This window comes from Granulicella aggregans (assembly GCF_014203275.1).
Lineage (GTDB): Bacteria > Acidobacteriota > Terriglobia > Terriglobales > Acidobacteriaceae > Edaphobacter.
In genome coordinates this window covers 457,482-515,152 of the sequence record NZ_JACHIP010000002.1, presented here as the reverse complement: position 1 = coordinate 515,152, position 57,671 = coordinate 457,482, and the positions used below count along the sequence as shown (strand labels likewise).

Genomic DNA, 57,671 nt, shown 5'->3' with positions numbered 1-57,671 from the left:
GTGTCCATTGGACTTTTGGGCAACGCGGCGGAGATGCTGCCGGAGCTTGTTCGCCGCGCACAGGCTGGTGGGCCGCGGCCTGATCTTGTTACCGATCAGACCTCGGCACATGATCTTATCAACGGTTACTTGCCCGTCGGATGGACGGTGGAGCAGTGGAAGAATGCTGCCAAGGATTCTTCGCAACATGCAGCGCTTCGCGATGCAGCGGCAGAGGGCTGCGCCGCGCATGTGAGCGCGATGCTTGCCTTCCATGAGATGGGTGTTCCCACGGTCGATTACGGCAACAACATTCGGCAGGTTGCGCTTGAAGCAGGCGTTAAGAACGCCTTTGATTTTCCGGGCTTCGTGCCTGCGTATATTCGTCCGCTGTTCTGTGAGGGCAAAGGGCCTTTCCGCTGGGTGGCGCTCTCGGGCGATCCGGAAGATATCTATAAGACCGACGCGAAGATCAAGGAGATCTTTCCGGAAGAAGATCACGTTCATCGCTGGCTCGACATGGCGCGCGAACGCATTGCTTTTCAGGGACTTCCTTCGCGAATCTGCTGGCTGGGCCTGGGGCAGCGTCATCTTGCAGGGCTTGCGTTCAATGAGATGGTGCGCAATGGCGAACTGAAGGCTCCGATTGTGATTGGCCGCGATCACCTTGATACGGGGTCGGTGGCAAGCCCCAATCGGGAGACGGAGTCGATGCTCGATGGCTCCGATGCCGTGTCGGATTGGCCGCTGCTCAATGCCATGCTGAACACCGCGGGTGGAGCGACGTGGGTGAGCCTGCATCACGGCGGCGGTGTGGGCATGGGATATTCGCAGCACTCCGGCGTCGTCATCGTTGCCGATGGCACCGCCGATGCCGATGCACGGCTGAAGCGCGTGCTCTTCAACGATCCCGCGACTGGTGTGATGCGGCACGCGGACGCGGGCTATGCGCTGGCGGAAGAGACTGCGCGCAAGGCGCACCTGAAGCTGCCGCTGCTTCCGAACAGGCCCGTCGAATAAGGAACTGATGGAGATTCAAGCGCCCATTGCGATTGATAGCGTGGCCTCCATTCCGTGGAAGAACGGTGGAGGTACCACGCGGCAGCTTGCGATGTCACCCGCAGAGGCCGGGGCCAACGACTTCTTATGGCGCCTCAGTATTGCGCAGATCGATGCGCGGGGAGAGTTCTCTGCGTTTCCGGGGATCGATCGCACGATCCTGCTCTGGCAGGGAGACGGCGTGGTTCTTCGCTCACCGGCGTGGCCCGATCATCGACTCGACGAACCGCGCTCTCCTTTCTTCTTTCGTGGTGAAGAAGAGGTTGTATGCGACCTGCTCGGTGGGGCTACGCAGGACTTGAACCTGATGGTGCGGCGCGGCAAGGTCGATGCGACGTTCGAGATCGTCAATGAAACGCGATACTCCGTGCCCGCCTGTGATGACTTCTTCGTCCTCTGTTCATCGGGAAACGCACAGTTCGAAGAGTCGGGTAACGGGCAGGTTGTCGAGATCGGAGCCGGTCATTTTCTGCGGGCTTCGAAGGTCGGTGAAGATCAGGCGTTGGTCATTGCGAATGGCGATGCCTTGCTGGTGGGGATCACCGTTCGGGTGCTGGAGTAGCCGTTGATGCAACGCAAGCTCGGGCTCCGCTGTGTTATAAGAAAATCACGGCCAGATGGGTTTTAGCCATTGATTCAAGTGCTTATAGCCTGGAATTAGCTTGGATCGACCTTCAGATACAGCTTATGCAGGATGTTTGTACTTTGGCTATTTGCAGTGATCGCATACGGTTAAAGCAGACGAACTCTCCGCAGACTTTGCCGCGTCCCTGTTGCACGCGCGAACGTTTCTGCCGCTCCTGCCTCAAGCCAATCGACTCAATTGAATTGCGCCTTACCCCGTGTCGCTTCGCTGATACCCGCTGCACAGCACTCTTTGCCTGGGAGGACTTCAGATGGACAATGGCTCCGTTCTCGACAACATCGGCCGCAAGATCCTGGTCGAACTGCAGAAAGATCCGCGCGCTACCTATGCCGAACTTGGCCGGCGTGTTGGCCTTTCTCCTTCAGCGACGGCGGAACGCGTTCATCGCCTTGAAGAGGCGAAGATCATTCGTGGATACAGGATCGACATCGACCCGGCGGCGCTGGGCTATGCGGTCAAGGCGCATATCCGCATGGTCTGCGATGGTGAGCGCTATCGCCAGTTCACGCAGTTTGTGAAGACGCTTGAAGCGGTGCGTGAGTGCGACCACGTGACCGGAGGCGACGCCCTGATGATGAAGGTGCTGGTGTCGTCCATAGAAGAACTGGAGCAGCTCATCATGAAGCTGCTGAGCTATGGTGTGCCCACAACCAGCCTTGTGCTCTCGCATACGGTCGTGCGCCACGAGTTCAACCTTGAGTTGGAGAAGCCCACGGCGAAGCGTCGCCGCTGATAATCGCTGCGGTGCTACGCCTTTGAGGAGATTGGGATTTCCTTCCGCAATCTGAGTGACTCGTTTGCCTGGATCACTCCAAGTGCAGAGCCTAAACCGACCTTTGCATCGGCAATCGGAGACGTGCCCGTGCGGACGCAGTAGATGAAGGCCCGCGTCGCTGCCGTTGTCGGATCTTCGGCTGTCGATACGTCAACAGGCTTGCCGGGGCCTCGATAGGGCATCTCGTTCGAAGGATTGTAAGACGCACTGGTGACGACACCTTCATCCTTTCCGTTGGCGGCAACTACAGGCTTGGTGATCTTCTTCGGCTCATAGAAGAAGGTTGCATCCTGAAGAGTCAGGTTCAGTGATCCCTTGGTGCCATAGAGCCAAAGTTGATCGCCCATCTTGGCGTTGTCGGTGATCGATGTGAAGATGAAGCGGCGTCCGCCCGAGTAGCTGAGGATCGCCTGCACGTTGTCGTCGGTCTCTCGGCCATCGTGATAGCGGCAGATCGAACCTGACGCCAGGGCGGCTTCGGGATATTCGCCGAAGACCCAGTTGGCGATGTCCATGTGATGTGAGCCAAGCTCCGCGATGAGTCCGAGCGACCACTGGTGATAGAGTCGCCAGTTGATGAGGTGTTCGAGCGATGGATCAGGCACGGGGCGGCGCCAGTCGTTGTTGCGGTGCCAGTAGCCGATGATGTGGGTGACGTCGCCGATCTCTCCCTGCTGGACGCGTTGTACCGCGGCACGGATCCAGGGCGAGTAGCGATACTGGTGGCCGATCTGATAGATGCGCTTGTTCTCGCTGGCTGCGGCTACGATGGCGTTGGCCTGTTCGACGGTGTAGGCCATGACCTTCTCGCCATAGACGTGATGACCACTGGAAAGAGCTGCGACGACGTGCTCTCCGTGGAGGCCCAACGGCGTGGCAACGATGACAGCGTCGAGGTCCTTGCGGTCGAGAAGAGCGCGGTAGTCCTTATGCGGTGCGACCTCGTGTCCGCAGATGCGATTGAGCTGCGCGAATCGGGGCTCGTAGACATCGGCTGCAGCAGCGACGGAGACGCCAGGGACGCGCAGGAAGCTACGGATGAGCTCCTGTCCGCGGCTGCCTGCGCCGATGATTCCCAGGCGAAACGGGGAGCTATCTTTTGCTGGGGCGATCTGACGGGCCGCATCGGTTTCAGCTGCCTCGATGCTCGAGGCTTCGGTGGCAGCATTCAGCACCCCGGTGGAGGCAGATACGGCAAGAGCAGAGAGACTCTGGGTGAATTGACGGCGGCTGATCAAGGTTCAGTTTCCTTTTTCCTGGGAGGGAGATTTCGAAGAGCTATGGTTGGGTGAACACGGTTGGCCCTGCCAGTTTATGGCAATGCAATCGCTGACCGGGGTGGGGCCACGGAAGAGGAGAGCTTCGGTGTTGGGCATAGACGTCAGCAACTGGCGAGAAGCTTCTGGTGGAAGAACGAAGACTACGGTAGAAAGTGCATCGCTGTCGGTCGCGCTTGGGCTGATGACGGTGCTTTGCAGGACGCCTTCCATGGGCCGCAGGGTCTGCGGGTTAAAGATGTGGCAGTAGCGATGGCCGTCCTTGATGAAGAACTTCTGGGTGCAGGCTCCGGAGGAGAGGGATGTGTCCTTGAGCAAGACGGTCGCCGCAGTGATGCCGGTGGATCGCGGGTCTTCTACCTTCACGATCCAGCCGCTTTCTCCGGGTGGGGCTCCGATTGCATAGAGCGTGCTTCCGCCGGCGGAGATAAGCGCTGACTGCACTCCGGCTTCGCGCAGCAGGCGGACGGCGGCGTCCACAGCAAAACCTTTGCCGATGCTTCCGGGATCGAGGTCCATCGCATGATGATTCTTGAAGGAGACGCTACGGTGCTCTTCATCGAGGGTTATCTTCTCGGAACCGATGGAATCGCGTAGGGACTTCAGTTCGGTGTCTAAAGGTACTCGGCCGCCATGCTGATAGAAACCCCAGACACGCAGCAGCGGGCCGACAGTGATGTCAAAGGCTCCGCTGGAGCGCTGGCTCCAGAAAAGGGAACGCTCGAGAAATTGAAAGGTCTCGGGATCAGTGACGACGGGGCCATTCCCGGCATCGCGACTGATTCGGGATAACTCGCTGGATGGCCGGTAGTTACTGAGCAGGTCTTCGAGGCGATCGATCTCGTCGAAGGCGACGTTTGCCTGCTGCTCGGCGGTCGACTGGTCCTTTGCGTAGAGGTCGATGGTGAACTCGGTGCCCATGGCTGCGTGGGAGAGGTGAAACCGCGTCGCGGCCGGGGGAGTCTGGGCCGCAACGAAAACCTGACCCAGAGTCAGCGCAAAAGCGGCGAAACAGGTCAAGATCTGACCTCCGGGGAGGGTCGCGCGCAGAGTCAATGGCATCGGCCTGGCCATGCTTCAAGGCTACGCGCAAAACCAATTTTTGTGGGATATGGTCAGACCACTTCCTTATGGTTGTTTCGTGGTGCTATGCTTTCCGGCCATGTGCAGAACCTCGAGTCTTGCCGTTTTCATCGCAGCGGCCTTCCTCGCTCTTGCGCCGCCCGGGCAGACTCTTCCGGCGGCTGATCACGCGACCTTGCTGGTGGTGAATCAGGGTGACCATAACCTCAGCTTCATCGATCCAGCATCCGGCAAGCAGACACTCGCAGTCGATGTGGGCGGCATCACTGGCCACGAGGTGGTGGCTACTCCGGATGGACGGATGGCGCTCGTGCCGGTCTATGGTGACTCCGGTGTAGGCAAGCCCGGGACTGACGGCCAGCTCGTTACGGTGGTCAATCTCAATCAGCGCAAGGTCTCAGGCACGATTGATTTTGGCCACGGGGTTCGGCCGCACTGCGCTGTCTTTGATAAGCACCGGAACGTGATCTATATTACGACGGAGCTTGATCAAAGCATCAGTATCGTCAATCCGGAGACGCTGAAGATCGTTGGCTCGATCCCGACCGGGCAGGCGCAATCGCACATGCTGGTGCTGTCGCATGATGGGCGTTTCGGCTATACGGCGAATGTGGGGCCCGGTACTGTCTCCGTGCTTGATCTTGCGGCAAAGAAGACGGTTGCGGTGATTCCGATCTCCGGCGAGACGCAGCGGATCTCGATCTCGAACGACGACAAGAAGGTCTTTACCGCCGACCAGAAGAAGCCGCAGCTTGCGGTGATCGATACGGCGAGCAATAAGGTTGCGGGCTGGATTTCTTTGCCTGCGGTTGGATATGGGACCGCGCCGACGCAGGACGGGCGATGGCTGCTGGTGGCTTTGAGGGCTACGCATCAGGTGGCTGTCGTTGACCTGGAAGCTTCAAAAGTAACCCGCACGATTGACGTGCCGGACACGCCTACCGAGATACTCGTGCGGCCCGACGGTAAGGTCGCGTATGTCTCATGCGGCAGCAAGGTGGCCGCAATCGATCTCGGGAGCTGGGCTGTCACCGGACTTATTCAGGCGGGTAAGAACGCGGACGGTCTGGCGTGGGCGCAATGACATTACTTCGGGAGTCCTTCATCCCATAACGCTCGTCTCTACGAGCAAAGAACTAAGGGCAAGGCTAACGATCAGGAGAGCAAGATGATGACACGGCGTGAGTTTCTGGATAAGGCTGCATTGGGGACGGCAGGGCTGGCAATCGCATCGACCGCGAAGAGCTACGGCCAGATTATGGGATCGAACAACCGGTTGAACTTCGCGGTGATCGGGTTAAATGGTCGAGCTTACGCGCATCTTTCGTCGCTCAAGGCAAATAAAGCGAATGCCCGCATCGCTTACGTCTGCGACGTGGAGAGCAACATTCTGAAGAAGTTTGCCGATAGCACGACACAGGAGATGGGTGAGGCTCCGAAGACGGAGAAAGACTTCCGCAACGTCCTCGCGCTGAAAGAGATAGACGCGATCACGATTGCGACGCCCGACCACTGGCATGCTCCGATGGCGATCGCGGGAGTACAGGCGGGCAAGCATGTTTATGTCGAGAAGCCGTGCAGCCACAATCCTGGCGAAGGCGCGATGTTGATCGAAGCGCAGAAGAAGACAGGGAAGCTGGTGCAGATGGGATCGCAGCAGCGCTCCTCACCGCACAGCATCGAGATCGTCGACAAGATTCACAACGGCGCGATTGGGCGAGCTTACTTCGCGAAGGCCTGGTATAGCAACGTGCGGAAGTCCATTGGGACAGGCAAGGAAGTTCCGGTACCAGCGACGCTCGATTGGGACCTGTTCCAGGGGCCGGCTCCACGTCAGGCTTATCGGGATAATGTACAGCCCTACAACTGGCACTGGTTCAAGGTCTGGGGTACGGGCGAATCCCTGAACAACGGTACGCATGAGGTCGATGTCTGCCGCTGGGCGCTGGGCGTCGACTATCCGAAGAGCGTCACCTCGATTGCTGGTCGCTATCAGTTCAAGGATGACTGGCAGTTCTACGACACGATGAGCACAAGCTTCTCCTATGACGACGCGATGATCGCGTGGGAAGGGAAGTGCTGCAACGGGATGAAGTACTACGGACGCGACCGCGGTTCGGCCATCATGGGCACAACCGGCACCGTCGTGTTGGATCGTGATGGATACGAGATCTACGACCTGAAGGGCAAGATGACGAGCGAGTTCAAGGTCGGCAATAAGACTGAATCGGCGGACCTGGTCGGCCGCGATTCGATGACGGACGCACACTTTGCAAACTTCATCGCGGGCATTCAGAAGGGCGAGAAGCTGAAGCAGCCGGTCGCTCAGGGCAACGTTGCGGTGACGATGTTGCAGCTCTCCAATATCGCGTGGGAGACGAAGCGAGAGCTCCACCTGGATCAGACGGATGGCAAGGTGCTGCACGATGCGGAGGCGATGAAGTACTGGGATCGCGAGTATGAAAAGGGCTGGGCGCCCAAGGTCTAGGACATCAACCATCGTTGGTCAGCATTCTTAGGAGAACCATGAAGCCACAGGTTTCGCGTCGCAACTTTCTTCGTACCGCCGCCCTCTCGGGAGCTGCTCTCTCGAGCCCGGCTATCCTCTCTGCAGCTGCAGCGCCCCGTGAAGAGACTGGTAAGCCTTTGCCGCTAAAACTTGGGGTTGCGAGCTACACCTTTCGCGAGTTCAGTCGGGCGCAGATGATCGGGTATTTGAAGCAGATCAATGTCTCTGACCTGAACACGAAGGATACGAAGGATCATCTGCCCATCGATCCCGCGCAGGAGGCGCAAGCGGTCGCCGATTACACCGCCGCGGGCATCAAGCTTCATGCTGCGGGCGCGATCTACTTTCCGAAGGATGAAGACGACGATATCCGCAGCAAGTTTGAGTACTGCAAGCGGGCGGGTATCAAGGTGATCGTTGCCGGCGATCCAAGTCCGGCGAGTCTTCCTCGCGTCGAGAAGTTCGTGAAGGAGTACGACATCCGTATCGCGATCCATAACCATGGCCCCGAAGACAAGCTGTGGCAATCGCCGCTCGACATCCTGAAGCTGATCAAGAATATGGACCCGCGTATCGGATGTTGCATCGACGTAGGCCACACCGCGCGAGCTGGTACCGATGTTGTGGAGGCCATTCACGAGGTCGGGCCGCGTCTCTTCAACATGCACATGAAAGACCTGTCGGATATGAAGGTGAAGGAGAGCCAGGTCGCAGTGGGCGAGGGAAAGATGCCCGTCCGCGAGATCTTCGAGGCGCTGATCGCCACGAAGTACCAGGGCTTCGTGGACCTTGAGTACGAGATCCATGGCGACGACCCGATGCCGGGTGTAATCGCCAGCTTCGCGTACATGCGCGGTGTGCTGGCAGGGCTCGGATACGCAACGCACAGCTGAGCTGAAATAGAAAAGCCGAGAAAGCGGTTTCTCAATGAAGAAGATGGATCGTCGTGAGTTAGGACTTGCGTTATCCGCGTTCGCTGCCCTTGGCGGTATATCGGCGGAGGGCCAGTCGGGAGAGGGCTCGACTCTTGCTCACTCTGAGATCTTTGCTTTCGACAAACTGCCGGTGAACACCGGGAAGAATGGCATGGCTTCACGGTCGGTGATACGCGGTACGCTGGCCACGGGCGAATACATCGAAGTCCACGAGACGATGCTGCCTCCCGGCGAGATGCCTCATCCTCCGCACCGTCATACGCACTCTGAACTGCTGCTGATTCGCGAGGGCAGGCTGGAGGTGACAAGCGATGGCCAACATGGCTATGTCGAACCCGGCGGCGTGATCTTCACCGCGTCCGGCGTCCTACATGGATTGAAAAACGTGGGAAGTGTTCCGGCCAATTATTTTGTTGTCGCCGTGGGTTTGCAGAAAGTAATCGATTAGGTAGTGTCTCTCGCGGTCAAGTGAGGGTGACGAGCAAGGACCTTCCAGAGACAAACGCTTGACGGACGTTTTATACAGCGAGTAAATTCCTCGTGGTCTGACCAATGACACATAGTTTCATTGCCAAACTTTTGGAGGAAATTGATGCTCGCACGTGCTCGAAGCCTTGCCTTATCTCTCGTAGTCTTGTCGATCCTGTTCTGTGGAGGCGGCTTCCTTCATGGGCAGGCCGTTAGCGGAACCATCGTCGGTACAGTGACCGATCCAACGGGTGCAAGCGTCCCCAACGCCCAGATCACCATTATTCTTACGGGCCAAAGCGTCACCTATACGACTGTCAGCAACGAGAGCGGCAACTTTACCGAACCGAATCTTCCCTCTGGCACTTACACGGTCACGATCGTGTCTCAAGGCTTCAAGAAGGAGACCCGGGAGAACATCGCAGTCCTGACCAATCAGACGACTCGCGTCGACGCCAGCCTGTCGACTGGTAGCTCCTCTGAGACGATTACGGTCACGTCCGCTCCTCCTCTGCTGCAGACGGATCGCGCCGACATCTCAACCTCTCTGGAATCGCACCAGATCGCGAGCCTTCCTCTCAGCAGCGGAAACAGCTTCCAGTCTTTGCTCAACACGGTTCCGGGCATGGCGCCTGTAGTCTTCAATAACTCGCAATTCTTCAACGCGAATAATGACCTGTCGGTGAATGCGAACGGCCAGTCTTCTTATGTGAACCTCTACCAGATCGAAGGCATCGATGATGACCAGCGCACCGGCATCCACATCATCCTGGTTCCTCCAGCCGCCGCCATTCAAAACGTCGACATCACCACCAATAACTTCGAGGCCGAGTTCGGCCGGGCGGTCGGATCGGTAGTCAACGTAACCTTGAAATCCGGAACCAACAACTTCCACGGGTCCGCGTTCCAGAGCATGGAAAATAACGGCGTTAATGCGCGGAACTACTTCGCCACCGGCCCGAACGGACGGCTTGTTTACAACTACACGGGCGGCTCGCTTGGCGGCCCGATCTTGAAGGACAAGCTGTTTGCCTTCGGAGACTTCCTCCGCGTCTCAGACCACGAGGCTTCAACGGTAAACGCGAGCGTCCCTTACTACAACGTCACCAACAACGTTCTTGATCTGAGCGGCTACAGCGGCCAGGTCTATGATCCCAACACCGGCGTCACCGCAACCTGCAATGGCAGCGCGGGCACGGCTTGCGGCACCGGTCGGACGCCCTTCGCCAACAACCAGATTCCGCTGTCCAACCCCGGTGTCAGCACGGTTGGCCTCACCGTCCTGCAGGATCTCGATGCTGTCGCCCGCGACCCGAGGCAGAACCTCGCGGTAGGCAAGTACACTGCCGGTGCCACCACCAACAACTTCAGCCAGAACTCACCTTTCTCCAAGGATTCCATAAGCTACGACATCAAGTCCGACTACGCGATCTCAGAGAGGGACCACCTCAGCGGACGCTTCAGCCACCAGAAGACGACCACCTTCCAGGCTCCGCTCTTCGGCAGCTTCCTGGGCGGCCCTGCCGGCGGCGGCTTCGAAGCTACCGGAACCGCGACCGCCTACAGCACCGGAGCAAACTACGACCACACCTTCTCGCCCAAGTTGCTGACCGAGGTCCGGTTCGGCGTCGCACACCTTCGCAACTCCGCCCAACAGAGCGACTATGGCAAGAACGACGCTCGCACGCTTGGTATTCCGGGTAACGGTCCCAACGGAACGAACAACACTCCTACGACCAGCGGCCAGGTAGCCATTACCGTCAATAACAACAACAATAACTTCTCCTCTCCGCTGGTAGGGTATTCGGCCTCGCTGCCGTGGCTTCGCGCCGAATCGAACATCGATGTCGCCAATAACTGGACCAAGATCCTGGGCAATCACACCATCAAGGGTGGTGCAGACATCCGGCGCGTACGCGACGACCTTCTTCAAGGCAATAACAATGCCGCTGCGGGCCAGTTCAACTTCAGCGAAAACCAGACCTCCGCACCGGGAGCCACCAAGTTCAACGGCTCCGCCACCGGCCAGGCAAACGACATCGCCAGCATCCTCTTCAACGTTCCTTACCAGGTCGGTCAGGACACCAACAGCACCTTCCCTGCGTATCGCCAGACGTGGCTCTTCTTCTTCGCTTCTGACAAATGGCAGGCGACACCCAAGCTCACTGTCGACATCGGCCTTCGTTACGAGCTCTATCCTCCGGCAACTCCACGTAAGGCGGGCGGATTCGTCAACTACAACCCGGCTAACAATCAACTCGTGGTCGCCGGTCTCAACGGAAATCCCTCAAACCTGGGAATGAAGACTGACTACACCAACTTCGCTCCTCGTCTGGGCGCGTCGTATCGCGTCAATGATCAGACGGTTGTTCGCGCCGGCTACGGCGTCAGCTACGTCCCCTTTGTCGACAATACTTACGCATACAACTACCCCATTAAGACCAGTACCTTCTACACCAACACCCCGACCTACGGTTCGGCGCTCAATCCCGTTGGCGGCCTTGTCAACTTCGAGACCGGCGTTCCGGCTACGCCCACTGTTGCCTTCGGCTCGGATGGAACGTTGACCGAGAGCGCTGCAAACGGGACCATCGGCCTCGCTAACCTCTACATCCCGCTGAACTTCAAGAACGCTTACGTCTCAAGCTGGAACGTGGCGCTGCAGCAGGCGCTGCCGAAGGATATGTCTCTACAGATCGCCTATGTAGCGAACCACGGCACTCGCATCGACGTTTCCCAGAACATCAACCAGCCCCGGATCTACGGCCAGAGCGCAGCCTATGATCCGTTCAACGTCGCCTTCAAGAAGACCGCCGCCGTCAACCAGTTTTTCCTCGGCTACTCCACCAACTACCAGTCGCTTCAGATCCAGCTCTCGCGCCGCTTCTCCAATGGTCTTGCATTCAGTTCCGCGTTTACGTGGGGCAAGGCGCAGAACTATCAGACCGGGCCGCAGGATGGCGGACTGCTCTTCTGGGCGGGACCCGTTCAACGAAACTACGCGGTCGCGGACTTCGACCGGACACGCAACTTCGAGCAGACCGTCACCTACGAGTTGCCTGCCGGACACGGCCACCAGTTCCTCAATTCCGGGCCAGCCTCCTACGCACTCGGTGGATGGCGGGTCTCGGCCATTCTCTCTGCCGTCTCCGGTCTGCCCTTCCAGATCACCACCAGCAGCGCGACTCCGGGAACTACCCAAACCGTCAACAAGGTCGGTGCCTACAAGGTCACTCACAACGTGACCCAGGCAGCGAACGTCGCCTGGTTCGATCCGACGGCTTTTGTCGCACCCGCCGCGTGCGTTGCCTACTCATCGACCAACACCAATGCCTGCGCCCTCGGAAACACGGGCCGCAACCAGTTCCGCGGTCCTGGCTACTTTTCTGACAACCTCTCACTCTTCAAGACGTTCCCCATCTTCCGCGAGTCCTCACTGGAGGCGCGTTTTGACGCATTCAATCTAACGAATACGCCCGCTTTTGGACTGCCGAATAGCTCGCTGGGCTCGCACCTCGGACAGATCTCCGGGACGCTCGGAAGCGGCGTTGGCAATGTCAACGGAGTCGGCGGTCCCCGCGTTCTTCAGGCGGGAGTGAAGTTCGCTTTCTAGTCATGGCGCATCATCCTATTCCAACGGGGCTTCAGGGGATGGGATGCTGCGCGCCGCCTCGCTTTCGGCTGCTGGTTGGTTGGTCTTCCGGACCGGTGTCAACGTCTAACGTTTCAACGGGACAAGAAAGGAATTTGCCATAATGAATCTCTCCAGGAGAAAGTTTGTTGGAGGCGCGGCAGGCATCGCCGCTACGTTGGCCTCACCTATGCGTGGCTGGGCCGCCACTTCGAAGCTGAAGATCGGCGTCATCTCCGACGAGATATCACAGGACTTCGATCACGCCTGCTCCGTGATCACGAAGGACTTCGGTCTTCATTATGTTGAACTGCGCGAGGTGTGGGGCAAGAATCTGCAAGTGATCACCGATGCCGAGATTGCAGAGGCGCAGAAGATCCTCGCGAAGTACAGCCTCACGGTGACAGATATCAGCAGTCCGCTTTACAAGGTCAACTGGCCCGGTGCGCCGGTGTCGCAGTCTGGAACCAAAGAGGATATGCACGGAGCGGATGAGGTCAATTTCAAGCACCAGGATGAAGTGCTGGAGCGGTCGATCTCGCTGGCGAAACAGTTCAAGACCAACAAGTTGCGCTGCTTCGACTTCTGGCGTATCGATGACGTGAAGCCTTACCGCGCCGCCATCAACGAGACGCTACAGAAGGCGGCGGAGAAGGCGGCGAGCCAGAAGGTAATGCTCGTGCTCGAGAACGAGTTCGCATGCAACACCGCCACGGGCCGGGAGGCTGCGGCGACGCTTGCCGGCGTTTCTTCGCGCAACTTCTCGCTCAACTGGGATCCCGGTAACGCGGTGATGCGCGGAGAGCTCGATGCGTTCCCCAACGGTTGGGACGCGATACCCAAAGATCGCATCCATCACTGCCATGTGAAGAATGCCATCAAGGACGACTCAGGGAAGATCGTCTGGTCGCCGGTCGATAAGGGATATATCGACTGGGCAGCGCAGTTCCGTGCGCTCGAGAAGATCGGCTATTCGGATGCCGTGAACCTGGAGACGCACTGGAAGGGCGGCGGCACACCCGAAGCTTCGACACGCATCAGTTGGGAAGGAATGAAGAAAGATCTCCAACAGGCGGGAGTACTTTCCTAAGCAGGCAACTTCGTTGTTGGACTTAAATAGTCAGGCTGGCTCGGCGAATTTCTAACTACAGCCCAGACTTTACGGATGCTTCCTGCTTGATTAATCCATTCCACGGAGTACAAGAGCCGCCAAACCTACTCTTGAAATAAAGAGCGGGTTTGGCGGCTTTTCGAGTTCGCGTGATTGCGAGGTTGGTCTTCCTGGCAGGCTGAAGATGTTGATCGCGCATTTCGTCGCGGCTCTAATGTAGGCATCGATCTACATGGGACATTAAAAGTTGACGAGAAGAGTCCGATTCTTTCCAGGTGTCTACATAGTTTGCTAGACTCTCGAAGTCTTCCTAAATCCATGCGCTGCGGCGAACCTGCGTATTCCTTGCAGGTGGTCGAACCGGAGCTTCTGTGCGTCGAGTTATCCTTGCTGTTTTTTTTTCTGCTGCTCTTTTTCTGCAAATTGGTTGCGCTGGCGCCGGCTCGGGATCCGGCGGCGGTGGGCAATCGCAGCCAGACAATCCCGTACCCGCGGTCACCGGCATCACCCCGGCGAGCGTGACCGCAGGTGCAGCCCCGCAGACGATCACCGTCAGCGGTTCCGGCTTTGTTGCTGCCTCCGTTATTAACTTCAATGGCGCAGCGCTATCGACCACCTATACGAGTGCGACCTCGCTCCAGGCCCAGGTTCCGGCGTCGGCACTTACCGCAGGCGGAGATGTCTCCGTGACGGTCAGCAACCCCACGCCGGGCGGCGGATCATCTCCGGCGAGCACCTTTGCTGTGATGAGTCCTACACCGTCGGTGAGTTCCATCTCGCCGGCTTACATTCCGCAGGGGCTCGCAGTAACGCTCACGATTAGTGGCAGCGGATTCGAGTCCAACTCCGTGGTGAAGTGGAACGGATCGGCGCGACCCACGACTTTCTTCAGCACCAACACGCTGACTGTAGCTCTGACGGCCGCCGATGTGCCGAGCGCGGGCAACGGGCAGATTGCGGTGAGCAACCCCGGGCCGGGGGGCTCGGATACCCAGGCTGCGACCGAACCTGTCTATGCGGTTCCGGCGATCGCTTCGCTCTCTCCCTCCTCGGCATCGGCCGGGGCAAGTGGAGCCACCGTGACCGTCACCGGCACAAGCTTCTCCTCCGACTCCGTGGTGAAGTTGGACGGCACCGCCGTGCCGACGGCTTATGGCAGCGCGACCACGCTGACGGCGCAGATCTCCGCTGCAGCACTGGCCAATGCGCGGCCTGCATCGATTACCGTGCAGAATCCCACTCCTGTGCCGGTGCTTTCGCCCAGCGTAGCTTTTCCCGTGAACAGCCCAACACCAGTGCTGACGACCGTTTATCCCACCGGCCTGGTGCAGGGTGCTGCTGCCACGGCGATCACGTTGACCGGAACCGGCTTCATCGCCAACTCCAGCATCTCGTGGAACGGCACGGCGCTTCCTACTGTCTATTTCAGCCCTACCGCGCTTGGGACCACTGTACCCGCCACAGATCTCGCCACTGCGGGCGCGGGTCAGATTGCGGTCAGCAATCCGGCCCCGAACGCCGCGACCAGCTCCACACTTTCGTTGCCTGTACTAGCGCCACCAGCCATTTCCAGCGTCAACCCTGGTTATGTTCAGGTCCCAACTTCGGGAGCCACTACATCAACGAACATCACCATAACCGGCACGAACTTTGCAGCTAACGCAACGGTAGCCTTCAACGGCTATACCCTGCCGGTCGTCTCGCAGACCAGCACGCAGATCGTTGCCACCGTCAGCTCGCAGACTCTCTATCAGACCGGTGCCGTGCAGATCTACGTCACGAACCCGGCACCCTCCGCGGGCGGCATTTCCATTACTTCGCAGCCCGCGTCGATCAATGTAATCAGTCCCTCTGCCTCCTTCAACCTGAACCCGAGCTCCGCAGTGTTGGGCAGCCCGGATCTGAAGATCACCCTCTCGGGTTCCGGATTCTTCGCCGACAGCGTCGTTCAGTGGAACGGTGCTCCCCTGGTGACGACCTACGTGTCGAGCAACACTCTTACCGCCGTCGTACCAGCCGGAGACCTCGCGGTGGCTGGCGATGCCACCCTCAGTGTCGCGACTCCTGAAAACATGGGCATCGCTTCGACAACGGCGGCCTTCAATACTTACATCGCGCTGCCGATCAACGGCCTCGTCTACAACGCTAAGGACAGTCTGCTCTATGCCACCATCGCCGGTTCAGGTGGGCCAGGGCTCGGCAATAGCCTCGTAGGTGTCGACCCCGTCACCGGCGCTATCCAGCGCACGATCTTTGTTGGCAGCGAACCGACTCGTGTGGTCTTGTCGACCGATGGAACCCAGGCCTTCGTCGGCCTCAATGGGGCCGGGGCAGTGCGCCAGGTGGATCTCACCAGCGGAGTCGCCGGTGTCCAGTTCACGCTGGGCGGAAGTCAGGGTGTCTATGATCCGCCGTTCACCGCCGCTGGACTCGCCGCCCTTCCCGGCCAGCCGAACTCGGTCGCGGTGTACGGCAGCAACGGCGTGGTCACCATCTTCGACTCAGGTATTGCTCGGCCAAAGACAAGCAGTGGCCTCTCAACCTATTTCTACTCCAACAGCGGCTCCATGACCTTCGGCGCTTCCGCGTCCACGCTCTATCTTGCGGCCTCTACCGTCTCGAGCTACCTGTATCAGCTGACTATCGACAGCACCGGCGTGACGGGCTTCCAACAGCTCTCCTCCAGCGCCGCCGGAGCGACGATCCAGTACGACAATGGCCGCCTCTACACACCGAATGGCCTGGTTACGGATCCCGCGACCGGCGCCACGCTGGGCCAGTTCTCGACCGCATCCCCATACTCAACGGGTACCGTCGCCGCCTCCGGGCCGATCTACTCCGACTCTTCATTGAACCGCGCATGGATCGTGGTCAACAATTTCGGCAGTGCTTCGACCCAGTTGATCGGTTACGACGAGACCAGCTTCCTGCCCGTCACCTCCATCGGACTCAATGGGATTGGTGCGGTCGCGAACAGCAACTACTCGTCCTCGAATCCGGCGGACCTGGTTCGCTGGGGACAGGATGGCCTCGCATTCCACACCGGAACTCAGCTCTTCCTGCTGCATGGCAGCACGGTCAAGGACACCAGCACCACCCCGGCGGACCTGCAGGTCACCACACAACTTCCGGCGACTGTCACCACCGGAACCGCCTTTACCTACCAGGTTCAGGTGAAGAATCTTGGCAGCAGCGACGCTAGCGGCGTTGTACTTGCGACGAGCATGCCCTCGACTCTGCTCTACGGCTCCGCTTCTGTGACCCAAGGGACTTGCAACGGAGGTGGAGTTCTCTATTGCAACCTCGGCAGCCTCGCAAACGGAGCTACGGCAACCCTTACCGTTACGGCTACGCCATCCACCGCTGGAACCGTTCAGGTCTCCGCCACGGTCGATTCGCAGACTTACGATCCAGTTGCGTCCAATAACATCGTTGTCTCCACGACCACAGCAGGAGGCTCACTCTATGCGCCGGTGCCCACCGTCTCCAGCCTCTCGCCAAACGCTCTTGCTACCGGCACGGCCTCGGCGACGCTGACGGTCAATGGAGCAGGCTTCAACTCAGGGTCAGTCGTCAACTGGAACGGGACCGCCTTGACCACGTCGTTCGTCAGCGCCACCCAGCTAACGGCCACTGTTGATAGCTCGTTGCTTACTCAGATCGGCTGGGCGGCGGTTTCGGTCACCAATCCTTCGCCCGGGGGCGGTGCTTCCAGCAATCTCACGGTTAGTGTGTACAGCCTGCTCTCCGTGCCCGCGAACGCGATGGTCTACGACCCGTACAGCCGCAAACTGTTCACTGTCCTGCCCAGCACCTCTACATCTCCTGCGGGTAACAGCCTTGTCTCAATCGATCCTGTAACCGGCACGGTGGGAACGCCCATTACGGTGGGCAGCGAACCCAACACGATCGCCGAGAGCCCGGGTGGAAAGTACTTCTACATTGGTCTCAGCGGCGCAGAGTCGCTCGCTCGATTCAACGTTGCTTCGCAGGCGGTCGACACGACGATTCCACTGGTCAGCCCAGGCTACTTCAGCGGTCCGGTTGCGGCGACTGCGCTGGCTTCCATTCCGGGCCTGGAGAATAGCGTATCGGTGGACAATGTGGGCATTCTGGACTTCAGCGGAACCTCGGCGACGCTGCGTCCGAACTCGGCGCTCGGTTATAACGATGCAGTCTTCCCGGACTCCGGCCACGCCTACACCTACGACAACCAGTCGACCGGCGCGGAGATTTACCGCTACACCGTAGACGCCACCGGAGTCCACAATGTTGACGGCAGCACGCTTCTCGGCACGGGTGGCTTCAGCGGTTCTCTCGCGCTTGATCAGGGCCTGCTCTTCGCATCAGGCGGAGGCATCATTGATCCGACCACCACGCCGCTGACCCAGCTTGGCGTTCTGCCGCTCGGTCCAGGGCCGTACGGTTACGGTCTCGGCGGAGCTGGAGCTCTTCCGTACCAGACCACCAAGAAGAGTTTCGTCTTCGGCATCAACTCTGCTGGAACCTGGGCGGTGGTGATGGAGCGTTTTGACACCCAGCACTTCATCCTCGAAGACTCGGTAACCCTTCCGACCAACTACAACATTATTGAGTCTGTTCCAGCTACTCGCTGGGGACAGGATGGTATCGCTCTGCTGCTCACCGGAGGTATCGGCTCATCCTCACCCTCACAGGTGATGCTGATGCGCGGCGCCTTCGTGCTGCCGGCGGAAGCTTCCGCCAACGGTGCGCCTACGCTGACCTCTGCCGGTAGCGGCACACTTACCTCCGGCAGTGGCAATCAAATCCTTACTGTCGTCGGAACGGGCTTTATACCGGGGGCGAGCGTGCTTTGGAACGGCGTCGCTTACACGACGACCTTCGTGGATACGCAACATCTCACCGTGGCCGTGGGAGCAGCCGACGTGAGCACGCCCGGTACCGTCAGCATCACCTGCCAGAACCCGGGATCGTCCGCGTCGAACGCGGTTACGCTCACTGTCAACTAGCATCGGCAAAACGGGCTGCGGTCGCGGAAATCGTCGGGACCGCAGCCTGTGTCTTAGCGCAAGCTCTGCAAACGGTTTGCACACCTGCCATTGAAGGTGCTTGGATTTCTCGGTAGAGTCTTGCCTGGAGGATATCCGTGCATTCAAAGACTCCGCCCAACCGTACGACTCTTGGCGTGGCTGCCGGGCAGGTCCGACAGATCGACGGCACCGCGCGTCGAAATCGGGTTCACTTAGCACTCGGGTTCCTCGTTATTCTTTTACTCTCTGTCTCTACTTTGCTTTCCGCACAAGATAGAGACATCAACGTCTCGAAGCGCTACCTGAACATCCCGGTCTCCCGCGCGAGCAAGATGCATGTGTTTCAGATAAAGGTCGACGGTGTGGAGAAACGGGAGTTTCCCACGCAATTGGCAGAACATCAGCCTGACTATTGGATCTTCCTCGATATAAGCGAGTTCAAGGGAAAGACCATCCACCTTTCAGGTCCATCGTCACAGGCCGCTCTCGACGCCATCTATCAGGCGGACACAATCGAAGGTGCTGACACGCTCTACAAAGAGCCCAATCGTCCACAGTTCCATTTCACCGTGAAGCGTGGCTGGAGCAACGATATCAACGGCCCCATCTTCTACAAGGGTCAATACCACTTGTTCTGGCAGGCGTTTCCCTTTGGCACCACCTGGGATACCGGCTTTATGTACTGGGGGCACGCTATCAGCAAGGACCTCATCCACTGGCAGGAGAGATCTCCAGCGCTGATGCTCGACCACCTCGGTTCACCCTGGTCGGGAAGCAGTCTCGTTGATCACAACAACGACGGTGGCTGGGGGAAAGATGCGCTGGTGCTGGTCTATACGGCCTTCGATCGGAGATCGAAGAAGCAGGTCCAGTGCATCGCTTACAGCACAGACGGCGGAGCGACGTTCACGCACTATGCAGGGAATCCGATCTTGGATAGCAACAGCGAGGTAGGTTCAAACGACACCCGGGACCCGAAGGTCTTCTGGTACGCCCCGGCCAAGCATTGGGTGATGGTCTTGTTCGAAAAAGATGGAATGTCCTTCTTCACTTCGACGGATCTGAAGAGCTGGACGCGAAAGAGTCATATCAAAGGCCTGCACGAATGTCCGGATCTCTTTGAGCTCCCCATCGACGGCGATCGTGCTCACACGAAGTGGATTCTGCACGGAGGCTCATCGGGTTATTTCATCGGGGCCTTCGATGGCGAATCATTCACCCCGGAGTCGCCTGAGCTTCACTATGCGGAAGGCACGAACGCTCATGGCGACGATGCTCTCTATGCGGCACAATCGTTCGCCGAGATGCCCGATGGCAGACGGGTGCAAATAGCGTGGGGACGAATTCAGCCTGAAGGAATGCCTTTCAACCAGATGATGCTCTTTCCTACGGAGTTCAAGCTGGTGAACACGAAAGGCGGTCCCCGCCTGCGAGCAACCCCCATTGGAGAGATCGATAAGTTACGTGGGAAGGCGGAGACACTGTCCTCGGTGACAACTGGCGAGGTGAATCGGGCGCTCGATAAAGCTGGACCTGGGCCTCTTGATGTGAAGCTCAAGGTCACGCTCGCGAAGGATGACGAGCTGGCTATCGGGTATCAAGGCAAGACAATTGCCACGCTTCATTCCACGGAGTTTGAGAGTGGCCAGGGCTCAGTAGAAGTCCTGATCGATAAGGCTGTGGCGGAGATCTTTGTTGATGGAGGGGCACGCTACATCGTGAGAGAGATACCTGCGGCCACGAGCAGTCACGGCCTAGAGTTCGGCTTCGGAGGAAGTACGAGCGTGGTCAATCGCCTTGAGATCTATCCCATGAAGTCGATCTGGAAGATGCATCAAGCGAGCCACAGACAGGAAGTGCGACCTTGAGCAGGGCTCGTCGCTACAAGAGCGTTGCGCATCTTCACGGAGTCTCCGGATAGGTTCTGTAGCCCACCATCTCCGAGCTAAACAGAGTTCCGCTCACGCGTGAACTCTTCAGGAGCACTTCGAAGTAAGGTAGCTTCTCTGCGTGCAGCATGCTTCGGAAGCCTGTCATGGAATTTTCCGACGTTAGAAACTCTGCTGCCGCGCTGGTCGCGCTGGAGTCGGTGCCGGCCAGCACGATGACGCTTCCAGTGTGGCTAAGATTCGGTAGATAAGCGATGACGCTGTACACGGTCGTCGAGCCGCTCGGATCGGTCCATGCCGTGTAGGTCGGCTGCTCTCCCGTGTGCGGATGCCGGTTTGTCACGAAAGTCTCATTATGCGGTCCGAAGTCCACGTTGAAGTTCATCCGATCAGTGAAGAGTCCCATCCAAGGGTTTGCCTTTCGTCCGCCAAGCAGGATGAAGCTATTGCGCTGGATCGAGTCCGCTGTGTAATAACGCGAGAGTACAAGGTGCAGCATGGGAGCCAAGGTAGGCAGCGCAAGAATCTGTTGCGCCGCGTGGAAGTCGCCTAGCGTTACTAGATTGTGGTCAAAGATACTGTGGAGATCACTGACGCGGTCAGCACTCAAGGGTGCCGTTAGCTCCTGCTGCACATAGTTGTGGTTCAGATAGTCGGTCAACGTCATCCGCTGATGCGTCACCTCCTCGCTTAGAGTGACCGAAGCGTCCGGTAGTACGACATCGATCTCCTGTTGCCCCTTGACGAAGCCTTTCCAAAACGCCTCGACTTCGGGTCGTCCACTCCACTGGCCACCAGAGGAACGGAGAGCCAGATTCTGCCGCAGGAGGAGCGCACAGATTACGGTGAGCGCCACAGCAATCACGGCCCAGACAAGATGCGCACGGATTCCGATTCTTAGTACGGACGCCGGGGAAGCCTTCGGAAGCTCATCCACCCGCGCGACTTCGGGCGAGGGTGTTGGGAGGAAGAAGACCTCCGCTTGTCTCCGATGAAAGACCGGCTTGTACCCTCCGCGAGGAATTTCGAGAATGAGCGTCTCATGGGATCCGTCGGTCGCGAAGTACGTCTCAATGCGCTTGCGCAACTCGGTCGCGTTCACGCGGACGATGTTGTCCTGGCTCCGATCGTATGAAGGCGCACGTCCAAAGACCTTTGCGCCGATCTCCTGTTCGTGAAGCTCAGGCTGCCCCCCTTTGAGAGACTGTCCGCCAACGTAGAGCAGGAAGTCGCGTAGACGAGCCGAACGCCTGAGCTGCGGGCTCGACGCAACCCTTTCAATCAGGCTGCGTCGTTCGTCGATGCTCGGCTCATCCAGGCATTCTTCCAGTAGTGAATTCGCTCCAAAGTTCATGCCAGCCCTATCCCAAAGGCGACCAGTCTAGCATGCGGTGTGTGTCTTTGTTCTTCCGGAGCACTCTTCACATGCCCCATACGAAATAATTTCAAGCTGAGGCAAACTGTAGATGGCAAGGTGTTTACCTGCTCTTCTTACGGTTAATTCTAGCCTGCGCCTTCCGGTAAATTAACTTGCCTGCCGTTGTATGAGGTCTCGAAGATGAGGCGTCTTTCAGAGTCACTTAAGTGGTCCGTCCTCTCTGACGGAATCCATGTTGAAGGACCTTGCTGTCGTTTCAAATCTTCGGAGGTTCCAGTGCCACGTCGCATCACCAGGCAGATTCTCACCCTAGCTCTCGCTATCGTCTTCGGCTTTACTTTGAGCGCGCCCGCGCAACGCTACCTCGGCGGCATCCAGGGGGAGGTCACCGACTCAACTGGCGGCAAGGTTGTTGGAGCAACGGTGGTCGCCGAAGAGGTCTCCACCCACTTCAAGACCACCGGCATCTCAAATGAGGCGGGCACCTATAACTTTCCGGCCTTGAACCCCGGCACCTACAAAGTCAGTGTTACCTCATCCGGCTTCAAGACGGAGAATCGTGACGATGTCGTCATCACTGCTGGCGGCGTTCAGGTTATCGACTTTCCGCTCAGTCCCGGTGCGGCCTCGGAGACGGTAGACGTAACCGCAAGCAATACGTTGCTCGATGCGGGATCGGCGAACATTGCCACGACGCTTGGTACCAAGGAGGTCACCGACCTCCCGAACGTTGGGCGCAATCCTTTCGTGCTCGCCACTCTCGCCGCCGGTGTCACCACGGGCGCTTACATGCAGAGCAAATCGAGCCAGTTCACGCAGCCCTTCTCCGGGGTCTCGGTACAGATTCTTTCCGATGGCAACGGAGGCCACAACCGGCTCACCCTCGACGGCATCCCTGACGATCCCGCTGAGCGCTTCTCCGGTGCCAGTTACACGGGGTTCGTGCCGTCGCCTGAGGCCGTCCAGGAAGTGAAGGTCCAAACCTCCGTCTTTGACGCCCAGATCGGGCATGGCAACGGAACGGTCACCAACACGGTCATCCGTTCCGGCAACAACAAGATTCACGGCGCGGCCTACTACGCCTTCCAGAACACCTACATCAACGCCAACACCTATGAAAAGGTCCCCAACCAGAACGGCGCATTAAACCCGGCTTCGCCCACCCACCGCAACAACGACCAACTCAGCCAGACCGGCCTCGTGATTGACGGCCCCGTCTTGATCCCTCATGTTTATGACGGCCGCGATAAGACGTTCTTCCTGTTTGCCTTCGAGCGCTACGCCTCACACACTGCCATCAACTACAACGCCCGCGTTCCTTCGGCAGCCGAGCGTGCCGGCGACTTCTCGGGCCTCTGCACTGGAGGATTCAACGGCGCAGGCCTTTGCCAGGCCGGGGTGCAGCTCTACGATCCAACCTCGCCGGTTGACGCCAATGGCAATCGTACGGTCTTCTTCCCGGACAACAACATCGCCTCGCGCATCAACGCGGCCGGAGCCGCCCTGGTCGGCTACCTACCTCTGCCTAATGTCGCAGGAGCACCCATCACCAGCCAGGCCAACTACATCTCGAACCAGACCTCCTACCCAAGCACCTACCCGTCCTTCATCGGGCGCATCGATCAAGCCTTCGGCTCCAAGAACAAGCTGAACGCCATCATGTTCCGGTCCGGGCTCACGCAGAAGTATCCCCTTCAGGGCTTTCCCAAGGGCGTCGGACCCACAGGATACGGCTACAGCGTCTATCGAAACAACCGTGGCGGTAGTATCGACGATGTCCACCAGTTTTCCTCCAGTATGGTCCTCGATTCGCGCTTCGGACTCATCTACCATCCCTTTGGCCTTACCTACCCGGGCAACTCCGGCTTCGACCTGAGTTCCATCGGCATCGCCAACAACTCGCTGCCGTATAGCACCTTCCCCGGCTTTACTGCCAGCGACGCCACCTACAACAACAGCAACGCCGTATACGCCGGTCTTGCTCCAGGAGCCGGCGGGCAGATCAGCGAAGACACCACCGGCTCGCTTGAAGAGATTCTCACCAAGACGTTCGGCAAGCACACTGTTCGCTTCGGCTTCGAAGGGAACCTGATCCGCTACAACGTGCAAAACCCACAGAGCGGATTCGGGGCCTTTGCGTTTGATCGTCGTTTTACCCAGAAGAACTCTATCAACGCAACCGTTGGCTCCGACGCGAGTTCCGGAGATCCCATCGCTTCGCTTCTCCTCGGCGACTTCTCCTCGGCGTCCTTCAACAACTCCGCCGCTTACGCTCTGCAGCAGATCTATATGGCTCCCTTTGTGCAGGACGACTGGCGCGTCAACAGCAAGCTCACCCTGAATCTAGGCGTTCGCTGGGACTACGAGTCACCCTTCACCGAACGCTATAACAAGCAGGTCTCGAACTTCTGCACCACCTGCGCGAGCCCCCTCCAGGCCTCGGTCGTTGGCCTCAACCTCAAGGGTGGACTGCAGTTCGCGAGCGCCTCCAACCGGCTCCCTTATTCGCGCGATCTGAATAACTTTCAGCCACGCATCGGAGCCGCGTATCAGGCCACACCCACCACCGTTGCTCGCGCCGGATTCGGCATTATTTACTTCAATACGCTTGAAACGCCCATCGGCACCGGCTTCTCGCAGACCACGAGCTACAACAACTACACCACCAGCGCACCCACCAATAGCCTCACCAACCCCTTCCCGTCGGGAGTCAGTACGCCAACCGGAAGCTCGCTTGGCCTGGCGACCGCTCTCGGCCAGAGCATCAGCTTCATCGATCCAAACCATGTCCAGCCCAAGAGCGCCCAGTACTCGCTGAGCGTGCAACAGCAGTTCTTTGGGTCGCTCGCACTTCAGGTCGCATACGTCGGCGATCGCCCAACGCGTCTTGAGGTCAACCACAACATCAATGTGTTGCCGCAGACCTACTACAACCAGGGCAGTGCGGAGGTTACCTATCTCAATGCGGCCGTTGCGAATCCGCTGGCTGGCAAGTTTACCGGCACCACGTCGCTGAACAACGCCACCATCGCTCGCAACCTCTTGCTTCTGCCCTATCCGGAGTTTGGTTCGGTGACCGAACAGTACTCTTCCATCGGAAGCGCTCCCTACAACTCGCTCCAGGTGCAGGTGACGCGACCGATGCGCAATCATTTCTCGCTGCAGGGCAACTTCACCTGGTCCAAGACCATGCTGCGCAACGGCTATGTCAACGCCTTCGGCGCAAACCCGAACCTGTACTCCGTGCAGGATGCAAACGCTACGCTTGTCGGGAATATCTTCGGTACGCTTGAGCTTCCGAAGTTCGCCGCTCGCTCGTACTATGAACGTCTCCTGGTCGGCGGATGGCAGCTCAACAGCGTGCTTCGTGCGCAGAATGGAAGCCTCATCTCCGCGCCGGGATCGGTCGACATCATTGGCAATCCGCGGCAACCCAATCCCACCTACAGCCGCTACTTCAACACCTGCTACCAGAACACGAGCGGCGTCAATGTTCAGTCCACCAGCTCGAATCCGGCGTGCGACAGCCTATCGCCCACACCTGCCTACCGTCAGCGTCTCGCCTATACGATCCAGAACAACAGCACCGTCCTCAACATCCGCCAGAGAATTCATCCACTCGTCGATGCGTCCCTGTTCAAGGTCTTTGCTATCCGCGAAGGGATGAGCTTCGAGATTCGGGGCGAATTCTTCAACGTTCTCAACACCCCGAACTTTGGCGGTCCTAATACGAGCATCGGGAACTCCGCGTTCGGCAGTGTTACCCTCACGCAGGCGAACGACGCGCGCATCGGTCAACTCACAGGACGCATCAACTTTTAGAGCTGCAGCCATTCGATCCCGGGGCGTTACGCCCTGGGATTGGTTCTTCTCCTAACGAACATTGCAGGACTAAGGTGCCATGCTCATTTGTCCGAAGCCGATCCTCGCCTTCCTGCTGGCGGCGCTCCTTTCCCCCTATGCGCTCGCACAGAATGTGACCTCTGCAGCGAAGCTGCGCGAAGGATTCCAGAATCCCCCTTCACAAGCTAAACTCCGTTGCTACTGGTGGTGGCTCAACGGCAACACCACCGAAGACACCATCACCTACGAACTCACCGAGATGAGCCGTAAAGGCTTTGGTGGCGTCCTCCTCGTCGATGCCAACGGATCCAACCAGTCCGGGAACGCCGAAGTCCCTCCCGGCCCTACCTTCGGCAGCCCGGAGTGGACGAAGCTGTACATCCACGCACTTAAGGTCGCCGCGGAACTCCATCTCGAGGTTACGCTCAACATCACCAGCGGCTGGAATCTCGGTGGCCCGGATGTCGTGCCTTCCGACGCTTCCAAAATTCTTACCTTCTCTCGCACCACGCTTCCAACTCAGCACTTCGACGGCAACCTTCCCGCGCCTCCCAGCAAGAACGGGTTCTATCGCCAGATTGCGGTCCTCGCTTACCCACTTACTCATGGTCTGGCACTTCCCGGAAAGTCAAGCGACACGCGCAAGCCCATCGCCCTTCTCAATCTCAAGACGGCCTCCGCTGAGGGCGGCTTCTCCATGCCTTCTACCGAGCGCCTCCTGGGCGATGCCTCCGCTTCATCGCTTGACGCGGACACACCCCTCGTCGGCGTCGTCAACATAGCGGATCAGGTTGATGCCGCAGGCCACACCGACTGGCAGCCACCTACTCGCGGCCCGTGGGAAGTCCTTTGCATCGGCTATACAGACTCCGACGCCCGCGTCTCGACCGCGAGCGGAGCCTGGCAGGGCCTGGCTATTGATTATCTGGATCGCGAGGCCTTCGATACCTACTGGACACACACCGTCGTTCCACTTCTCGAGGCCGGCCGGCCCTATCTTGGCAAGTCACTCATCAATCTTGCCAGCGACTCCTGGGAGCTTGGCGGCACTAACTGGACCAGCCGTTTTCAAGCGGAGTTCCGTGCACGCCGCGGCTACGATCCAGTTCCGTACCTTCCCGTCGTCGCTGGACGCATTGTCACCGATCGCGCCACCAGCGAGCGTTTTCTCAACGATCTGCGCCGCACCGTCGGCGACCTCGTGACCGACCACTACGACCACATGGCCGAGCGAGCTAGGGAGTACGGCCTCGGCATCGAGTGTGAGTCCGGAGGTCCGCATAGCGCTCCTCTCGACGCTCTCGAAACCTTCCGTTCTGCCGCCGTGCCCCAGACCGAATACTGGGCACAATCCAACGAACATCGCTCGACCGATCAGGATCGCTTCTTCACCAAGGAAGCCGCGAGCGCCGCAGATATTTACGGCAAACCGATCGTTGCTCAGGAGGGTATGACCAGCATCGGTCCGCAGTGGAGCGAGTCGCTCGCGACGGATCTCAAGCCTTCCTTCGACCAGGCTCTCACCGAGGGCATGAACCGCCTCGTGTGGCACGAGTTCACCTCGTCGCCCGCATCCTTCGGCCTTCCTGGTAACGAATACTTCGCCGGAACTCATCTCAATCCGCGTGTCACCTGGTGGAATCAGGGCGGCGATTTCTTTCTCTACCTCAATCGTTCTCAGTTCCTCCTCCAGCAAGGTCACGCGGTAGATGACGTCCTCTACTTTTATGGCGATGAAGTTCCCAACTTCGTTCGCCTTAAGCAGGACGATCCCGCTCATGTGCTGCCTGGCTACGACTACGACGTCACCAATGAAGATGCCCTCCTGCACAACCTCGAAGTGAAGTCTGGAGTCATCGAGAGCCCGATGGGCAACGCCTACAGGCTGGTTGTGATGCCCAAGGGACGCCGCCTCTCGCTGGCCTCTCTGGAACGCATTGCCACCTACGTCAAGCAGGGCGGCAACCTTGCCGGCGAGTCGCCCCTCGCCCCAACGGGCATCGTCGACCAGCCCTCAGCCGACCGTTTCGCCGCGCTCACCCACGCGCTCTGGGATCTCTGCCCCGCGGCACACCCTTACGGTGCGGGCAAGGTACTGTGTACCGCGAATGGCCGCCAGGCGCTCCAGACGCTCAACGTCACACCCGACTTCGAAGACGCTTCTCACCAACTCGACTACATTCATCGCCGTGATGGCTCGACGGACATTTACTTTGTTCGCAACAGGTCTTCTCTTGCGGTCGACACCCCCGCGACTTTCCGCGTTACAGGCCTCGCCCCGCAGCTTTGGAACGCGGTCGACGGCACGATGCAACGAGCTGTCCGTTACAGCAAGACAGGGGAAGGCACGAGCCTTCACTTGCATCTGGCCCCCTTCGGCTCGGTCTTCGTGGTCTTCACCAACTCATCCGCCTCGAACTCCGCCCGTGTCGTCGAGAACAATCCCAAACCAGCCTCCAAACAGCTTCCTCCAAGCCAGTGGACGATCGCCTTTCAGCCAAATCGCGGTGCTCCGGTCGGGGCCGTTGCGGTGGATAGATTCGCATCTTGGTCTGAGTCTTCGAACCCTGCCATCAAGTACTTCTCCGGCACCGCAACGTACCGCACCACAATCAGCCATCACGTTGGCAAAGACGAACACGTCTATCTCAAATTGACTGACGTGCGTGAAATCTGCACGGTTCGCATCAACGGAAAGCCTGTCGGAACCATCTGGGCCATGCCCTATCGACTCGATATCACGGCCAGTCTCAGCGAAGGCGAGAACGTGATCGAACTCGATGTGACGAACCTTTGGCCAAACCGCATCATCGGCGACGCCCAGCCGAATACCACGCAGAGATTCACGACGACGAACATCCGCAAATACACGGCAACTTCGCCCCTGCTTCCATCGGGGCTCATCGGCCCTGTCTTCCTTGAAAGCACCGTCGACATAGGCCCGTCATCAAAGTAAAGCGCAGGCTGACTACTCTGTTGTATAGCGGATCTCGAGCGTCCGAATGCGATAGCAGGAGTAAAGCAGTACTGCCGTTATCAGCAGAAGCAAGCCGAGCGTTGCAGCCAAGCCTGAGACTGGTTCCGTCTCCACAGTGAGCAGCGCGATGAAGCCTTTCGCACCGACATCGACTGGCATCAAGTGGCGAAGGTAGGAGGCGACACTGAGCCGTTGGAGTATAGATGGCAAGACCGGATTGATTGCCTCCCATCCGAGAAAGAGCAGTGCGCCGGGAGTTGGATTCTTGAACACCATGCTCAATAGAAGAAAGACCGCTCCATACCCGAGGCAGGCGAGCACGATGATCAGAACGTACGCCTCTAACTGTCCGAGACCAGGACCATTGAATACGTAGTCTCTTCCCGCAGCGCCGAAAGGAAGATACATCAAGGCGAAATCAACGATAGTAGCCGTGACGAAGAGAAGCACCGCCGCGGCCGATCCAGCCGCGAACTTGGATAGCAAAAGGACTTCACGCCTGACCGGAGATAACAGGTAGAAGTGCAGGCTGCGCTCGATCATCTCGCCGCGAATGAGACGCGAGAAGATACCCAGACAGCCAAAGAAGACCCCGAGCCGGATGTAGTAAAGCTGAATAATACCCGCGAGCACCTGGGTGTCGTCGTTGAAAGAAGATGCGTCATGTTCGTTAAACAGGATGTGGATGAAGATGATTAGAGTTGGAATAAACGCTAGAAAATAAATCCAGGTCGCTCTCCACGAAAAGAGATTCCGTCTTAGTTCAATCTGGGTAAGACGTTTCGCCTGCAGCCGCCAGAGAGCCCATGGCTGTTGCATAAAATCTCTTCGCCTGCCGGCACCAGCTTGCTGCATCATAGCGTGCCTCCCTCGGAACCGATGAGGTACTGGTAGATCGCATGGGCATCGTCATCGGCGGGAGCTACTGCTTCGATCTTCACTGTCCCCTCCGTGGCGATGTCATTCAGAATCGAATAGAACTGGTCCACGTCACCGGTGCGTAGAAAGATGCCTCTTCCATCCGGATGCAGCCTGGCTTCGACACAGTGGTTCATCGCGAACATTTTGGATGCGAGTGCCTCCGGACGATCGCAGCGGACGAGCACCTGCATGGGCTTCTCGCGCACCTCCTGCCGCACCTGATGGATGTTGCCTTCGGCGATCAGGTATCCGCCGGTGATCAGCACAACACGATCAGAGATGCGGTCCACTTCATCAAGTATGTGGCTGGAGATGATGAGATGAATTCCTTGCCGTCCGAGTTCCTCGAAGAGCGCCATGGATTCTGCGCGAGCCATGGGGTCCAAGCCGTTCAACGGCTCATCGAGAACGAGTACTCTGGGCCTGTGCGCGATGGCCTGTGCGAGCCGAATCTTCTGGCGCATTCCCTTGCTGTAGCCGTCTATCTTTCGCCACGCAGCGGTCTTATCAAGCTGCACTCGTTGAAGCGACTCTTCTGCCAACTGGATGGCCGCGAGTTTACTCATCCCATGCAGCATCAGGCTGTCCAGAAGGAATTGCCATCCGGTAATGCCGCGTGGAAAGAAGTCGAACTGGGTGCAATATCCCACGGTTGCGAAGAATTTATTCGCGTCACGAGAAGATAGCCCCATTACCGAGATGCTTCCGCTCGATGGTTGCACGAGGCCTGTCAAGAGGTTCATCAGGGTCGTTTTGCCCGATCCATTGGGGCCTACAAGGGTCGTAATACCAGGCGGGATGGTAAGCGAGACGCGATTCACGCCAAGGACCTCACCATAGAACTTGGAGACATCTTCGAAGATGATCTGATCGTTCATCCGCGGACCACCTCGCGAGCGCGGATGCGCTTGTTCAGCATCACGACAAAGAGGCAGCAGGCCAGTGCAAGCACCGCGAGAATGGCTCCCACAGGAAGTTTTTTTAGCTCGTCGACGTGATCGTGCAGGCCCAGCAACCTCTGCCAGAGGGAAAAGGCTACGAGCGGAAGGTTGAGGAGAAGTCCCCACTTGGTGCGCAGCACTTCGCTGACAATGGCTCCGACGCCTGCCGGGACGAGGATCGCCGCAAAGATGATGCCGGTGGCGACCACTCTCCATTTGACCCAGGAAGAAAGTGCTAGGCCGAGAAGCGATATCAGCCCAATCCATACCAGTGATCCAGCGAACATCCCAACCGCGATACGAAGGTTCGCCGCCGCCCACGGCACCGGCGAAGCGTATCCCTGGTAGGCAAAGAGCAGCAGGCATGGAACCCAGGTGACTATGGAGAGAGTGGCAAACAAAGCAACGCACTTGCCAAGAACATAGCCGAAGCGCGAGATAGGATGGCTCAACAGAATGGGCAGCGCGTTGTCGACAAGGTCGAGCGTGATCAGTCGCGGCGCAATCCACGACGCGAGCGCCATCGCCAGCCATGACTGGATCGTCAGCACATTGAGGAAGAATGCTCCATCTATAGCGAGCACGCGCGGGCCAACGTTGCCCATCAGCAGCCTTGCGGCTGGATTGTTGGCGAGATAAATGGTGAAGAGGGCACCAATCGGGGGGATCAAGCAGACGACAAAGAGCACGGTGGTGAACTTCGAGCTCCAGGCTTCGGCCAGGCTGTATCGCCCGAGCACAAAGATGCGCGTCCAGACTGGAGTTACCCTGCCGGTATAGGCGCGGTAGTCATGTTTATGGATGGACATGTGCGGGGCGTCCTCCTTCTGTGACCATCACGCCGTTGTCCATCGGGCCGTAGTCCATCGCTCGGAGAAAGATGTCCTCAAGCGAGTCCCGGCGTACATGCATGCGGCGAATCTGCACCTTCTGTTCAGAGGCGATGAGATAAAGGTCGCGGGCCTCGACGTGTTCCGGAAGCACGAGCTTGATGCGGCCGCCGGGGAAGCAGGCGACCTCGCAGCCGAGGCCACGTATGCTTACAGAGAAACTTTCCGTCGCGCCCACTGTTTCAAGCTCCATGAAGCTGCGGTTCGAACGCCGCTCTTCTTCGATGTTGCATAAGGCCGCGATGCGCCCGCTCTTCAGGATAAGGACTTCGTCGCAGGTCTCATCGATGTCTCGAAGCAGGTGCGAGGAGATGAGCAGGCGGACGCTGCCTTCCTTGCGAATCTGCTGGATCAGTTGAATCATGCGCTGACGAGCGATGGGATCGAGGCCGTTGGTGGGCTCATCGAGGATCAGCAGTCTTGGCCCATGCGCGAGTGCCTGTGCAAGCTTGATGAGCTGCTTCATGCCAAGAGAGTAAGTGTTCACCTTGCGATAACGGACCTCCCCGAGCCCAACGTAGAAGAGCGCTTCATGGGCGCGTTCCAGAGCCTCTGCCGAGGGCAGGCCGGCAAGCTCTGCCATGTAGCGGACGAAGCGTACGCCGCTCATATTGCCGATGAAGGAGTCGTTCTCCGGCATATATCCGATGCCGCCGCGGATCTGGGCCCGGTCACGATAGGTATCGAGACCGAAGACGCGGGCTGTTCCACTTGTTGCACGGTGAAAGCCAAGCAGCGTATTGATCAGCGTAGACTTGCCCGCCCCGTTCGGGCCAAGCAGTCCAATCGCCTGGCCACGCAGCGATCCGCTAAGCCCGTTGAGGATGGCGCGGCCACCGAGCCGGACCTCGAGCGCATCGAGTTCAATCGTTCCCATGCTATTCACTTACGCTTCCACCTGACTGCTTGTTCCGTGTCCCTTCAGGATGCACGAGAGCTTCAAGTGCCAGAAGGTCAAAGCCAAAGATATGGCTGTTGCTGGCGGCCTCGATGCGGTTGTCCTTCCCCCATGCGCAGATCGCAGTCGGTCGGCCATCTGCTGCGAGTTGGGACAATGCCTGTGCCGCTTCGCCGCTCAGGTGAGTGAGCAATGGCGTCAACACCGGACCAACATTCTGATAGGCGATGGCGGAGTAGTTCGCATTCTCATCTGTGGGCAGCAGCGCTTTGAAAGCCGCGGAACGTGCCAGCGAGTTGCCGCTTGATTGCGCATGCAGGGCCTTCAACAGGATGGCGCGATCGGGAGCCATGATCATGTAGCCATTGGCAAAGACGTATTGCGCGACCGTAGCACCGGAGGTCAGGTCGTTGATCGAGTAAAAGATCTGACCGTCACTCTGGCTCGACTGGATGGCGATGTTGTGTGTATGGCTGCCGTTGCCTTGGTTGCGAATGGCGCCGGTCAATCGCTCGAGGGTCTTCTCAAGCTGGCCTGAGTTGCGAACTTCAACCACGGCTTTCCATGCGGGCGTTGGCAGCACTGCGCCATCGAGGGAGAGCAGGAAGTCGCCGCCAAGGTTTGCGGCGAGATCGTTGCGGACGCTGATCTTCAGCTTCGCCTCCGCGTCGCTCCAGTCGCTGTTCCCGGAGGGTTGAGCCATTTTCATGATGTCGTCCGCGATGGCTGCGGGGTCCTTCGAAAGAAATGCGACCGCGACGGCGGCATTCGGTGTGACAAACTCGAGCGACCCGATGGGCGCTGGGCCCGCGAGCCATGAAGCCGCTCCCTGCCGAGTACCGGCGAACTGCAGATTGACATGGTTTTCAGGCAAGCCATTCCGCTCGCGATGTTCGGCGATCAGGTAGCGGACTCCATCCATGCCGCTGTTCTGCAGTGCGTTGAGCTTGGCTGGACTGTCGTGGCTGAGATCGGAGGCCGTGTGCAGCATCTGGTGGAGGTCTGCGGCGAGAATGACTCCCGCGCCGCGACCGTAGGCAGCGGTGATCTGCTTTCCAAAGTCTCCCGTGGCAAAGCCGCTCGGCCCGCTATTCAACTGGGCATTCATCTGTTTCAAGATCGCAACACTGCTTGAGAAGACGACCTCATGTTGCCGCACAAGGGCATACGGCCCACGCTGGTTTGATGCCGGGTCGGAAGCGACAGCAAGCGAAGCCTCGTCAACCAGGGTGATAGAAGGGGCCGAAGTCCTCAGGACATCGCCCAGGCCGCTCTTCTGAAGATCGGCGACGATCGCAAAATCAGGGTGAGACTTTGCGTCCCCTGTCTGCTGAACGCCGACGATCACGACTTCATCGCCGAGGTATTCGCTCACCTGGTGAAGCTTCTCGACGAGATCGTCCAGTTCCGCTGTGTTGTGGTGCGAACCATTCTCCCACCACTGCTGAAGCGCAGGGCTCTGCTTCAACTGATCGTGGAAGATGTTGTTCGCCTCACTCAGAAAGTTGCCGAGGTTGGGAATGCTGACGTAGAGCAACGTATTGGAGGGAACGCGAGCGAGCAGATCGCTCGTGTACCTGAGCTGTGGTGTGGGGATCTGATCAATGCGACGCTGCAGCGTGCTGAACTGCGCGAGCAGAGGAAGATACTTGTCGAGGTCGCGGCTCCAGGCGATCTGCTGCTCCACCGGCTCCGAGCTCAGATTGTCGTTCGTCGATACCTGATCGCCCGCATGCATCAGCGTGTCTAGTCCCGCGTGAGTCACATGCACGGTGCCTTGCAATACGGCGACGCGTGAACCTTTGATGCCAGCGTTTACTGAAAAGACGGTTCCAGTGACGGCCACACGGCAGTCCGGTGTCTTCACATAGAGGTGGCCTGAGGTGCGTTTCGCCGCCTGCACGATGACCGCTCCATTATCGACAGCGACCGTCATATTTCGTCCTCTCGCGCCAACCGCGAGAACGCTTCGTTCGTTTACCTCGACGGTTGAGCCGTCCGAGAGCTGAAGTGATGCGTGGGCTCCTCCGCCCATCCGCACATGGTCGCCTTCGTTCAGCTTGTCGCCAACCAAGAGCGGCGCGTCGCCTGCCTCCGAGATGCGGTAGGCAGTGCCATCCAGCGATTTCACCTCGGCGCGAACTCCGGGAGGAACCTGCCAGAACGCGCGATAGAGGAAGAAGGTCAGAGTAAGGACCGCGAGAGTGGCCGCCAGTGCCCAGCGGAATGCGCGAAGGTTCCATGCAGAAGTGCGCACGGGCTGAGGAGTGGACCAGTCCAGCGCCGGCTTTCCCGGGCCAGCGGCGTTGGAGCGGTGACACTCGCCACAATCTTTCAGGTGGGCGCGAATCACAAGTGCACGAGCGTCAGAGAGTGTTCCGGCTCGATACGATCCGAGCATATGCTGCACGTCAACGCAGCTCTCAATCGCCGAGCGAGCCGAGAGATTGATCGCGCTCGTCGAGTCGATGCCGAGACGAGCCGCCACTCTTCCGGTAGACGCGGAGATCTGCGTTGCATCCGGTTCAGCGGCGTGAATCGCGTCAATTGCGGTCTCAAGTAAGGATTCGCTATCGTGTCTCATTGATCTTCCCATCCATTTCTATAAGTCGTCTCTTCAGCCTTGATCGCGCGTTGTGCAGCGTAACGGCGACCACAGCCTGCGAAGTTCCCATCAGCGTCGCGATCTCTTTGTTGCCCAACTCTTCGAAGTAACGCAAGGCAAACATCTCGGCGGCCTTTGGCGACAGCTCGCTGATCGCGATCCTTAATGCATCGCCCAGCTGCCTGCTTGAAAGCTCGGCCTCGGGCGAACTATCCCGGCTAGCAGAGGCGACATCCGCTGCCTGGTCAAGCGGTTCTGTCGCGGTCCTCTTTCGCCTGCGCAGCAGATCGAGAGCCCCGTTAATCGCGGCGCGATAGAGGTAGCTGCCGACGTTCTCCATCGGTCTGTCCGCACTTGCCAGCCGAAGAAACAAATCCTGCGCAATGTCTTCCGCATCCGCCATGCTGCCCGTGATGCGATGAGCCGCAAGCAGCACGCGCCGGTAGTGCTCCGCAAAGAGTTGCGAGATGCTCGCTGTGGACGGTATGGTCACGCTGGCGGCTGCCAAGGGGTTCACCTTCTCATTTTTCATAAGGATGACGCAGCGGCCAGGAAATTATTAATGCCGGTGGTCAACAATTACGCGAGAAGGTCCAGGGATGTTCCGATTTTCAGAATCGGGCCAAGATGATTAGATAGAGAAGCCACTATCGACCGTGTGGGGTCTAAGTTCCCATGAAGCTTTTCGCGCTCTGCTTCGTCTGCAACCTCGCCACTTGCTCCGCCATCGCCCAGAGCGCAGCTAGCCCCACGCAACTCGCCTTCGACGTCGCCGCTGTCCGCCCCAGCAAACCAGACGCTTCGCCGCGCAGCAATGTCCCTCTCGACGCTGGAAACGTCTACGGCACCATAGACGCCGACGACGACCGCAGTGCCGCCAGCGGTTTGTTTATTGCAACCCACCAAGCCCTGTGGCGCTATATAACGTTTGCCTACAAGCTGTCCGGTACGCAGGAGCTCGCTCTCCGCTTCAACATGTTCTCCGGTGCGCCCAAGTCCGACGCACCCTCCTGGGTGACAGGCACCTTCACCACCTCGCCTGAGTTCTTCGACATTTCAGCGCGCGCCCCCGCAGATACGTCGATCGACCAGATGCGCCTTATGATGCAGGCCCTCCTTGTAGACCGCTTCCATCTAGTCATTCGATATGTGACAGCGGACGCTCCCGTGTTTGCGCTTGTCGTCGCAAAGTACGGCGCGACTGGCCCGAATCTGAAGCCGCACTCCCAATCGGACTTCTGCGTCAGTTCTGCGCCTGACCCATCTTTAGACTCTGCCCCCCATCCGGCAGCTACTCCCTCTTCCGTAGGCGATCTTCCGCCCATCTGCGGTGTGATCGCGCATGTTCCGTCGTCAGCGCCCGGCCAGCACTATGGGGCCCGTGCCGTTTCGCTCTCGCTCTTCGCCACGTCTATCCCAACGATGACTGGACTCGCCATCATGCCTCGGCCTGTCGTGGACGATACAGGTCTCTCTGGGCTCTACGATTTCACGCTGTCGTGGGTGCATGATTCCGCGGACGTAGACGCCGCAATCGATGACAACTCCGCTAACTTCCGTGACAGTCTCAAGAACCAGCTAGGCCTGAAACTTCAACCCTCCCACGCTCCGCTGAGCTTCCTCGTTATTGACCATGTAGAACGGCCTTCTGAGAATTAGTGGCTGAAGAGATTTCCTCGACGCAGGCTAAATCTTGGTGATTCGCAATTCCCCGCATTTTACAGATAATGTTGAGCACAATATTCGTCGTAAGGAGCATTCGTGATCCGGAGTAGCTTCGTTGCCGCCTGGCTTTTCTGTTGCATCTCACCCAACCAATTGCTAGCTACCCCAACCGCGCCCCTTGCCTTTGAAGTTGCTTCCATCCACCCACATCAGGGTCCCCTCCATGTCATGATGGGTTTTTCGTCCTCGGGTTCACGGCTTACCCTCGAAGGCTATAACTCGACGCAACTCATTCTGGAGGCATTCAACCTCAAAAGCTATCAGGTTTCATGGAGTTCAGAGGCGAAGCGGAAGGACGACATCTATTACGACATAGCCGCAAAGGCCGAAGGCGACGCCGCACCAACCAAGAGGGAATTCCGTCAGATGTTGCAGACGCTGCTAGCCCAGCGGTTCAATCTGAAGTTTCACCCAGAGAACAAAGAGATGCCGGTGTACCTGCTCGTTGTTGGCAGGAACGGCCAAAAAATCAAGAGTAGCGCTCCCGACGCGTCTGAAGGAGGGCTGTTCGGCGTCCATGGCCGAAATCAGACCATCGCCATGCCACGCGAGTCGATGGTGTCCCTCGCCGACGACATTCGAAACACCTTCATGGTCGATCGACCGATAGTCGACAGAACAGGTCTCACAGGCGCCTATGACATCAAACTGGAAGCTACCCCGGAGTTCAGGATCGAACACAATCCCCAACCAGAAGACATTAGCGTATTCACTGCCGTTCAGGAGCAGCTTGGGCTGAAGCTCGAACCTGCGAAAGCAGACGTGCAAGTTCTTATGGTTGACCGCATCGAGAATCCCTCTGACAACTAAGAAAAGGGAAGTTTCGTGAACGCGATCATGGCCAACAAGAAATCTCTGTGACCTCGCGATCGCAGAGTTGCGACTCAGTGACAGCCCTTAGGGCGCTACCGCCATCGCCCCGCGCCACGTGGCGATCCTGTTCGAACCCGGATCGAGGACCGTCACCTGGGCGTCGTACTCGCCCGGAGCAAGTCCGGCGAGCGAGACTTTCATAGTGATGGGAGTAGTGCCAAGGCGGTTCTCTGCGAGTGGTTCCACCTTTACTGCCTGTGTCTCCATCGACTTCTTGCCATCGTGAAGAAGTGTTACGTAGGCGATGATTGGGCTGCGTGATGCGGTGCGATCCGCCGGCAGGACGCCTTGGTACGCCTGCAGCAGAATCTCCAGATCACGGTCTGAGCGGAAGACGCGCGTAACGCTTGGAATGAGCTTTCCCTGGGCGTTCACCAGAGGGTTGACGGCGTCGTTCTTCGCTTGATCCTTACCCTTCATCGTGTTGTAGAGAGCTGCCTTCGGATCGACGCGTTGATTGCTGAGCACGACAGAGCTTATCGCCAGCCTCGTCGTTTCCTTGTTGAGGTTAGGAATTACGAAGCTCGTCTGATAGGTGCCGATGCGTCCCGTCTCATCGTCCCGAGCGAGAAACTTGATGCTGTAGCGGCCGGGTAACAGCGTGAATCCGGTGCTGTACTCGATGGGGCGCTTGCTCAACTCCGCAGCCGTGGCGTCTGATAACTTTACGTCCACGTTATCGCGCAGGTTGGTGACGGTGTTGCCGCCGATCTCATCCTTGATCTCGCAGACGAAGTCGATGACGGTATGCTCTTTGCTGAACTTCTTCGCGAGCGCGAGTTCGTGGCCTGGAATCTTCACGGTCAGCGGCACGAAGTACTCCGCACGATTCAACTGGAAGTAGTTCAGCTCCATTCCGATAGTGAGTTCGGTGATCGGATCGCCGAGCGCCAGCGCGTCTTCCAGCTGGTGTTCTTTCTCGGTGCCGTTGAACTTGCCGAACTCTTTATTCGCATAGTAGCCACGGCGATAGTCAAGCGACGCGTTCAGAGTTCCGGCTACCGAGATATTGATCTTGCGGAATGCGCCGTTTTGCGCGGTGTTGGTCGTGTAGTAGCCGATGAGGTAGTAGTCCGAAACGGCATGCTGCGCCCTCACGATGCCCGCGTTCAAGTCATTATTGTCGAAGAAGGCCTTGCCGCCTGTGTCTGCCGCCAGCGCGTACAGCGTGTCCTGCGACTGCTGAAAGCGATCGTTCGAGGCTTGCGCCGCTGCGCCGCTGTACACGCCTTCGTTGCCAGGCGAGCCCTGCGTTGCGTCGCCGAGAGGAGCGCTTGCTACGAGGCCGCGCGCGTCTATCGGCCAGAAGGATACCCCTGCCTTCACGGCAGCTTCCACGGTCGCATGAAGCTGGGCCTGGTTGTCGTTGCCGTTCAGGCGCAGGCCGCTCGCGAAGTACAGCAGCGTCTTCTTCTCGCTCATGGCTCCGAGCATGTTCGAGGCAGTCTGTAGTGCGGACAGCTGACGATCCGTATTGAAGATGTTGAACTCACCGGAGTCCTGACCGAAGGCTGCCCCGACATCGGCGCTGCTGCTGTCTTCGACTCCCTCCGTATTATTCTGCCCTTCGCCGACGATCATCGTTCCAAGGATGCTCAGCATCTTGTTGCGCTCGTCGGAGAAGTCGAGCAGCACGTCGACGGAACCTCCGCTATAGCGCAGGATCGAGACCATGTCCGCGGAGGTCATCTGTGTCCGGATGAACTTTTCCGCCGACTGCAGGGCTCGCAGTTGGTCATCCGGCGTCATGGCCGTCATGTCGAAGTACATGGCGATCAGCCGCTTATCTTTGTACTTTGCAGACTGACTGTACGAGGTCCGCGAAAGCTTCTTGTAGATCCTGATCTTCTCGTCTTCTTGCGGTTGCTTTGGCAGCGGCTGTGCATCGATGGGCAGCGACTCGTGCTCGAAGATGCGAATCTTCTGCGGCGCGCCGTCCTCGGTAATCGTGAAGTCGTTAGCGGTAAGGTTGGGAATGAACTTGCCCGACTTGTCCTTCACCACAACGGCCTCAGTCACAAGCTGTGACTTCACGGTCATGCTGTAGGTGCCGTCTTTGCTCTGAACCTGATTAGTGCCGATCTGCTGCGCGAACAGATGCGGTGCCAGAGCTACAGATGCGAGGATGAGATATCGGATCATCAGAAGCGCAACCTCCCGCTGAGTTCAAACGATCGCATGGACTTTGGCGCAACCGGCAGGCCGAAGGTCGAGCTGTTGGTGATATTGTTCCACCCAGTAAATACAACGTGGTTCAACACGTTGGTGCCGTCGACGCGCACATCGAACGAGAGTGGATCGCGTAGCTTGAAGGTGCGGGCGAGGGAACTGTCGAGCGTGACGGAGCTTGGCCCCTCAATGGAGTACCGGCCCGCTGTGCCCCACTGGCCCGCCGTTGGTGCGGTGAATGATGCGGCGTTCAGGTGATAGCCGTTCGACGCGACGTACAGGTCAGCAGCCGTGCGATTTGGACGGATCGTTCCGGTGAAGCCTGTTCCAGGAACAGTGGTGAGATAGATCGGCGTCTGCGGCAGGCCGCTGCCTACGCTCAGTTGCGGTGCAAGCGTCCACTGCTTCAGCAAGCGTCCGCGCCATCCTGTCATCAATGTGCCGCCACCGATGCCTGTTCCGGAGGTGTACTGGAAGCTGAACTTCAGCAGGTGGCGTTGATCGAAGGAAGATCGGCTGCGCTCCGCGCCAAGGTCCTGCCAGTTCTGCGCGATGGTGTCAGAAGGCGTGTTGTATGGATCGAGCGCAGAGGTATAGGTGGTGGTCGCACCGCCTCCAAGGTAGGCATCGTTGTCGATCGAGTGGGCGTACAAGTAGTCGAGCGTCGCGGTCAGGCCACTGCGCAGGCGGCGTCTTACCTGCAGCTCACCCGCATGACGAATCGAACTGCCGTTTGATGTGCGATAGAGAAAGCCTCGCGGACACTCCGCGCATACGACAGTTGCACCCGGAGCGTAGGTGTTGGGCAGAAACTCCTGAAGACCATCGCTTCCTTTCGAGCCAAGGTACGTTCCCGTCAGCACGATCGATCCCGGCAAATCCTGCTGCGCAGATAGTCGCCACGTCTGCGCGTAGCCCACGCGGAAGTTGGGATCGATCGCGAACGTGTTCGATGTGGTGCCGCTGCAATCCTGAAAGCCGTTCGCCAATGTGAGAAGGCAGGTTGGACTGTTCGACACGCTTAGACTCTTCGAGAGCGGTGCCTGTTGCGCCATGTTGCCTGCCGCGGAGAGGTATACGGACGTATCGACGTAGACGCCATAGCCTCCGCGGATCACAAGCGGTTTCGCGGGCAGCGGTCGCCACGCAAAGCCGAGGCGCGGTTGAAACTTGCGGAAGTCAGGCCGCACCAGCGAAGACGGGTATCGGGTTTGGGTGAGCGTCCCCGTTGGGCTGTATCCGATCACGGGTGCGACGGCGCTGAAGTCTGGCGCGATGTCCAGGTTGACGAGACGCCCCTTCAACTCCGTGACTGGTGCGCCGTAGTCCCAGCGCACACCGACGTTTACCGTCAACTCCGGCCTCATGCGCCAATCATCAGTCACGAAGACATCGCTGGCAGACTGCCGAAAGTACTTGTCCGCATTTCCGTACGCTAGCTTGCTAGCGTCCGGCACGCCGGTTAGGAAGTCTTGAAAGTCTGAGCCTGTCGCTGCGCCGGTAAAGGTGAAGCTGCCGCGCGGATTTGCCTGCTGGAGTTGATTGAACTCCTGCCGCCGAAAGTCCCCGCCGAAGGTGACGGTATGGTGGCGATGGGTCCATGTCGCACTCACGCCAACGCCATCTGTGCGGTTGCGATCGAACGCACTTACCCCGTCGGTAAGCGTCGAGATGCCGCTCGAGAAGCTAAGGTCCGGCGGCCCCCAGTTGGTCGCATCCTGCAGGTTGCCGGCTATCCCCGCGTTGCCACTGATGTTGGCGCGATTCGCGAAGTAGGGCGTGACTGTCGTCCTCATGCGAGAGAAGCGGAAGGTCGTCTCGACGAAGAGCTGGTGCGGGAAGCGATGCGACCAGTTCGCGTCCGAATTGATGCCGAAGGTGTCGATGGTGTCGCGGAAGTGGAAGAGGCTTTCGGTATCCGACCGTGTGCTGCTCACGGCGAGTTTGCCGAACACCTGGTCCCGGCGACCTATCGATTTATCTATGCGCGATTGCAGCGAGTCCGTATGCGTGCCGTTGAGCACCTGCGTCTGGTAGTTGTAGCTGGTGCTGTTTGCAAGATTCGGCAGCGGATAGAGTGCAAGCAATGCCGCAGCCTGCGGACTGATGTCGAAGGGAGTGCCGCCAACGATGCCGCTTCGTTGATCGAGGGTCGGCACCAGGCCGGAGATGGTGCTGGCGTCGCGGTTGCGCGTCCATTGATAGGCCACGAAGAAGTTCGGCCCGTTATAGAAGAGATGTGGGATACGGATGGGACCGCCGAGCGTCGCGACGCCGGTGAACTGCGTGTACGAAGCCTTCGGTGATTCAAGTCCCGTAATGGAGTAAGGTCGCGCATCGAACGGCGAAGCACTAAGTTGGAAGCCGAGGCTTCCGTTGTAGAGACTCTTGCTGCCTGCGCGACGTGAACCGAAGGCTTGTGCGAGCGAGTACTTGCTGGTGGCTGCGTTATTCGAGCTGCCGTTGATCAGCATGCCGTCGGCGGATTTGTCCGCATCTCCTTCCGGCTCTGCTGGCGCCGGCGCGTTTGCTACATCCGCATCGATGATCTTCGCTTTACTTTTCTCAGCGGGGAGAATCAGCGCGGGCAGGGGTGCGGACGGCAACACCGCCTTTGCGGAGGCGAGGAGATCCGCCAGCGGAAGCATCTGCATCTCGATGGAAGGTGCGGCTGTGGTTTCAGGGATGGTGACGGTGGCGTTGACCGCTCGAAATCCCTGCATCTCGACCATGAGATGCCACTCCCCCGTGTCGATGGACGGGAACTGGTAGAGCCCTTGCAGGTCCGTGACAGCGGCCAGGTTTTTCCCGCCCTGAGTTGCGGTTACTGTCGCGCCCGGCAGCGGCAACCCGTTCAGAGTGACGCGACCATGATGTTCCGCGGCGGAGGCCACCATGGCCGCCGCCCACATCAAGGCCGCTGTGACTGCACGGACGGATTTGCGGCTGAGTATCCAACCCCGCATTAGTTGTCGCTCGGCTTCTCAGCATGATCGAGGATCATTACATCGACCGCAGTCTTCTCCGCGTCGAGCTTCAGGCCGATCTGCTCCTGAATGGCAGTGAAGATCGGCGGCGGCGCGTCGGGCGACTCGTCCGGCACAATCTTCACCCCGAACACCTGGAACTGGGTCTCGTCCGGCGTCCACTTCAATGCGCCATCCCAATGCCCTTCAAGGCCGGTGTGGTTCACCACAGGTCTGTCGAACACTGCTCCCTGCATGCCATGACAGAAGTCATCGAGGGTGTCGTCGCGGAAAACGAGATTGCCGAGCTTTGTGAAGTAGAACGAAGCTCCTTGATGATCGCCCGCTTCGTTCTTGGTCATCTTCGGGCCGCCCTTCGCGACCGTCAGAACGTAGGCTGATATGTCCTTCTTGCCTGGATGAAACTTCAGGCCGAAGCGGTCCGCCATCAATTTCCGTAGCATCGACTTCAACTGCTTCTGACTCGGTGAGCCCGGCTGGTCAGGTTCGCCCGTGGTGATATCGAACTTGTCCGTCTCCATCCATGCCGGTCCGCCAACAATCTGTTTCGAGTTCACGTCGTACGCAAACATGATGACATCGTTCAACGTTGTGTTGAAGGTCTTGAACTGACGAGGCGCGCCACCGAACCCTTTACCCTTCGCGTCCGGAGCAGCCGGCTTGATCGTAGCAACCTCCCAGCTTGGGTCAGCGTCCGCAGCCATGGGTGCAACCGGCTTCGGCGGCTCAGGAATAGCCCACATCGTCTCCTTTGTAGCGCGTGCCAGGATCAATGGAAGAGTCTGCCCTCCCTGCTTCCACTCGCCCACGAAGGTGTTTCCATCCACAGACAACTTGCCGGTGTACACCCCGTCGATGTCTTCCAAATTCATGCGAAGCTCCCCATCTCGGAAGGTCGTAGCCTTGACCGGCAACGGCCTGGGCGTCTGATCGATGCTGTACCACTGCGCCTGCAGCGTGCCATCTGTACTTTTGCTGATCTTCACCACGGTGCGCAGATCTTTGCCGGCATGCAGCGTCCCCTGCCACGTGTCGTCGATATTTTGGGCGGCTGTGGCCGGTGCTGCCTGCCCTGTCGCTGCGAGAAGGAAGGAGGGCGAGAGGTTCAATGCGCTCAACGATAGCGCAATCATAGAAATGCGAAGAGGCAGACCAAGGCGCATCGGAACTCCTGAAGATGGAAGAAGAAAGCTGACACTCTTTATACGTACGAGGAATCGAAGCGTTCCACTTTTCGCGCAAAGAAATATTGACATAGGAATGAATTTCCGGCGGACTCGTTCGCTCTTCAGCGCTTTTGCGATCAAGTCGCCACTCGCGAGAGTGTGGCCTTATGGTGATGTAATGGGGATTCCAGCGGCAAGCCAGGATTCGATAGTTCAAGCCAAACTGCTCAGAATGATGTTTCGAGCTTGTCTGCAGACGGCGGAGTGGGATTCGCGCATAAGGCGCCCGTTCAATCAGATCTTCCAAAGGGCTGAATTGGAAGAATGGTCGGGACGACTAGATTCGAACTAGCGACCTCACCCACCCCAAGGGTGCGCTCTACCAGGCTGAGCCACGTCCCGACTTTGTTGCAGCCGTCGATCAGGTTCAGGAATCGGGTGATTCAGGCCTGAGACGGCGGGGTATGTTGCAGGTTTAAGTGTACACGATACGGGGCTTTGGCCGGAGGGAGCAGCGCAGGAAAGGGTCGTGGCGGACCCACTCATCGCGTGGAACAAAGGAGCGATGAATGGGGCACAGATTTTCTGTCAGATTTGCGGTCTGCCGATTAGTGGGTGGGGGCTACGAATTCCTTGGGCAGTGCTCCGCCCTCGCCGAAGAAAAACTCGTTCATCTGCTCGACGAGGAAGTCCTGGGCCTCGCGGGTCCAGGGCTGGAGGCGGTACTCGTTGAGGAGCATCTTCTGGCGCTCGACCCACTCGCCCCACGCCTTCTTGCTGACGTTCTTGTAAATCTTCTGGCCGAAGTCGGAGTCGAACGGGGTTTCGTCCAGACCCTCCATCTCAGCCTTGTACTTCACGCAAAAAACCATGTGTGCCATTGTGTGCGGAATCTCCTGAACTTCCATTGTAGAGGGATTTTCGGCGCCCTGGATTCGGACGTAGGTGAGGAGCTACTTGCGTTTGCCTTTGGCCTTCTTGTCGCGGGTGCGGACCTTTGATTTTGTCTTGCCCTTTTTCTTGCCGCTCCGGTTGGGGCTGGAGTGCGGACGGTCGCCTTCGGGGCTTGCGGCGGTCTTTGACTTCTTTCGTGGCTTGATCGCTGCGGGGTCGTCTTCTGAAGGGACCAGGGCGAACTGCAGGCGGCGCTGCTGGCGGTCGATGCGGTCGAGTAGCACATGGACGCGCATTCCCATCTTGAAGACGCGGCCGTTGCGGTCGCCGACAATCTGGCGGTCGGTGTCGCGGAAGCTGTAGCGATCGTCGACGAGTGAACTGAGCGGGACGAGGCCTTCAATGAAGAGGTCGTCGAGTTCGACGAAGAAGCCGTACTTGGTGCAGGAGAGGACGACGGCCTGGAAGTCTTCGCCGACGCGGTCCTGCATGAACTTGATCTTCTTCCACTCGATCAGTTCGCGCTCGGCGTCGGCGGCGCGGCGTTCGGTCTGGCTGCACTCGCTGGCGATCGCGTCGAGCTCGGCCTCGGGGATGGGCGCTTGCGCGGCGTTCTCGGCGGCTTCCTTGTTGGCCGTCTCCATGCTGCGCTTGCGGGTCTCGGAGGACCAGGGCTGCGGAGCGTCGCTGAGGATCGCGCCTCCGATGGGGTCCGCACCGGAGTCGAGCAGGGCGCGGAGGAGGCGATGGACGATCAGGTCGGGATAGCGGCGGATGGGCGAGGTGAAGTGCGTGTAGCTGGGGCTCGCGAGGGCGAAGTGGCCGACGTTCTTCTCGCTGTAGCGGGCTTGTTTCAAGGAGCGGAGCATTAAGTAAGCCAGTATCCGTTCTTCGGGCTTGCCAGCGATTCGGGCGGTAAGCTTCTGGTACATCTGCGGCGTGACCGGGATGGATTCGGGGATCTCGTGGGTCTGGGCTTGGCGATCGGTTCCGCGAACGTTGCGGCGGTCGCCCCTGGTCTGGACGCGCTTGACCGGCAGACTGGAGAAGCCGAGCGAGTAACCGAACTGGCTGGCGGTCTCCTCGAAGTCGACGATGCGCTTGGGGTCCGGTGTCTCGTGGATGCGATAGATGCTGGGCACGACCTGCGACTCGATCCAGGTGGCGACGCACTCGTTGGCGGAGAGCATGAACTCTTCGATGAGGCGGTGCGACCAGCCGCGTTCCGAGCGCACGATGGCGTGCATGTCACCGTCCGGGTTGAAGAGGATGACCGGCTCCGGCAGGTCGAAGTCGATGGAGCCGCGCCGCTTGCGCTTGGCGTTGAGCTTCAGCGCCAACTCGTACATGCGCTCGAAGTCGGGGACGAGGTCGGCGAACTGTTCGCAGGTGGCTGCGTCGTTGTCGAGCACGCTCTGAATCTGCGTGTAGGTCATGCGGCGGGCGCTGCGGATGATGCCCTCGCAGATCTCGTAGCCGAGGACTTCGCCGCGCGCGTCGACCTCCATGATGCAGCTGAGGACGAGGCGGTCTTCGTCCGGGCGCAGGCTGCACATGCCGCTCGAGAGCGTGTTGGGCAGCATGGGGATGGCGCGGTCCGGGAAGTAGACGGAGTTGCCGCGCAGGCGGGCTTCGAGATCGAGCGCGGTGCCGGGCCGGACGTAGTGGCTGACGTCGGCGATGTGGACCTGTAGCTCCCAGTTGCCGTTGGGCATCGGCGTGACGAGGACGGCGTCGTCGAAGTCGCGGGCGGTCTCGCCGTCGATGGTGACGATGTTGAGGCCACGGAAGTCGCGGCGCTTGCCCTCTTCCTCGGCGATGGGGAGGGCGGCGGATTCGGTGGCTTCGGCGAGCACGTTGGCAGGGAAGACGTGCGGGAGATGGTGCTTGCGGATGATGATTTCGACGTCCACACCGAAGGCATCGGGAGGGCCGAGAATCTCAAGGACGCGGCCCTTGGCAGGGCGGCCGGCGGAAGGGAAGTCGGTGACTTCGACATCGACGGCGATGCCTTCGAGCGGGTCGAGCTTGGTCTCATCGAACCAGTGCGCCTGCTGCGTCTGGGCTTCTTCGCCTAGAACACGATGTGTCGTGAGCTGCGGCGTGGCGGGCATCTCAAGCCCGTCCGGGATGAGGATGGGCTGGGTCATCCTCTCGTCGAGCGGCGTGATGTAGTTGCCGTGAAAGAGTGGAGCGCTGTCCCAGACCGCGCGGCGGCTGCTGGACTTGGCGTAGTGGAAGATGCCGACGACGGTGGGATTGCGGCGGGTGAGGACGCGGGCGATGCGGCCCGACCGGCGGCCATCGCGACCTGGGGGAGCCTCGTCGACGAGGACTTCGTCGCCCTGCATCGCGCCGTTGATCTCGTTCGGTGGGATGAAGAGATCGTCATCGCGGTTGGTGCTTCCATTGGGCCGGACGAAGCCGTAGCCGTCGCGGTGCAGGTCGAGTTTGCCGGCAAGGAGGCGGTCGCGGGTGGCCCGGTTCTCTACTGGCGCGGCGGCGAGATGACGTGGCGCGCGCGCCGTCTTTGCGGGGATGGCCGAGGGCATCGACCACTGTTCGTTGTTGATCTTGACGAGTTCGCCGCGGGCGGTGATGCGGGCGAGTTGTTCAAGCAGCAGGCGGCGCTCACGGCCTCCGCCAAGGCCAAGCTCGCGGACGAGCTGCTTGTATCCGGCGCGGCTGCCAGCGGACCGCTCCACGCGGCGAATCAGGTCACGGTCGGTTTGCGGGTACGGCCCCTGCTTTGCCATAAGAACGTTGCGGCGGGCGTTGTGGGAGCAATCGCAGCAGCCGATCTCAGGCTACACGAAGCGGAGCCGCAGCGTGCAGGTTGCGGATAGAATGTTCGCACTGACGGAGCCGTGGTCTGGCGCGATCGGAGCGGAATGCGAGATGGATTTGTGATCGAGAGAAGGCTGCTGCTGCGGAAGAGGCTGCTTGTTGTCTCTATGGGTATCGCGGCGTCGATGGCATGCCTTGCCCAGTCCGCTGGTCCACCGCCTATCGATAGCTTCGCAGGGCATCCGCGCGTGGCGATTCTGAGCGACATTGGCAACGAGCCCGACGATCAGATGTCGTTCGTGCGGCTAATGCTTTATTCGAATGAGCTCGACCTTGAAGCGATGATCGCTTCGACCTCGACATGGCAGAAGACAGCTACGCATCCTGAGACGATGCACGCGATTGTTGCTACGTATGGGCAGATGCGGGGGAACCTGTTGCTGCATGCGAAAGGATGGCCGGAGGCCGCGACGCTCGATCAGCGCATCTTTGCTGGGCAACCTGCGTATGGCATGGCTGCAGTGGGTAAGGGGAAGACTTCGGCGGGATCGCAGGCGCTGATGAGGGCCATTGAGCGGGATGATCCGAGGCCACTGTGGGTCTGCCTGTGGGGTGGCGCAAATACATTGGCGCAGGCGTTGATCGATCTCCGCGAGACGAGGCATTCGGCTGCTGAGATGGAGCGGCTGGTGAGCCGGCTGCGGGTGTCCTCCATCTCCGATCAGGACGACGCGGGTGCGTGGTTGCGGCGCGAGTTCCCAGGGCTCTTCTATGTCGTTCAGCCGAGTTCTCAGAACGGCGAAGAGTACTTCTACGCAACCTGGACTGGGATCAGCGGAGACCTCTACTACCGCGGCGCGACGGGCGCGGACACAAGCCTGGTCACGAACGAGTGGCTCGACACGAACATCCGAGCCAAGGGCCCGCTGGGCAAGATGTACCCGAAGTTCATGTTCATCATGGAGGGTGACACGCCTTCGTATCTTGGCTTGATCGACAACGGATTGAACGCCTATCGCCGGCCGGACTGGGGTGGATGGGGCGGCCGTTACGTCTATCGCCAACCGCATGGCGAGACCCACACAATCTGGAGCCAGGGCGGCGATCTCTTCAGCCGCGCAAGCTCGCAGGACCGCGTCAAGGGTGTTGACGGCGTCGAACACGTCTCTGACCAGGCCACGATATGGCGCTGGCGCGAAGGTTATCAGGATGACTTTGCGGCGCGGATGGACTGGACGGTGAAGGACTTTGCGCATGCCAACCATGCGCCGCAGCTTGTGGTGAATGGCGAAGCCGGGACGGGCGTCGTCGAGATGACCGCCGATGAGGAGCAGACCGTCACATTGGATGCGGCGGGTAGCAGCGATCCAGATAGAAATACGCTGCACTATCGCTGGTGGGTGTACGAAGAGGCGGGGCTGTCGGGGACACATGGGGCCGATGTTGCGATCGCCAATGCAGACACCTCTAAGGCGACGGTGACGGCTACGTCCGCATGCCGTGCAGCTTGGATCTCAGGTCTCATTCCATGCAAGGCGGAAGGCGTTGCGCACATCATCCTCGAAGTGAAGGACGACGGGACGCCACGGCTGACTTCGTACCGCCGCATCGTGCTGCACGTGCGGCCACCGGCTACGACCGCCGATGCTTCACCTCATTGAAGTTGAGTTGTTATGGCGGTTTCTTATTCTTGCTGAAAGCAGTGTCTCCGCCTATTCTGGCCGTATCTGAAATCACTTCAGTTTTCGAGTGCAGAAGAGGGAATGTCTTGGCAGATGCAATCTTCATCAGCTACCGTCGTGACGACTCCGAGGGCGAGGCAGGGCGGCTCTTCGATGATCTGACGCGCGCCTTCGGGAGCGAAGCCGTATTCATGGATGTTGCGGGGATCAAGCCGGGCGTGGACTTCCGCCGCGCAATCGAGCAGAACGTGGCAAGCTGCGGCGTTCTGCTGGCAATGATTGGGCCGAGGTGGCTCAGCACAGCTAATTCCGAGGGTGCTCGGAGACTCGACGACCCAAACGACTTTGTCGCGCTCGAGATTGCATCCGCGATGAAGCGCGATGTGCCGGTGATTCCCGTGCTGGTCCACGAAGCGACGATGCCTGCCGTGGACAAGCTTCCGGAGAGCCTCAAAGACCTCGCCTTCCACAACAGCGTGGAGCTCTCGCACGCGCGCTGGAACTCTGACGTGGGGCTGCTTATTGAAGCGCTGAAGGCGTACGTCACTCAGAGCCCATCTGCGCAAACGGCCGTTGTGCATGCGACCGTGCCGGTGCAGCTTCCGGCTCCGCATCCTCCGGGCGATGTGTCGAGGCCAGCGGCAGACGGCTCAAAGACTCCGCTGATCGCTGGAATTGCGTTGGTGACGCTGGCTGTGGCCGGGGGGATGGCCTACCTTGCTATGCGGCCTTCGGCTGCGCCGAAACCGGTAGACAGCACTCCCGTCACCGGTGCCGCGAACCCGGCGAACAATCCTTCCGGGGCGGCGTCGGCAGCTACATCTTCCGATGCGCCCGCAACTACTCCTGTCCAGGCACGAACGATGACAGCGTCCGTGTCCGTTACCGCGGCAGATGGCAGGCCAGAAACGTTGCCGGCGAAGACGCCAGGCCCAGGAGACTCCTACGTCGGGACATGGAGGCGTAGCGTCTCGGCCGGAAACGGCGACACACTTGGTTTGCTGGCCTTTTCAAAGGCAGGCGATGGTCTGACGATCCATGCTTTTGGAAGCTGCCAGGCTCCGGTGTGCGACTGGGGATCTCAGCCCGCCGTCGGGGACGGAGACAACATGACCGCCACCTTTTCCCCGAAGCCGAGCGGTTCCGATACCTCGAGGACGGTGCGGGTGACGACGCATCTCGTCCCTGAAGGGCTCGACGTGATGATTCAGAACTCCTTTGAGAGTCCAGCGGGTACACGGCATAGCTCCGCGCACACGCTGTTTCTCAAAGTAAATTGACGACTACTTGGCCCAGATGGAGTCAAGCACGAGATCCCGGCTCCGCGTGGCGTCCTTGTCCGCAGCCGGCTGAGCACTGAGATGCATCACCTGCCAGTCGGATGCAGCGTTGTATACAGGCCATTTCGTGAGGCCGGCTCCGTTGGGATCTCCCATCTTCGCGAAGTTGCTCCAGTACTGTTGCATCTGCTTGCTCAGTGCCTGGTCTTCGGGCGTCCATTTGAAGTCAGTTAGAAGATGCTGGCTGCCGAAGACATAGGCGATCTCGCCTGAGTGGTAGGCGGAGTCGCCGGCCGCGTGGAACGGATCGGCGGGAACGACTTCATCGAAGCGGTAGCGGTACACCGGCTGCTTGCCGGTTGTCGCCTGAGCCTCAAGCCACTTCCAGGTGGAGTAGGCGATGAAGCTGTCCGCGGTAAGGTCAGAGGCGGCGCGGATGGAGTCGGCGTCCGAGGCGGCGGTATAGGCCGCGAGGACCTTCGGTGCGTCGTCCCCGAACTGCTTGTTGACCGACGCCTGGAAGCTATCGACGGTGGACTTGCTCAGCACGCCGCCCTCGTCGTGGTTCCAGCCGGCGAGTAGGGGAATGTCGTTCTGCTTGCCTGCTGCGAAGATGGAGGGGACGCTTTCGGGCAGCAGATAGCCATCGACGACCGGGCCGAAGCGGATGAGATCTGGATCTTTGACCGGTTTGGTTGCACGGTCCAGGAGCTCCTGCGCGGGAATGGCACGGAGCGCATCGAGCGTGTCGACGTGATAGACCTTGCTGGCGAACTCGGCATCCTTCACCTCGGCCTCGGCCCGTGTCTTCATTCCCAGCGTACTCTTCGAAAAGGCACCGCCACTCTCGCCGATGGCCTTCTGGAAGAGGCCCTTGTCGACGGGTGACGCCATGTGCGTGCTGACCGCGAAGGAGCCAGCGCTCTCGCCGAAGAGGGTTACGTTGGATGGATCGCCACCAAATGCTGCGATGTTCTCCTTGACCCAGCGCAGGGCGGCGGTGTGGTCGAGCAGGCCGTAATTGCCCGAGGCCTTGTTCGGCGACTCAGCCGTCAGCGCGGGATGCGTGAAGAAGCCGAAGATGCCGAGGCGATAGTTCATCGTGACGACGATGACGCCATTCTGCGCAAGCACCATGCCATCCTGCCGGGCTTCGGAGGTGCTTCCACCCTGGTAGCCGCCACCGTAGATCCACACCATGACGGGCAGCTTGGCGGACTTGTCCTTCGCGGGCGTCCAGATGTTGAGGGTGAGACAGTCCTCGCTGGGGCCGGGGTCGCGGAAGATCATGTCCTCGAAGAATGGCGCTTGCATGCAATGCGGACCGAAGCTGGTCGCCTGGCGAACGTCTTTCCACTTCGCGGCGGGCATGGGCTCACGCCAGCGCAGCGGGCCTACAGGAGGGGCTGCGTAGGGGATGCCGAGAAAGGCGCGGATGCCGCCTTCCTGCTCGCCTGCAACCTTGCCGAGCTTTGTTTCGACTTCGAGCGAACTGCCGGATTGGGCCTGGAGGATGCTTGTGAAGGAGATGAGTGCGGCAAGCGAAGCGGTCGTTGAAATCAAAAGCCGCTGAAGACGGATCGAAGGGAAGAGCTTCATATGAAGCGAAAGTTTACTCCCTCAATCGATTTACTGACAAAAGGGAAAGGCCCGGATCATTTGATCCGGGCCTTTTGAATGGATGGTTGATGGAAGGCTTAGAAGTCGAACCGTCCAGAGAACTGCATACGGCGATATTGTGTGAGAGTGCTTGAATACACACCGGCCTGGCTACCGTCCGTGGAACCGGTATCAAGGGAGTGGACGTCAAAGCGCACGCTATTGGTTACGTTGAAGACCTCCGCCGCAAGCGAAAAGCTATAGCGCTCTCCGATTGCGATGTTCTTATGAACGCCAGCGTCGATGTCGAAGTATCCGTCACCGAAGTACTTGCTGCGTTGTCCGGCCTCTCCGGGGTATGGGTTGCGAGTGTTCGCGAGGGCAGCCAGCGGATCATCAAAGTATTGCGGGCTACCGTTCGAGTCCAGATGCTTGCGGAACTTGATGGGACCGGTCTGCACCACGTAGCTCTCATATTCCCAGTTGGTCGCCCATCCGTTTCCGTCCGAAAGACCGAAGGGTAGACCACTCGAAACGCGGGCGATTCCGGAGGTGTCCCAGCCGCCGATCACCGCATTGACTAGACGGGAGGAGTTTCCGGCCAGCTTCTGCCCGGTTCCGACCGGCAGCTTCAAGACCCAGTCGCCGGTAAAGAGGTGCTTGGTGTTGAAGTCCGACACGGCATAGTTCTTGCGGGGATTGAACCCATCAATCAGGAAGCCGTAGCTGTTTCCCGAACTGGTTGGATTCGCTTCCGAGTCCGATCCAAGATCGAGCGACTTCGAGAAGGTGTAGCTCAAGTCGAACTGGATATTGTTCTTCATCGGGTGGCGGAGAATCGCTTGTAGCGCGTTATAGTTCGCGCTTCCATCCGACGATGTGACGTAGAGGGAAGAATACTGTAGCGGCCAGTAGCGGCCGATTTGGCCACCGCAGCCCGGGTCGCAGTACTCATCGAGATTATTCAGAGCTTGCGTCTCGTTGCCACGCTGTGTGGAGTAGTCGAGGTCATAAATATTCTGTGTTGCCGAAGCGCCTGGCGTTCCGTCGTCTGCCGCGCCCACGCCTGCTGCGTCAGGGAACAGATCTTCAAAGTATGGGATAGGAGCAACCGTCGTTGCGCCCTGGTCGACGAGTTTCGCGAGTTGAGTTGCGGCCGTGTAGTAGTCCGTGCCGCTCTTCGGATCGACGAGGTTGAGAGGCTGCGCGAGGTCAAGCTGCTGGAGGAGATGGCGTCCAAGGCGGCCAACGTAGTCGGCCTCAAACGTAAATCCACCCTTCAGTTCGCGTTGCACGGACAGGTTGAAGACCTCGGAGTACGGCGTCTTAATGCGGTCGTCAAGTCCATTGGTGATAGCGAACCCAGTCCCGTTGATGTCGGTGGATGGGGTTTGTGGATAGTTGATCGTGGTCGCGCCGGCGGACGGATCAATTAGCCCAGGAAGGTTGTGCAGACCGGTGAATCGGGGTGTTGTATCGGCGGTCAGGCTGCTTGCCGGATTGGTTAGTGAGCTGGAAAGACTGAACGATCCATGACGGCTGTAGTTCGTCACCAGGCCCTCACCGAAATGGTCGTAATAAATGCCGAATCCCGCACGGATGCTGCTCTTGCCAGCTCCGCCGAGGAGCTTGTTCATCCATGTGCCGTCCTCTGGAGCGGGAGCGAAGGCAAAGGCGAAGCGAGGAGCGATGTTACCCCAATTCATCGGATAGAAAGGTTTGCCCCCACGCGCTTGTCCTGCAGGAGCGAAGGAGATCGGAGGCTGCACGCTATTTCCCTGCGCCGCTTGCGCCGCGCGCGTGGTGAACCAGTCATGGATGTTGATGGTCGGCTGCACCTGCTGCCCATTCGCTTCGTAGGGTGTTTGCAGAATCGTGTGCCGCAGACCGGCGGTAATGGTCAGGTTAGGGAGCGGCTTCCAAGCATCCTGAACGTAGTATTCCAGTTCATGTGTCTTGAAGCTGCGCTTAACCGGCACGCCTACACCAAGCACGGTACCGGTCTTTCCGTCAGCTGAAAGTTGGTAGTTGAAGTGGTCGGTCTCTTCGCCCGTCAGTCCGGCCAGCATTCCCACGGCGTAGTTGTAGTTCGTGGTGAAATCTGAGTTGACAGCAGGAAGGCCAAAGCTGGTCGGATTGAACGTTCCTGGTTTCTTTGTGAAGCCCGAGTTCAACAGCCAGGAAACATTCTCACTGCCCGAGTTATAGGAGTTCGCGTCCGTACTGTTCTGATAGTTGAAAACCCGGAAGTTGGCCCCAAACTGAATCGTGTGTTTCCCCTTTGTCCAGGTGAGGTCGTCGATGAAGTTATGCGACGGCACGACCGTTGAGCTGGTGCGCTCGAGCGGGCCAGCAGAGCTCGTTTCGCCATCCGGAGTGCTTAGCGTTCTGTAGGTGGTGTAGTTTCCCTGCGCTGCGCCGGTATCCGCAAAGCTTTGCCGGGTGAACCCGTAACGCGCGTTGTTGATCAAGTTGCTCTTGATCGTCCAGGTGAAGTTTCCTGAGATTCCCTTAGAGTCGTCCGTATGTTTGGTGGCGGCCGGTTGACCAGGAAATGCGGACGCTCCGCCCACTGAGTCATTCTGCATGCTGGAGCGGACGTAGAAGCGGTACTTGTCGGCCGGGTTGTAGTCGAGCCTGGTGATATAGACGTTCTCGACCGTGATTGCAGGACTCGAGAACGAGTACGAGCCGGTATTGAGGCCGTCACCCGAGGCGAAGCCGTTTGGGAGGGGGTACGCTTTGAAGAGTGCCAGCGAGAACGGATTGACGCCAGCCCCGTTCGGGCAGGTCCCATTGGCCGAGCACTTGGTGTCCATCGAGGCAAACTGGGTGGGCGTAAGAGTGACTGTGCTCCCATCGGTGGTGTTGTACTTCAGATTGCCCGCCGCCAAAGATGCTGTGGGTACAGTTTGCGAAACTGCAACTCCCTCGTCTCTGCGGAACCCTTCGTAGTTGCCGAAGAGGAAGAGCTTGTCCTTCTTGATGGGGCCGCCAAGGCGAATGCCATACACGTTGTAGATGAGTTTCGGAGGGGAGTTCGGCAGGTCGGAGTTCAATTGGCCTTGCTTGGCGAACCAGTCATTGGCCTCGCCGACATTGGTGCGGTTGTAGTCATAGATCGCACCATGAAGGGAGTTTGTGCCTGACCGGGTTACAAGGTTCACCTGGCCACCCGATGACCGCCCGGAGTCCGCGTTCGCGTTCGAGGTGGTTACACGGAACTCTTCGGTCGAGTCGAGCGTCGTTCGCAGTACGCCCGTGAAAGCGGAAGGCGCAATCTGATCGTTGTTGTCCACGCCATCCAGCGTGATGTTCGTCTGGTCGGCACGCGCTCCGCTGACGACGCCGTTTCGGCTCTCCGTCGAATTTGTGTCTCCGATGTACAGCACGCCCGGCTGCAGGGCCAGCAGCGTTGCTGGATTTCGTGCCTCGCTCGGCAGCTCCATGATGGTTTGGTTATTGATCGCGTTCCCGATCGTCGCGTCGGTGGTATTCAGCGTTTGGGCGGCTGCGGAGACGTCGACGGTGACCGACTCGGCTGTGACGCCCAGCTTCACATTGATCGTTGCCGGTTGGGCGACGAGGAGTTCCGCGCTTAGTGTTTGCTTGGCGAACCCGGCCATCTCTACGGTAATCGTGTACTTGCCGGGCGCTATCTGCTGAAACGAGTACTCACCTTGGCCGTTTGCCTTCGTCGAAGAATCGGAGCCGTTGGCATTGTTCTTGATCGACACGGCTGCGCCGGGAATCGCAGCGCCGGTGGAGTCGGTGACGGAACCGCGGAGCGAGGTGCTGGCGTTTTGGGCCAGGAGGGTTGGTGCCAGCAAAGTCGAGCCCAGGTATGACGTGGCCAGAGACGCGACAAACAGAAACACTGCGGGTATACGGGAGCGTCCGATCAAAACTTCCTCCGAAAGATGCGACTACAGTTTTCCCGCTTTGAATAGGTGCGGAAACGGGTCTGTTCGAATGTGAATTGTGAGAGCGCGATCTAAATTGTGAGTGCGTGTATCTCTAGTCTTTCGCAGAGAATTCACAATTGCAAGCGAATTGTTGTCACACTTTCATCACGTGGCGACGTGCGTTCCTCGTGTATAGCCGCCGACAGGTTCATTGGGGCGACTTCACGCACGGGTATAAGAGTTGTCTATTCGCGGGATAGATGGGAATAGAGGTTGGCGCTCCTCTACAGTGCATGTCGCTGCTCATATTGTCCGCTTATAATGAACTATGGCACCTGTCCACCCAGTCTCGTCGGAGGCTGCGACCCCCGATACTGACCTGCCGGGCCAGGCGAACTCGGCCTTAGAGGCAGAGGAATTTACTGAGCGCGGAACTGAGCGCGGAATCGTGCCAAGTGGGACGGAAGTCTTTGCCGAGCCCACTGAAACGGTAAGTTCGGTGCCTCCTGATCTGCCACTCGGAACAGAAGTCCTCGCTGCGGCCTACTTGTCCGGGTTCTCTGATACCGAGATCAAGACTGTTGACAACGACTTCCGGACACTCTTGAAGACGGTCCGCGCCAATCGCCCAGTGGATGATCTCGAGGTCATCTGCGCGGCGTGGAGGTTCTGCCTGCAACAACATGCAGGGCAGAAACGCGCCAGCGGCGAGCCGTACATCATCCATCCGCTTGAGGTTGCGCAGGTACTTGCAGAGTTGAAGATGGATTCGACGGCTATCGCCGCCGGTTTGCTGCACGATGCGGTTGAAGACACCGACGTCACCTCGCCTGAGATTGCGAAGCGCTTTGGCGACCAGGTGGCGCATATCGTCGAGGGCGTCACCAAGCTCGACAAGATCAAGTTTGCGAACCGCGAGGATCACCAGGCGGAGAACATCCGCAAGATGCTGCTGGCGATGGTGGACGACATTCGCGTTGTCATCATCAAACTCGCCGACCGGCTGCACAACATGCGGACGCTCGAGCACCTGAAGCCCGAGAAGCAACAGAAAATTGCGCGCGAGACGCTGGACATCTACGCTCCGCTGGCGCACCGGCTGGGCATGGGTAAGCTGCGCGGAGAGCTTGAAGATCTGGCGTTCCGCTATACCGATCCTTTCGCGTACAGCCAGGTGACGGCGGAGGTTGATGCGCTGCGGGGCGAAGGCGAGATCTTTCTGCACAAGATCGTCGGCGAGGTGGAAGCGAAGCTTCGCGAACACCACATCAAAGGCCGGGTTGAGTCGCGTATCAAGCGGCTCTACTCGATCCAGCAGAAGCTGGAGTCGCAGAAGATCCCGGTTGACCAGGTCTACGATCTGCTTGCGATCCGAGTCATCTGCACGACGGTTGGCGATTGCTACGCTCTGCTGGGCTTGTTGCATAGCGTATGGCGACCGGTGCCGGGGCGCATCAAGGACTTCATCGCGATGCCGCGGCCGAACCTTTATCAATCGCTGCATACGACGCTGATCGCTCCTGGTGGCCACCAGTTCGAGGTGCAGATTCGCACCGAAGAGATGCACCGAGTGGCCGAAGAGGGAATCGCGGCTCACTGGAAGTACAAGGCTTCAGACTCCGTCACCGCCAAGGATGAAGCACGGCTTGCGTGGGTGCGCCAGTTGATGGAGTGGCAGCGCGAGATGTCCGACCCCAACGAGTTCATGTCGACGCTGAAGATCGACCTGTATCCGGAGGAGGTCTATACCTTCACGCCGAAGGGCAAGGTGGTGGTG

34 protein-coding genes and 1 tRNA gene (2 of these 35 cut by a window edge) are annotated in these 57,671 nt (G+C 59.0%); 18 read left to right on the top strand and 17 right to left on the bottom strand.

The genetic code is table 11. The features are described from left to right. The 3 genes from hutU to HDF16_RS07560 form a co-directional block, all read left to right on the top strand. Nucleotides 1–999: the 3' portion of a urocanate hydratase gene (gene hutU, locus HDF16_RS07570; protein WP_184215105.1), read on the top strand. Its footprint begins 741 nt before the window's first position; 999 of the gene's 1,740 nt are visible here — the last part of the coding sequence; its start codon lies beyond the left edge, outside the window; its stop codon occupies nt 997–999. Between the two features lie 7 nt (nt 1,000–1,006). Further along, a complete protein-coding gene (locus HDF16_RS07565) occupies nt 1,007–1,600 on the top strand; it encodes a HutD/Ves family protein (RefSeq protein WP_184215102.1) in 594 nt (197 codons plus the stop codon). A 334-nt stretch (nt 1,601–1,934) separates the two neighbouring features. Then, on the top strand, nt 1,935–2,417 hold the full coding sequence (locus HDF16_RS07560) for an Lrp/AsnC family transcriptional regulator (protein WP_184215101.1): 483 nt from the start codon (nt 1,935–1,937) through the stop codon (nt 2,415–2,417). Nucleotides 2,418–2,431: 14 nt separating this feature from the next. On the opposite strand, the gene HDF16_RS07555 is transcribed toward HDF16_RS07560, so the two are convergent. Together HDF16_RS07555 and HDF16_RS07550 are read right to left on the bottom strand one after the other, a co-directional pair. Continuing rightward, complete coding sequence (locus HDF16_RS07555) at nt 2,432–3,697, bottom strand: Gfo/Idh/MocA family protein (RefSeq protein WP_184215099.1); 1,266 nt, start codon at nt 3,695–3,697, stop codon at nt 2,432–2,434. Between the two features lie 3 nt (nt 3,698–3,700). Beyond that, entirely contained in the window at nt 3,701–4,756 is a 1,056-nt protein-coding gene (locus HDF16_RS07550; protein WP_246408847.1) for an FAD:protein FMN transferase, read from the bottom strand. A gap of 142 nt (nt 4,757–4,898) precedes the next feature. Between HDF16_RS07550 and HDF16_RS07545 the strand changes: the two genes are divergently transcribed. The 8 genes from HDF16_RS07545 to HDF16_RS07510 all read left to right on the top strand — a co-directional run bounded on the left by HDF16_RS07545 (nt 4,899) and on the right by HDF16_RS07510 (nt 20,353). After that, nucleotides 4,899–5,903: a cytochrome D1 domain-containing protein gene (locus tag HDF16_RS07545; RefSeq protein WP_184215097.1), complete on the top strand. Its 1,005-nt coding sequence runs from the start codon at nt 4,899–4,901 to the stop codon at nt 5,901–5,903. An 84-nt stretch (nt 5,904–5,987) separates the two neighbouring features. Further along, nucleotides 5,988–7,307, top strand: coding sequence for a Gfo/Idh/MocA family protein (locus tag HDF16_RS07540; RefSeq protein ID WP_184215095.1), 1,320 nt, complete (start codon nt 5,988–5,990; stop codon nt 7,305–7,307). A 38-nt stretch (nt 7,308–7,345) separates the two neighbouring features. After that, entirely contained in the window at nt 7,346–8,221 is an 876-nt protein-coding gene (locus tag HDF16_RS07535) for a sugar phosphate isomerase/epimerase family protein (protein WP_184215093.1), read from the top strand. A 34-nt stretch (nt 8,222–8,255) separates the two neighbouring features. Then, a complete protein-coding gene (locus HDF16_RS07530) occupies nt 8,256–8,711 on the top strand; it encodes a cupin domain-containing protein (protein ID WP_184215091.1) in 456 nt (151 codons plus the stop codon). A gap of 144 nt (nt 8,712–8,855) precedes the next feature. After that, nucleotides 8,856–12,344 (top strand): TonB-dependent receptor, encoded by a 3,489-nt coding sequence (locus HDF16_RS07525; RefSeq protein ID WP_184215089.1) that lies wholly within the window; start codon nt 8,856–8,858, stop codon nt 12,342–12,344. A gap of 142 nt (nt 12,345–12,486) precedes the next feature. Next, on the top strand, nt 12,487–13,452 hold the full coding sequence (locus HDF16_RS07520; RefSeq protein WP_221312589.1) for a sugar phosphate isomerase/epimerase family protein: 966 nt from the start codon (nt 12,487–12,489) through the stop codon (nt 13,450–13,452). A gap of 392 nt (nt 13,453–13,844) precedes the next feature. Continuing rightward, on the top strand, nt 13,845–18,464 hold the full coding sequence (locus tag HDF16_RS07515; protein ID WP_184215086.1) for an IPT/TIG domain-containing protein: 4,620 nt from the start codon (nt 13,845–13,847) through the stop codon (nt 18,462–18,464). Nucleotides 18,465–18,601: 137 nt separating this feature from the next. Further along, nucleotides 18,602–20,353 (top strand): 2,6-beta-D-fructofuranosidase, encoded by a 1,752-nt coding sequence (locus HDF16_RS07510; RefSeq protein ID WP_184215084.1) that lies wholly within the window; start codon nt 18,602–18,604, stop codon nt 20,351–20,353. 34 nt (nt 20,354–20,387) lie between these two features. Here HDF16_RS07510 and HDF16_RS07505 read toward each other — a convergent pair whose 3' ends face one another. Further along, a complete protein-coding gene (locus HDF16_RS07505) occupies nt 20,388–21,728 on the bottom strand; it encodes a hypothetical protein (protein WP_246408845.1) in 1,341 nt (446 codons plus the stop codon). 300 nt (nt 21,729–22,028) lie between these two features. Between HDF16_RS07505 and HDF16_RS07500 the strand changes: the two genes are divergently transcribed. Both HDF16_RS07500 and HDF16_RS07495 read left to right on the top strand, forming a co-directional pair. After that, a complete protein-coding gene (locus HDF16_RS07500; RefSeq protein WP_348641268.1) occupies nt 22,029–25,574 on the top strand; it encodes a TonB-dependent receptor in 3,546 nt (1,181 codons plus the stop codon). 79 nt (nt 25,575–25,653) lie between these two features. Beyond that, nucleotides 25,654–28,551: a glycosyl hydrolase gene (locus HDF16_RS07495; RefSeq protein WP_184215077.1), complete on the top strand. Its 2,898-nt coding sequence runs from the start codon at nt 25,654–25,656 to the stop codon at nt 28,549–28,551. A gap of 12 nt (nt 28,552–28,563) precedes the next feature. Here HDF16_RS07495 and HDF16_RS07490 read toward each other — a convergent pair whose 3' ends face one another. From HDF16_RS07490 to HDF16_RS07465, 6 genes are read right to left on the bottom strand one after another with little or no spacing between them, the layout of a single operon-like run. Continuing rightward, nucleotides 28,564–29,391: an ABC transporter permease gene (locus HDF16_RS07490; protein ID WP_184215073.1), complete on the bottom strand. Its 828-nt coding sequence runs from the start codon at nt 29,389–29,391 to the stop codon at nt 28,564–28,566. Between the two features lie 35 nt (nt 29,392–29,426). After that, entirely contained in the window at nt 29,427–30,371 is a 945-nt protein-coding gene (locus HDF16_RS07485; protein ID WP_184215070.1) for an ABC transporter ATP-binding protein, read from the bottom strand. Further along, on the bottom strand, nt 30,368–31,243 hold the full coding sequence (locus tag HDF16_RS07480; RefSeq protein WP_184215068.1) for a hypothetical protein: 876 nt from the start codon (nt 31,241–31,243) through the stop codon (nt 30,368–30,370). The genes HDF16_RS07485 and HDF16_RS07480 overlap by 4 nt, the downstream gene beginning before the upstream one ends. Continuing rightward, nucleotides 31,230–32,201, bottom strand: a complete 972-nt coding sequence (locus HDF16_RS07475; RefSeq protein ID WP_246408958.1) for an ABC transporter ATP-binding protein — start codon at nt 32,199–32,201, stop codon at nt 31,230–31,232. Before HDF16_RS07475 ends, HDF16_RS07480 begins: the two co-directional genes overlap by 14 nt. A 1-nt stretch (nt 32,202) precedes the next feature. Then, a complete protein-coding gene (locus HDF16_RS07470; RefSeq protein ID WP_184215065.1) occupies nt 32,203–34,806 on the bottom strand; it encodes a FecR domain-containing protein in 2,604 nt (867 codons plus the stop codon). After that, on the bottom strand, nt 34,793–35,344 hold the full coding sequence (locus HDF16_RS07465) for a sigma-70 family RNA polymerase sigma factor (protein ID WP_184215061.1): 552 nt from the start codon (nt 35,342–35,344) through the stop codon (nt 34,793–34,795). Before HDF16_RS07465 ends, HDF16_RS07470 begins: the two co-directional genes overlap by 14 nt. Before the next feature lie 158 nt (nt 35,345–35,502). Between HDF16_RS07465 and HDF16_RS07460 the strand changes: the two genes are divergently transcribed. Together HDF16_RS07460 and HDF16_RS07455 are read left to right on the top strand one after the other, a co-directional pair. Continuing rightward, entirely contained in the window at nt 35,503–36,486 is a 984-nt protein-coding gene (locus tag HDF16_RS07460; protein WP_184215058.1) for a TIGR03435 family protein, read from the top strand. A 102-nt stretch (nt 36,487–36,588) separates the two neighbouring features. After that, on the top strand, nt 36,589–37,362 hold the full coding sequence (locus HDF16_RS07455; RefSeq protein WP_184215054.1) for a TIGR03435 family protein: 774 nt from the start codon (nt 36,589–36,591) through the stop codon (nt 37,360–37,362). A gap of 87 nt (nt 37,363–37,449) precedes the next feature. Here the strand turns inward: HDF16_RS07455 and HDF16_RS07450 are convergent, their stop codons facing one another. The 6 genes from HDF16_RS07450 to HDF16_RS07425 form a co-directional block, all read right to left on the bottom strand. Next, complete coding sequence (locus tag HDF16_RS07450; protein WP_184215052.1) at nt 37,450–39,567, bottom strand: VWA domain-containing protein; 2,118 nt, start codon at nt 39,565–39,567, stop codon at nt 37,450–37,452. Then, nucleotides 39,567–42,560, bottom strand: a complete 2,994-nt coding sequence (locus tag HDF16_RS07445; RefSeq protein WP_246408841.1) for a carboxypeptidase regulatory-like domain-containing protein — start codon at nt 42,558–42,560, stop codon at nt 39,567–39,569. The genes HDF16_RS07450 and HDF16_RS07445 overlap by 1 nt, the downstream gene beginning before the upstream one ends. Continuing rightward, on the bottom strand, nt 42,560–43,744 hold the full coding sequence (locus HDF16_RS07440; protein WP_221312587.1) for a TIGR03435 family protein: 1,185 nt from the start codon (nt 43,742–43,744) through the stop codon (nt 42,560–42,562). The genes HDF16_RS07445 and HDF16_RS07440 overlap by 1 nt, the downstream gene beginning before the upstream one ends. A 328-nt stretch (nt 43,745–44,072) precedes the next feature. Then, nucleotides 44,073–44,149: transfer RNA gene (locus HDF16_RS07435), tRNA-Pro, on the bottom strand. 206 nt (nt 44,150–44,355) lie between these two features. After that, the gene (locus HDF16_RS07430; RefSeq protein WP_184215047.1) at nt 44,356–44,628 is read right to left on the bottom strand and encodes an oxidative damage protection protein; all 273 of its coding nucleotides are present in this window, start codon (nt 44,626–44,628) and stop codon (nt 44,356–44,358) included. Nucleotides 44,629–44,700: 72 nt separating this feature from the next. Next, a complete protein-coding gene (locus HDF16_RS07425) occupies nt 44,701–47,397 on the bottom strand; it encodes a ribonuclease R family protein (protein ID WP_184215044.1) in 2,697 nt (898 codons plus the stop codon). 135 nt (nt 47,398–47,532) lie between these two features. On the opposite strand from HDF16_RS07425, the gene HDF16_RS07420 reads away from it, so the two are divergent. Together HDF16_RS07420 and HDF16_RS07415 are read left to right on the top strand one after the other, a co-directional pair. After that, nucleotides 47,533–49,089, top strand: coding sequence for a DUF1593 domain-containing protein (locus HDF16_RS07420; protein ID WP_221312585.1), 1,557 nt, complete (start codon nt 47,533–47,535; stop codon nt 49,087–49,089). Between the two features lie 107 nt (nt 49,090–49,196). Beyond that, nucleotides 49,197–50,390: a toll/interleukin-1 receptor domain-containing protein gene (locus HDF16_RS07415; protein ID WP_184215041.1), complete on the top strand. Its 1,194-nt coding sequence runs from the start codon at nt 49,197–49,199 to the stop codon at nt 50,388–50,390. Nucleotides 50,391–50,393: 3 nt separating this feature from the next. On the opposite strand, the gene HDF16_RS07410 is transcribed toward HDF16_RS07415, so the two are convergent. Both HDF16_RS07410 and HDF16_RS07405 read right to left on the bottom strand, forming a co-directional pair. After that, a complete protein-coding gene (locus HDF16_RS07410; RefSeq protein ID WP_184215038.1) occupies nt 50,394–51,989 on the bottom strand; it encodes a carboxylesterase/lipase family protein in 1,596 nt (531 codons plus the stop codon). A gap of 98 nt (nt 51,990–52,087) precedes the next feature. Further along, a complete protein-coding gene (locus HDF16_RS07405) occupies nt 52,088–55,894 on the bottom strand; it encodes a TonB-dependent receptor (protein WP_246408839.1) in 3,807 nt (1,268 codons plus the stop codon). A 328-nt stretch (nt 55,895–56,222) separates the two neighbouring features. Between HDF16_RS07405 and HDF16_RS07400 the strand changes: the two genes are divergently transcribed. Further along, nucleotides 56,223–57,671, top strand: partial view of a RelA/SpoT family protein gene (locus HDF16_RS07400; RefSeq protein ID WP_246408837.1) — the 5' portion only. The gene runs 1,017 nt beyond the window's last position; the window shows 1,449 of its 2,466 coding nt (coding positions 1–1,449); its start codon is at nt 56,223–56,225; its stop codon lies off the right edge, out of view.

Coding starts and splice junctions, on each gene's coding strand:
- HDF16_RS07565 (WP_184215102.1), top strand. CDS start 1,007: ATGGAGATTCAAGCGCCCATTGCGATTGATAGCGTGGCCTCCATTCCG.
- HDF16_RS07560 (WP_184215101.1), top strand. CDS start 1,935: ATGGACAATGGCTCCGTTCTCGACAACATCGGCCGCAAGATCCTGGTC.
- HDF16_RS07545 (WP_184215097.1), top strand. CDS start 4,899: ATGTGCAGAACCTCGAGTCTTGCCGTTTTCATCGCAGCGGCCTTCCTC.
- HDF16_RS07540 (WP_184215095.1), top strand. CDS start 5,988: ATGATGACACGGCGTGAGTTTCTGGATAAGGCTGCATTGGGGACGGCA.
- HDF16_RS07535 (WP_184215093.1), top strand. CDS start 7,346: ATGAAGCCACAGGTTTCGCGTCGCAACTTTCTTCGTACCGCCGCCCTC.
- HDF16_RS07530 (WP_184215091.1), top strand. CDS start 8,256: ATGAAGAAGATGGATCGTCGTGAGTTAGGACTTGCGTTATCCGCGTTC.
- HDF16_RS07525 (WP_184215089.1), top strand. CDS start 8,856: ATGCTCGCACGTGCTCGAAGCCTTGCCTTATCTCTCGTAGTCTTGTCG.
- HDF16_RS07520 (WP_221312589.1), top strand. CDS start 12,487: ATGAATCTCTCCAGGAGAAAGTTTGTTGGAGGCGCGGCAGGCATCGCC.
- HDF16_RS07505 (WP_246408845.1), bottom strand. CDS start 21,728: ATGAACTTTGGAGCGAATTCACTACTGGAAGAATGCCTGGATGAGCCG.
- HDF16_RS07495 (WP_184215077.1), top strand. CDS start 25,654: ATGCTCATTTGTCCGAAGCCGATCCTCGCCTTCCTGCTGGCGGCGCTC.
- HDF16_RS07490 (WP_184215073.1), bottom strand. CDS start 29,391: ATGCAACAGCCATGGGCTCTCTGGCGGCTGCAGGCGAAACGTCTTACC.
- HDF16_RS07485 (WP_184215070.1), bottom strand. CDS start 30,371: ATGAACGATCAGATCATCTTCGAAGATGTCTCCAAGTTCTATGGTGAG.
- HDF16_RS07480 (WP_184215068.1), bottom strand. CDS start 31,243: ATGTCCATCCATAAACATGACTACCGCGCCTATACCGGCAGGGTAACT.
- HDF16_RS07475 (WP_246408958.1), bottom strand. CDS start 32,201: ATGGGAACGATTGAACTCGATGCGCTCGAGGTCCGGCTCGGTGGCCGC.
- HDF16_RS07470 (WP_184215065.1), bottom strand. CDS start 34,806: ATGAGACACGATAGCGAATCCTTACTTGAGACCGCAATTGACGCGATT.
- HDF16_RS07460 (WP_184215058.1), top strand. CDS start 35,503: ATGAAGCTTTTCGCGCTCTGCTTCGTCTGCAACCTCGCCACTTGCTCC.
- HDF16_RS07450 (WP_184215052.1), bottom strand. CDS start 39,567: ATGATCCGATATCTCATCCTCGCATCTGTAGCTCTGGCACCGCATCTG.
- HDF16_RS07445 (WP_246408841.1), bottom strand. CDS start 42,560: ATGCGGGGTTGGATACTCAGCCGCAAATCCGTCCGTGCAGTCACAGCG.
- HDF16_RS07440 (WP_221312587.1), bottom strand. CDS start 43,744: ATGCGCCTTGGTCTGCCTCTTCGCATTTCTATGATTGCGCTATCGTTG.
- HDF16_RS07430 (WP_184215047.1), bottom strand. CDS start 44,628: ATGGCACACATGGTTTTTTGCGTGAAGTACAAGGCTGAGATGGAGGGT.
- HDF16_RS07425 (WP_184215044.1), bottom strand. CDS start 47,397: ATGGCAAAGCAGGGGCCGTACCCGCAAACCGACCGTGACCTGATTCGC.
- HDF16_RS07420 (WP_221312585.1), top strand. CDS start 47,533: ATGCGAGATGGATTTGTGATCGAGAGAAGGCTGCTGCTGCGGAAGAGG.
- HDF16_RS07410 (WP_184215038.1), bottom strand. CDS start 51,989: ATGAAGCTCTTCCCTTCGATCCGTCTTCAGCGGCTTTTGATTTCAACG.